This window comes from Chitinophaga sp. 01L420, from assembly GCF_056399985.1.
Map to the genome: position 1 here is coordinate 1 of NZ_JBFTSK010000037.1, position 57,671 is coordinate 57,671.

The window sequence follows — 57,671 nt, forward strand, 5'->3', positions numbered from 1 at the left end:
AAGAGATACAACTTTTGCCAGCGTAGTACTGAAAAATCCAGGTAAAACACTGGCATTTATGGTGCACCTCGATATCCGCCGCAAGAGCGGGGAAACAGTGGTGCCGGTATTCTGGGAAGATAATGACTTTACGCTGTTACCCGGTGAAAGCAGGGTAATTAACGGATACGTACATACGAAAGATTTACAACAACAACCTGCGGTGGTTTCTTTAAGTGGCTGGAACATCGTACCAATTCATCAATAATGAAAAACAGGAATTATTATATTGTTGGTTTAATCATGCTCACCTTTTTCGTGATTTCTTTTCTCACGAATGTGATAGGGCCCCTGATACCAGATATCATCAATGGTTTCCACCTGAGTCTTACGCTCGTGGCACTATTGCCTTTTGCCTTCTTTATTGCCTATGGCGTCATGTCTATTCCCGCGGGAATGCTCATAGAAAAGTACAAGGAAAAGAAAATCATGGTCGCAGCTTTTGTAGTAGCCTTCCTGGGCGCGTTGCTGTTGTCCTGCTTTCCGAATTACTTAACCGCAGTGCTCTCCCTCTTTTTAATCGGTTGCGGCATGGCCATGCTGCAGGTAGTCATCAATCCACTGCTGCGTACTTCCGGTGGAGAAGAGCATTATGCATTCAATTCTGTGCTGGCGCAACTGATATTCGGCCTGGCCTCTTTTGTGAGCCCGCTCGTATATTCGTATCTGGTAGTGCATATACAAAGTGGTAGCCTGCATACCTTTGCCGGTCTGGCACCGGCTAACTTGCCATGGATTTCGCTGTACTGGCTTTTTACGTTGATTTGCATTTTGATGATTGCCATCATCGGACTGTCTAAATTTCCCAGCGTAGCGTTAACAAAAGAAGAGACGGTAGGTGCTTTGCAAACACATATCGATCTGCTGAAAAAACCGGTAGTGGTATTGTATTTCTTTGCTTTGTTCTGTTATGTAGGAACCGAGCAGGGGATTGCCAATTGGATTTCGCAGTTCCTTATGGTATATCACCATTATGATCCGCAAACTACAGGCGCCAATGCAGTGGCGTATTTCTGGGGTTTGATGACGGCAGGTGGTGTATTAGGATTACTCCTCCTGAAACTGATAGACAGCCGAAAAGTGTTGGTAGGCTTCACACTGCTGGCCATGATCAGTTTAACTGCAGCGCTGTTTGGCAGTGGCCCGGTAGCCCGGATCGCTTTCCCTATGGTGGGTTTCTTTGCTTCGGTGATGTATCCCATTATTTTTTCACTGGCGCTCAACTCTGTGTCCGAACACCATGGCTCTTTCTCAGGTATCCTGGTAACAGGTATCACCGGCGGCGCCGTATTGCCGCTGATAGTAGGCTGGCTGGGAGATCATTGGGGACTACGTACTGGTCTGTGTTTCCTGTATCTGACGATGGGATATATTTTAAGCATCGGCTTCTGGGCAAGACCGATTGTTACCAATAAAACATTAAGCTTCAGCGGGAGGGACTAGCGTTAGTTGCTCTGCCCATTGCAAACCGCCGGCTAATGCACGGTTGCTGAATTCAATATGTATCACCCTGCGATTTTGCCCGTTGCTGCTGCGGCTGGAAGCATGCATTAATAACGGCCGCATAATCATCATGCCGCCTGGTGCTACTACACAACTGACATACCCTGTGCCGTTCATATCGATAGTGTCTGCCCGGTAAACGCCTTTCAGGTGTGAGCCGGGTATCACTTTTAAAGCACCATTATGTTCATCCGTATCATCCAGGTGAATGCGGATGGTGAAATTGTTTTCCAGGATGTCAACAGGCGGCTGTACGGCATATTGGTCGGGCTTTATCGTCCACGGACCATATCCTTCCACCGGTAGCTTCTCCGCAACAGAAATAGTCAGGTCCTGGTGCCAGGCCACAAACCAGTTAGACTGCCCCGGCTTATCAAAATAGATGGATTTAACCGGGAAATATCCCACGCCAAAAAGCTGCTGTAGCAATGTTTGTAAGTGCGTTGTAAAAACAAGCGCTTGTATAGCCGGCACTACCTGCAGAAAACGACGGATAGCAAAAAGATCATTCGTCTTGCGGAATAAAGGTCCGGTAGGATCTGCATCGTTGATAGCAGCCACCATCGCATCGATCGCCGACTTGTCAAATACATCCGGTATCAAGGTAAATCCTTGCTTGCTAATGCGCTCCTGGTGTGCTGTGATGTTCATATTACCGATTCATTGGGTATTCGTTAATCCAGTGAAAGCCTCTGTTGACGAGCAGGTAATCATTTGGATATTTTCTTTTCAGTTGCAGGTGTATACTATCTTTTCCCGCTATACCATTGATTATTTTATCAGCGTAATATTTCCCTTGAATTCGAATTTTTCTCCACTCTCACACACCGTTTGCATAGAATAGATGTAAGTACCTAAAGGCGCCTCTCTGTTATTGCTGCGCCCATCCCATCCTGCGGAAGGTACGTTGACCGGGAAGTGCGTTCTTTCAAATACCAGGGTGCCCCAGCGATCATAGATGCGTAACCATTCCACTTCCTTTACACCTTTACCCTTAGGGTAAATCCTTTCATTCCTGCCATCCTGGTTGGGAGTAAATGCATTCGGCATAAAGATGGCGCTCTGCTGACAGAGCACATGCACCATCACATCATCAGATGCTTTACAGCCATACACATTTTCTACTTCCACCTTGTAAAGAGTGCTGAGATTAGGAAGGGCCTGTACCCGCTGACAGCTCGCACAGTCAAGATATTCAGCAGGTGTCCAGTTCCAGCGGATCACATCATTGCTGTTGTTGCTGACCAGGTACACAGGTACACCCGCCATGGTTTGCCGGTCTATACCGGCACTGACCACCGGCGTAGGATTTACTTTTACAGTGAGCGAGGTCTTGTCAGAGAAGCAATTATCTTTATCATAACCGGTTACTTCGTAGGCATACTGGCCGGTGCGGTTAATGGTCGCAACAGGAGTAGGAGAGGCGGGCTTGTCGAGCCCAAATCCGCGCCATACATAGTAATCCGTTCCCCATACCCGTAGTGGCAACTTATCGCCCAAACACAACAATGTATCAGGTGTAGCATGTATGGTAAAGGGTTGTACTACCCTTATTTTTACCTGGTCCGTATTCACGCAGCCTTTCCCGTCCGTTACTTTTACTTTGTAGGTAGTGGTAACAGCCGGCGTCGCTTTGGGATCCGGGCTGGCTGGATTATCCAGGCCGGCAGCAGGTGTCCATTCATAAATACTTCCACCTCCTGCATGTAATAGGGTGGCGTTATTCAAACAAATAAATTCAGTAGGTGAACTGGCTTTAATATCCGGCAACGCCAGTACATTCAGCGGATGTGTAGTCTTGTCAGCACAGCCATCTTTGCTGGTAACCGTCAGGGTGACGGTAGTGTTGCCTGTGGTAGCATAAGTCTGTGCCGCGGGTTGCTGTACGGTACTGGTTTTACTGTTGCCAAATTCCCAGGCCCAAGTCACGTCTGTTGTCCGGGTGACACTGCCACTAAAGGTAATGGGCGCGTCTTTACATACTTCATCTGGACCGGTAATCACGGCTAACGGTTGAGGATATACGTTATATGATTCCTCCACCGTTTGCGTGCAACCATATTTGGTGGTAGCTGTAAGTCCAAATTTATACACCCCCACTTTGTCCATGTAAAACGACGGGGTAGTAGTGTTGATATTAGTCGGCGTAAGGGAAGCATCGTATGTCCAGGTAAAGGCCGGAGGTATGTTGAGCTCATCTACAGAGTAGCTGTTGAAGGTCGGCGCAAAGGTCAGCGTACCTTCGCCGCATATCTTGTCCGGATTAGGATGCAGCTTAATATCCAGCTGATCTATTACGATCGGATGATCCAGGAAGGCATTGCCTTTACAGCCGGCATCATCTTTCAGCAACAGTTGCGGCTTGTATATCCCAGGCTCGGTAAATTTGTGTGTAATGTCCAGTTTGTCTGTTTGTTCCACATCCCCATCAGTAAAATCCCAGCTGAAAGAAGTGGCATTTTCCGGCTTTACGGTAAAGGATATTTCCTTTTGGAGGCATCCCCCTTCGGCACTGGTGGTAATGGTAGCATATGGCCCCTTAACCACTACTATTTCAGTGTATTCATCTTCTGTATCTGCAATACCTGTTACTTTCAGGGTTACTTTATAGTGTCCGGCCACCGTATAGGTATGCACCGGAAAGGCCTGATCAGAAGTGGCCCCGTCACCAAAGTCCCATGAACAGGTGTTGTAGTTGATGGAAGTATTATTAAAGCGGAAGATCATCGGCGCACAGTTACTGCCGTTTACAAATGTTCCGGTATAAGTGAATCCCGCACCCACAGCAGATACTTTGATGTTCTTTGTTTTTTCATCAGTACAGCCGTTATTATCTTTGATCTGCAGCTTTACAGGAAACACTCCTTTGTCAGGGTATTGGTGTGTTACGGAATAAGGATCTGTAGAGGTGTTACCATCTCCCAGGTCCCATTTAAGTTCCGTAATATTTCCTCCTACATCGTAAGAGCTGTTCCAGAAATTCACATAACTGCCCGGCATCACCACATAGGCATCTGCGTTGAAGTCGGCCACCGGCCCGTTTACCTGTAAATATTTGCCGGCGAACGTATTAACACAACCATCCTTGTCCGTTACAGTGACAGAAGGAGTGTAGTTGCCCGCTACCGCATAGGTGTGTTTAAATGGTCCGCTGGTGTAGGTTTGGGGACCCGAATTATCTCCAAAGTTCCATACCCAYTTTTTAACCCCGCTGCTGTTGGTAACATCTGTGTTGTCTGTGAAGGTAAGTTCCGTCCCTTTACATTGTGCCTGCGAAGGAAGATTGTAATCCGCCAATGGCCCGCGTACGATGATGTCAATGTTGTTACTGTTGTTAAAGCAACCCAGTTTGTCCTGTATTCTTAAGCGAATGGTATGTTGACCTGGTGTAAGATTAGAATATGCCTGGTGATTATCATAGTACGAATAACCCGCACCATCCAGCTGCCAGTAATAAGCCCAGCTATCATGTATGCTTGCATCTTCTGCCGTTACGTGCCCAACCACCGTTTCATTACTGCACAGTGTAATCTTATCAGTAGCAATCGTTACAGGAGAAGGGGCTATAATGTTGACTGTGCTGGTGAGATACGTTGTACAATGGCCGTCAGAGGTAGTTAGTTGTATCGTATAAATTCCCGATTTGGCATAAATATGTGTAACGTTATCACTATGGGTGGTATAACTGGTATCCTTTCCATCGCCCCAGCTCCATTTCCAGCTTGTAGCGCCCAGTGAATACTCGGTAACGCTAACGGTAGTACGCTGATCACAATTTACCGGGTTAATCCTGAATCGGGGAAAAGGATTAACGGCGTTGATATAGGCTTTTTTGGTAATTGTATTCGGACAGGTACCATTGGTAACTGTTAAAGTCACATCGTAGTAACCAGGTTCAGCGTAGCTATGGTTAGCCGTGCGACCCGATCCCCAGCTGTTATCTCCGAAAGCCCAGTACCAGTCAGTACCTGCATCGGATTTGTCGGTGAAGGTTGTCAGGGAATTTCCACACACTTCCGGCGCATTCGGAGAGCTGAAATCCGGTGTTGGCTTTTTATACACGTCCATCCGGTAAGGAAGGTTAACCGTTCCCATACAGCCGTTAACGGTAGTGTATTGGAGGGAAGCCGTGTAAGAACCGGCTTTAGGGTAGGTGTGCGTGGGAGCGGGATCTGCTGAGGTGCTCCCGTCCCCGAATTTCCACAGATAAGTTTTTATCTCGTCACTGCTGCTGCTACCTGCATGGAAGGTGGCGGAGAGTCCTTCACAGCCATTGTAATTAGTGGCATAAGCTGAAATTAATGTTTTATAAATGTATAAACTGGAATAGGCGGTGGCAATACAACCATCTTTACTCTTCGCCTGCAGATTAATACTGAAATTATATTCCCGGTTGTAGGTGTGTACCGGATTTTGTATAGTGGCGCCTTGTCCGTCACCAAAGGTCCAGGTCCAGCTATCAGCCCCGGTGGTATTGCCCGTGAAATTAACGGTAGCCGGTACATCACAAATAGGTTTATTATCGGTACTGATCGTTGCGGTAGGCGTTTGTTTTACGTCCACCGTTTTTTCTGTTACATCAGGACAATTGCCGAACATAGCGGTCACCTTCACTTTTACMGGTCCGGTGGTGGTGGGGTAGTAAGAAAGGGTATTATCCCAATACGCCCATGCAGGCTGTCCATTCACTTCCCAGGTGGTGCTTTGAGGTTGAACAGGAGAAAAGGTGGCTTTGAAATCAGCGTTCTGGCCGCTGCAAATCAGCGCAGGAGCGTTCAGCGTGGTCACGTAATTACCCACATTGATATCGTCCACGGTTTTAGTGGCTGTGCAGCCCCGTTCATTGCTCACCGTGAGTTTTATACTGTGTGTACCTTTAGTGGTAAAGGTATGTTTACCGGGGTCTTTAGCAGTACTGCTGCTGCCGTCATCAAACTCCCATTTATACGCAAGTGTTCCGGCACCGGAAGAGGTATTGGTAAACAACGCATCTACCGGCGCTTTACACAGTATTTTCTGTGCAACATTGAAATCAGCATTGAGTGCCGCGGCCACATCCACCGCCTTGTCCATTACTTTAAAATTCGTGCAGCCATAGCTGTTAGTAACGGTCAGCAACACACTATATACACCCGGTACCGTGTAGTTATGACTGATAGTACTCCCTGCGTTTTCCGCCGCGCCGCCATCGCCGAAATCCCAGCTATAGCTTTGCAGGGTACCATCTCCTGGTTTGGATTTATCTGTAAAAGTGGGACTGAAGGTTACGCACCCTTTAGGGGAAGATACACTGAAATCCACAGTAGGCTTAGATCTTACATGTATGTAGTCTGCCTTGGTTTCTGTTTTGATACTGCCATCTGCATAAGTTACTTTCAGGGTAACGGTGTAATTCCCGGTTTTTACATAAGTAGCTGCAGGCTTCTTTTTCGTACTGGTATTGCCGTTACCGAAGTCCCATTGCCAGGAAACGGGGCTGCCGGTGGATAAGTCCGTGAAGGTAGTGCTCACAGACTCACAATCACTCACAACGGAAGCTGAGAAATCAGCTTTTTGTTGCGCCCGGGCACTATGGATATTGAAAAAGGTGATAAAAAGGTATAGCATCAGGGAGCCAACAATGTTGCGCTTGACAGGGAACAGATACATCGTATGTATAGGTATAAGGTGCCAAAATTAAGTATTTCCGGGCATATTTTCCGGCACATCCGGTTACTTGAATATTATGTTATCGCTATACGATAAATGCTTAATTTTAAAGGACTTAAAAGCAACAGATTATGTCTCATTTGTTCCGTCCTTTTACATTGAGGGAAATCGTATTTCGCAATCGCATTGCAGTATCACCCATGTGTGAATATTCTTCGCAGGACGGATTTGCAAATGACTGGCACCTGGTACACCTGGGCAGCAGGGCGGTAGGTGGTGCAGGACTGGTGCTCACAGAGGCAGCGGCAGTATCACCGGAAGGACGTATCTCCATTCATGACCTGGGCATCTGGAAAGATGAACATATTGCTATGTTGCAGAGAATCACCACTTTTATTGCCGCACAGGGCGCCATCCCTGGCATACAGCTGGCGCATGCCGGCAGGAAAGCCAGCACACTAAGGCCCTGGGAAGGTAGTCGCGCACTCCCGGCAGCAGAAGGGGGCTGGCAGGTGGTAGCCCCCAGCGCCATCCCTTTCAATGACGTATATCCGTTACCGGAAGCACTCACGGAAACGGGCATACGCAAGGTACTGGACGATTTCAGGGCTGCCGCACTCCGTGCCTTACAGGCCGGATTTCAGGTAGTGGAATTGCATGGGGCACATGGTTACCTGCTGCATAACTTCTTATCGCCACTCAGTAATCACCGCACAGATGAATATGGAGGTACTTTTGAAAACAGGATACGCTTGCTGGTACAGGTGGTAGAGGCGGTACGTACAGTATGGCCGGAACAATATCCGTTGCTGGTCAGGATCTCCGCTACCGATTGGGCAGATGGTGGCTGGAATCTGGAGGAGTCGGTACAACTGGCCACCATCCTGAAAGACAAGGGAGTAGATCTGATAGATTGCTCTTCCGGCGGTTTGGCAGCTCATCAGCAAATCAAGATAGGGCCGCTGTATCAGACACCATTCGCAGAAAAAATACGTAGAGATGCCGGCATCGCTACCGGAGCCGTAGGGATGATCACCACTGCGGAAGAAGCGGAAGGAATCATCGCAGAAGGCCGCGCAGATATCGTCCTGATGGCCCGCGAATTATTAAGAAGTCCCTATTTCCCCTTACATGCAGCGCATAAACTCGATGCAGACATAACATGGCCGGTACAATATGATCGTGCAAAAATGAGGAAATAGGAATAATAAATAATTACGAATTATGAATTACGAATTACGGATTTGTGGGGAGATTATTTCGTTCTCCCCACAAATCCGTAATTCGTAATTCATAATTCGTAATTATTTCAGTATCGCTTCAATGGCATCAAGTTCTTCTTTCGTAAAAGCAGTATTCCGCAGGGTATCCAGGTTATTGTCCAGTTGTGCTACAGAGCTGGCACCAATCAATACTGTAGTAATACGCTTATCTTTCAGTATCCAGGCCAGTGCCATCTGTGCAAGTGATTGTCCGCGTTGCTGCGCCAGTTGGTTCAGCTTTTTCACTTTCTCAATCTTTTCAGGTGTTACCTCACCTTCCTGCAGGAAGCCGGTAGGCTTGCTGGCACGTGAACCCTCCGGAATGCCTTTCAGATAACGATCGGTCAGTAAGCCCTGCGCCAGTGGAGAGAAGGGGATGCAGCCTACGCCATTGGCTTCCAGTACATCCAGTAAGCCATTCTCTACCCAACGCTCAAACATGCTGTATTTAGGCTGGTGAATGAGGCAGGGAGTCCCGAGTGATTTTAAGATGGCAACAGCGGTGGCGGTTTGTTCTGCCGTATAATTGGAAAGACCTACATACAACGCTTTTCCCTGTTGAACGATGCTATGCAGTGCTCCCATGGTTTCTTCAATCGGCGTAGCCGGGTCAGGCCGGTGAGAATAGAATATATCTACATACTCCAGCTGCATACGACGTAAGCTCTGATCCAGGCTGGACACCAGGTATTTGCGGGAGCCAAAGTCGCCATAGGGGCCAGGCCACATGGTATAACCAGCTTTGGTGGAAATGATCAGTTCATCACGCAGATTACCAGTGAAATCCTGTTTTAAAACCCTGCCAAAAGTTTCTTCTGCACTACCAGGTAACGGACCATAATTATTGGCGAGGTCAAAATGAGTGATACCTTTATCGAAAGCATTACGGATGATGCTGCGTCCATTCTCAAAATTATCTATAGAACCGAAGTTGTGCCATAATCCCAGCGAAACGGCAGGCAGCTGAAGGCCACTCTTACCGCAACGGTTATAGGTCATACTTTTGTATCTGTCGGCTGCAGGTGAGTATTGCATGGAATTTTTAATTTTAGGGAGACAAGATAAAAAATAAAAGGGAAACATACCCCCTGGTATATTTCCCTTTTGTATAGTATTTTTCGTTGTAATTAGTGTGTTTCTTCTACCGGTACACGTTGGGATGCCAACTGTGACAGCTTATTACTTTCCTTCAGCTTTTCCGGTATAGGGCGTATTTCCCATACAATGCCCAGCAAGCCTAACGTTTTGATAACATAGTAGGTAATGTCAAATTCCCACCAGTAAAAACCTTGTCTGGCCGCACTCTGATAATAGTGGTGATTGTTATGCCAGCCTTCTCCCAGTGTAACCAGTGCCAGGACAGCACTGTTGCGGGATTCATCTCCGGTATAATATCTCTTCTTACCAATTTTGTGCATCAGGGAATTAATAGTAAAAGTACCATGGTACAATATCACAGTACTCAGGAAGAACCCGATCAGTAGCGTAGATAAACCTGCGGTCCAGTCGAACCAGCCGGTGCCATTCACTTTATTACCTACAAAATACACAGCTACCGCTAATATAATAGCAGGCACCCAATGCCATTTGTTCAGCCACATTAATTCTTTGGCTTTGTGATCTTTGATCAGGTCAAAACGGGTTGGCTTGTACTCCGGCCCCATGATCCAGCCAATATGTGCGTACCAGAATCCGTAAACATTCGCTGAATGCGGATCTTCAGGGGTATCACTATGCTTGTGATGGATACGGTGATTAGCTGACCACCATAAAGCGCCTTTCTGTAAGCTGCTTTGTGCACCTCCAGCCAGAATAAACTGGAAGAATCTCGACGTTTTAAATGCACGATGCGAGAAGTAACGATGGTAGCCCGCCGTTACAAAAAACATACGTATCACGTACAATACACCACATAAGATCCAGTCAAATGCAGTAGTGCCGGTAAAAAATGCTAATAAGGGCACCGCGTGTATGCCCATGAAGTCTGCCTGATGCCACCAATTTGGTGGTTTTCTGTCTTGCTTGATCGCCTTATTCATTCCACAAAGATAATTTCCGTCTGTTGTTAAATCTATGATTTAAATCATTTGGACAAAGTTAAGTGCTTTCCCCGGTTTTTCCGTGGCTATATTCTACCGAACTTTTTATGACAGGATGTGTTAGAGGAAAACGTAGTACTATCCTTTATTTAATATTAAAGTAATTATTATGTCACAATTCATCTCTGCTATTCGTAATAATGTGAAGTATTGGTGGCTGTACCTGCTCAACGGAATTATATTCCTCATTGCGGGCTTTATTGTTTTTTCCAATCCATTCAGTAGTTATGTGCTGCTGAGTATCTTTTTCAGTGTCACATTGTTTGTGACAGGGATCTTCGAAATAGCCTTTGCACTCGGCAACCGTAAAGGACATACCGGGTGGGGCTGGTCGCTGGCTTCCGGGATCGTGGATGTAGCGATAGGAGTGATCCTGATAGGCTACCCTGCCGTCAGTATGGCCGTCATACCCCTTTTCCTGGCCTTCTGGTTTATGTTTAAAGGTATCAGCCTGATAGGATTTTCTATTCAGCTGCAATCAGACAAAATCCCCAACTGGGGCTGGCTGCTGGTAGGAGGAATCATCTTAATTATCATCGCTATTGTTATACTGGATAACCCGGCACTCGGTGTAGCTGCCATACTGGGCCTGATGGCAGCCGCCTTCTGGGCAACAGGCGTACTCAGCATCCTTTTTGCCTTCCGCCTGAAGCATGTAAAGAAAGAACTGGGAATATAAGGCATATAGTGAAAAGTAAAAGCTATTGAAGCGATTGATCAAAGCGAAAGAATTTGTCGTGTGGTCAATCGCTTCAATAGCTTTTTGCTTTCTGCGTTCGGCTTTTTGCTTTTTTCCAGTATATTCGGTCCATCTAAATCTTTTCTCTTCCGATGAAAATCAACAAAATCTATGCTATTGCGTCCTTGTTACTATGCGCAGGGATACAGCAGGGAGCAGCCCAAACAACGTCTAAATATGACCAGCACRAGGCTTTTGCTCCTTTGTTTTATCCGGCCCCGGGTAATGAGTTCCGCAGTGCCGGCGGACAACCGGGCCCCAAATACTGGCAGAATGCTGCCGACTATAAGTTGGATGTAACCCTGGATACATTGCAGCACCGGCTGAGTGGTACCGTAGTAATTACTTACAAAAACAACAGCCCGGACCAGTTACCTTTTTTATGGCTGCAGCTGGATCAGAACGTGTACCGGGAAGACTCCCGTGGCTCCAAAACAGTAGCTGTTTCCGGAGATCGCTTTGCCAACAGAAATTATACGCAGGGGTTTGAACTGAAAACAGTTAGTATTATCAGCAACGGTAAAACCATTGCGGCCAACTACCTGGTGAATGATACCCGTATGCAGATTAAGCTGGCAGAAGCCATGAAATCGGGTACTGCCCTGCAGATCAAAATCGAATATGCCTACGCCATTCCGGAATATGGTACCGATCGTACCGCCCGCTTGCGCACCGCAAACGGATGGATATACGAAATTGCACAATGGTATCCCCGTATGGCCGTATATGATGATGTACTCGGATGGAATAATATTCCCTACATGGGCGCATCAGAGTTTTACCTGGAGTACGGCAACTTCGATTACAGCATTACCGCCCCCGCCAATATGGTGCTGAGTGGCTCCGGTCAGCTGGTAAACGAAGCACAGGTATTATCACCCAAAGAAATCAGTCGTCTCGCTAAAGCACGCAACAGTGATCAGACCGTGTTTATCCGCGACAGCACAGATATTAATACCATCGTGGCAAAAGGTAACCGCACCTGGCATTTTGTATGTCAGAACTCCCGCGATGTGGCCTGGGGCGCCTCAGGTGCTTTCATCTGGGATGCCGCCCGCATCAATTTACCCAACGGTAAAAAATCGCTGGCCATGTCGCTCTATCCGCTGGAAGTAGCCGGTAGCAGCGCCTGGGGCAGATCTACCGAATATGTAAAAGGCTGTATTGAACATTACTCCAACCAGTGGTTCGTATATACTTACCCGGTAGCTACCAATGTGGCAGGTACGGTAGGAGGAATGGAATACCCCGGTATCGTTTTCTGCTCCTGGAAATCTACCAGAGGCGGCCTGTGGGGCGTAACCGATCATGAATTTGGCCATAACTGGTTTCCTATGATCGTCGGTTCCAACGAACGTAAATATGCCTGGATGGATGAAGGCTTTAATACTTTCATCAATGGTATCTCCACCAAAGCATTTAATAAAGGAGAATACAGCGCCCCCCAGCCGGTACAAAGAATGGCGCCTATGCTGTTCTCTTCCATGGCAGAACCTATTTTAACCACGCCGGATGTACTTAACATGAATTACCTGGGCGTAGCGGCGTATTTCAAACCAGGACTGGGTTTGAACCTGCTCCGCAATGAAATCCTGGGACCGGAACGCTTTGATTATGCATTCCGGGAATACATTAAACGCTGGGCGTTTAAACACCCTACACCATGGGATTTTTTCCGTAGCATGGAAAATGCTTCCGGTGAGGACCTGGCCTGGTTCTGGCGTGGTTGGTTCTTCAATAACTGGAAACTGGATCAGGCGGTGAAGAGTGTGCAATATGTAAAGAGTGATCCCGCACAAGGTGCGATGATTACTGTGCAGAACCTGGAGCAATTGCCCATGCCCGTAGTTATTGCCATAAAAGATGTAAACGGTAAAACAGATACCGTACGCCTGCCGGTAGAAGTATGGCAGCGCGGAGCTACCTGGACTTTCCACTATCCGTCTACCGTGAAGTTAAGCAGTGTAGTCATTGATCCTGCCGGGAATTATCCTGATGTTAATCCGGCTAACAATAGCTGGAAAGCAGATGCAGGCCAGCCTATACCTGCCGGTACTACGGCAACGGCTGTATTAAATAAGTATATCGATGCCATCGGCGGCGCAGATAAACTGAAAGCAGTAAAGGATCTTTCCTTGCTGGAAACAGGAGATGTAAGCGGTACTGCACTGGAATACACCGTGAAAGTGAAACAACCGGACAAAGTACTGAATACCGTATTTATTCCTATTGCTAATCTGACTGCCATGAAATTGCTGATCAACGGCAACAATATCTCGATGTCCCGCAGCGGACAGCCAATAACGCTCACACCAGCTGATAAAGCAATGCTGAAGGATAAATACCTGATGTTCCCTGAATTGTATTTTGCGGCACCGGAAAATAACGCGAAGCTGGAACTCTCACCCACGCTGGAAGATGTTAATGGTATCCCCAGCTATGTAGTCAGCGTTGCGACTTCTAACGGCGCCTTATTCCGTTATTATTTTGATGCCAAAACCGGTTTCAAAGTACGTGGGGTATCACTTGCAGGGCAGGAAGGCGGTGGCCCTGAAACAACCACCGATTATGGTGATTACCATGAAGTGAGTGGTATCATGTTTCCGTTTAAAATAGCCACCAATACCGGCGGATATAACACCGATCTTAAACTGAAAACAGTTACGGTGAATAGCGGATTGAGTGACGATATATTTAAATAAGCCTAAAGCGTAAAGCGGAAAGCGGAAAGCAAAAAGCTATTGAGGCGAATGATGTAAATGAAGCGAATATCTCCTCGCTCACATCATTCGCCTCAATAGCTTTTTGCTTTCCGCTTTATGCCTTCTGCTATTTTAAATATCTTCGTCCCACTTAAAGACGAGATGCATATGAAACACCTACGGCCTGTCATGTTTGTTGGTACTGCCTCTGATGTGGGCAAAAGTGTCATCACTGCCGGGTTTTGCCGTATTTTTAAACAGGATGGATACACACCGGCGCCTTTCAAGGCGCAGAACATGTCTCTCAATAGCTACGCTACTCCGGATGGCCTGGAAATAGGCCGTGCGCAGGCGGTGCAGGCAGAAGCGGCAGGCGTACCCTGTCATACTGATATGAACCCTGTGCTGCTGAAACCTACCAATGATCAAACCGCCCAGCTGGTACTGCATGGCAAACCTGCCGGCAACCAATCTGCCTGGGAATACTTCATGGAAGATGATAAACGCGCCTTGTTTGAAGAGGTGAAGCAATCATTTAACCGGCTGTCTCACCAGTATAACCCGGTGGTAATGGAAGGCGCCGGCAGTATCTCTGAACTCAACCTCCGGCAGAAAGATATTACCAATATGCGTATTGCGTTGCATGCCGGTGCTGCAGTATACCTGGTGGCGGATATTGACCGCGGAGGTGTTTTTGGCAGCGTATACGGCACTATTGCCTTGTTGCCACCGGAAGAAAAAGCACTGATAAAAGGCATCATCATCAATAAGTTCAGAGGAGATATCCGCTTGTTTGAAGACGGGCGTAAACTACTGGAAAACCTTACCGGCGTGCCCGTAACAGGAGTATTGCCCTATTACCATGATATTTATATTGAAGAAGAAGATACACTGGGACTATCGTTAAAGCATAAACGACAAACAACCGGCCGTGTAAATATAGCAGTAGTGCTGTTACGACATATGTCTAACTTCACCGACTTCCACGCACTGGAGAAAGATGAGCGGGTGCATCTTTTCTATACAGATAATCCGGCAGAACTGGTTACTGCTGATATTATTATACTACCCGGCAGTAAAAATACCATTGAAGATCTCATCGCTATCCGGAATAACGGTACGGCCCGTGCGATAACGGAAGCGCACAAACGAAATAAAGTGGTGATAGGTATCTGTGGTGGTTACCAGATGATGGGAGAGCAGGTGGCGGATCCTTTCGGGGTAGAGGGACCAATAGCAAGTATCCCCGGACTGGGCATATTACCCGTAACAACAGTACTTACCAGGGAAAAAACTACGCAGCAACGTACGTTCCGTTACCGTCACCAGGAAAAAATATGTGAGGGATATGAAATCCATATGGGCGAAACCAGCACCCAAAAACCTTCTCCGCTCAATGAACTCACCAATGGCGCCACAGATGGATATTTCCTCAGTCCTCAATGCTGGGGTACCTATCTGCATGGTATCCTCGACAATGATATCGTGGTGAGTGATTTATTGGCACAATGTGGGAAAGTAGCCGTGGTAAAGGATTTCGATTATCGGAGCTTTAAGGAAGCGCAATATAATAAACTAGCAACGCATATACGTGAACATCTGGACATTTCAGCTGTTTATAACGCACTGGAATTATAACTTTATTGCATTATGATACAAGGACATGGAGATGATGGCTATCTGTTTGACCAGGCTGTTAAAGTGGATTTTAGTTCAAATGTGTGGTATGGTGGCTTGCAGGAAGGGCTGAAAACCCATCTCAGCAACAAGATAGCCGGAATAGATCATTACCCGGACGCCGGCGCGGAGAAGTTACAGGTGCTGCTGGAAAAACAGGCGGGTCTGCCCGCCGGCAGCATCATGGTCACCAATGGAGCCACAGAAGCTATTTACCTGGTAGCACAGGCTTTTACAGGCGCCACCGCCGCCGTTATAGCACCTACTTTTGCGGAGTATGCAGATGCCTGCAGTTTGTACCGGCACCAGGTGTTATATATGTCATGGGATAAACTGACCCCTGATACCACTTTCAGCACCGATATGGTTTTTCTGTGTAATCCTAATAACCCTACCGGTCAAACGCTGGATGAGCAGGCATTGCAACGACTTCTTCATCTCAACAAACACACGGTATTTATTATTGACGAAGCCTATATTGAATTTACGCTGGATGCAGCCAGTATGCTGCCGCACCTGCATCGCTTGCCTAATGTATTGGTGTTGAGATCCCTGACCAAGACTTGCTGCATTCCCGGGCTGCGCCTGGGATATATTGCTGGCAGGAAACAACTGCTGGACCGGGTGCGCGCGTATAAAATGCCCTGGTCGGTCAACAGTCTCGCACTGGAGGCAGGTTATTATATCCTGGATCATCTGAAACAATTTACACTGGATAAAGAATCATTGTTGCAGGATACTTTTCATTTATGGGAAAGCATTCGTAAGATGCCGGAGTTTAAAGTAACGCCCACGCATACACATTTTTTTCTGTTCGAAACACTGACCGGTACTGCAGCTTCGCTGAAGGCCTGGCTGATGGAAAAGCATGGCGTCCTTATCCGGGATGCCTCCAATTTCTACGGCCTGAAACAAGGACATTGCCGCGTTGCCTGTCGCAGTGCCAACGATAATAAATTATTGACTACCGCATTGCGCCAATGGACCCTGTATTAAAATTCGTATTGCCGTTACTGTTAGGCTATGCCGCCGATCTGCTGCTGGGTGATCCCCGTAGCTGGTCGCATCCGGTAAAAGTGTATGGTAAGCTGATTCAGCATGGTACCCAATGGCTGAATAAGGGCGCTGCCCGCTTCTGGAAAGGTACATTCCTTACACTCATATTGTGTATCGGGGTATACTGTTTTTTCTATTTTACACAAGTGGGCTTATCACAATGGCCGGTGGCCTGGTACATTTTCAGTACGTTGTTTGTCTTTTTTGCACTGGCCAACAAAAGCCTCCTGCGGGAAGGAAAAGAAGTATTTAATACACTGCATAAAGATGGAGTGGAAGCGGGCCGGGCGCGACTGTCATGGATTGTAGGCAGAGACACCGCGCAGTTATCTCCGCAGCAAATTCGTATTGCCGTCCTTGAATCGATGTCTGAAAACCTGAGTGATGGCGTGATAGCGCCGCTTTGTTTTTATGCGGTGCTGGGACTTCCGGGTATGATGCTTTATAAAATGATCAACACACTGGATTCCATGATTGGCTATAAGAATGAGCAATATCAGTACTTTGGGCGCTTTGCTGCGCGACTCGACGATGTGGCGAATTATATTCCGGCACGTATCACTGCTTTACTCATGATCCTGTTGTGGGGGAGCAGCCGCGCCTGGCATTACATGATCCGCTATGGATCGGCACATGCCAGTCCAAACTCAGGTTATCCGGAAGCTGCACTGGCAGGGATTCTTGATTGCCGTTTCGGAGGCCCCAATACTTACGGAGGGGAGGTCGTGCATAAGCCTTATATCGGTGAAAATGAACGCAACATTGAACATGAAGAGTTTGTGAAAGTAATGTATATCAACCACGCAGTTACCTTCGTGATGATCATCTGTATTGTGTCGGTCAAATATTATTTGCTATGGAATGCACAACAGTAATAGCCGTTACTTTTTTCTTTGTGTAGGAATGATCAGCGTTACCTTCACGCCTTTACCACCTTTGTCTTTTTTGTCTGTAACAGCAATGGATGCCAGCTTCCCGGTTTGCTTACTCAATATTTTTAAGCGCTCCTGGGTAATAATGCCGGAGAGAGAATTCTTTTCACGATCGTGTTTTTCTACCAGGCCAAGGCCATTATCTTCAATAACGCAATGGAGTAATTCATTAGTCAACTGTAGGGTAACGGTAATATGACCTTTGTAGGGAAGGTTACGCATGCCATGCTGGATGGCATTTTCAACAAAGGGCTGCATCAGCATGGGTGGAATAAAAACATCCATGTCTTCACAACCTTCAATAGGATAAATCTCATAATCAAATACATTTCCAAAACGAATGGCCTGCAGGCTCAGATAGTTTTCCAGCGCCTCTACTTCCTGGTGCAGCTGTACCAGGTTATGACGGGAATTTTCGAGGTTCAGTCTTAACAACCGGGCAAATTTGTTCAGGTATTTAACGGATTTTTCTTTCTCATCATGCCGGATAAAGCTTTGCAGCACGGCGAGGGTATTGAAAATAAAATGTGGTTCCATCTGGCTGCGCAGCAGGCGCTGTTCAAGTTCTGTACTGTGTTGCAGCGTTCTCAGTTTTCGTTGTCTGATCAGTACAATGGTCAACGCAGCACCTACCAGCAAAAGGATCCCAAAGATAAACAGGATAAGGCGTTGCTGCCGCAGGATAATCGCCTGGTTGTTATACTGCCGGCTGATATCAATTGTTTTATGTTGTTGCTCTTTCAGTTCATTGATAGCCTGCAGCTCCATTACCTGTTTCAGCTGTTGTTCTTCCATTTCCGTGAGCGACATATTGGAGGCGGAGTCGAGGTATATCACGGCATTTTTGTAGTCGCCGCTGGCATAGTAAATATTGTATAAAGAACTATAGGCAGAACTGAGATCTCCGGCATTTTCCGGATCCCTGGCTTTATCCACAGCTTTATTGATATAGAAGATAGCTTTCGGATAATCCTTTTCTTCCATAAACATTTGCCCGTAGTTGACATATTCCCGGAAGGAAACTTTGTTCGCTCTTTCTTTGATATGAAAAGCCTGTACCATCAGGCGATGGCCTTTTCCCATGTCGCCCATTTCTTCGTGCAACACACCCAGCGCAGAATATACGGTCGCAATTCTGATAGAATCAGGTTGCTTTAGGGCCAGTCGTAGTGCACTGTCTTCGTAATGAAGTGCCAGCTCATAGTCATGTTGGCGCTCGGCTATCCGTGATTGCGCTTCCATGAGATACGACATATAATAGTAATTTTTTTTGTCGGGGTATGCGGCGATGGCTTTGTCTGTATAGAGTTTGGCTTTATCATACACGCCATATCGGAAGTGGATTTCGGCAGCCAGGTCGTACAGGCGGTATATTTCTGTATAATGAAACCGTTGGGCCAGTTCCAGTAAGGTATACATCCTGGAAAAGGTGCTGTCATCAATTTTCTTTTGGAGTTCCAGTCGCACGAACCCCATTTGCTGCAGCATATATAGTGATATGTAGCGGCCGGTATCAATAGGAGTGGTCGGTAACATGCGCCGGTAGCTGATAGCAGCGGGTTTGGCGCTGTCTGCAAAATATTGTAGCCTGCCCAGCAGGTAATAATAAAGTCCTTGTCCCTGTTCTCCGGCCGCCATGGCAGCGGGTTGCAGGGTCAGCATTTTTTTTCGGGCAGCAGCTCCGGAAAAGCGGTCACCGGAATCTATCAGTTGTTTCAATACACCTATCACTGCCGGATCTGCGTTGGTGGAAGTGGAAGCCGGAGGCACGGGCTTATTTTGCCGGCTGCAGCTAAGCAAACAACAAAAGGCAATGATCAGTAATAAAATAAACCGGTAGGGAAAAAACATGTATGCAATTTAATGTTCGCCGGTGAGAAACTGCCTGACGAACTCCCTTTTACGTGATGACACCGGGATTTCGCTGCCTTCTTTCAGGACCAGGATGCCATCTTTCAGAAAACGGTCAATAAAATGATGGTTCACAATATACGACTGATGGATACGTATAAACCAGTTTTCCGGCAGCAGTTCCTCATATTCCTTGATAGGGCGCGATACTGTTACTTTTTTCTTGTCGGTTAAATAAAAAGTCGTGTAGCTGCCATCACTCTGGCAATATAATATTTCTTCAAAAGAAACAACCTGCAGGTATTGATGGGAGCGGAGCACAATACGATTATGCAACCCCGGCTTTTTATGGGCATCTGCCACTTCCAGCTGCAGTTTGTTATCAACAGGGCTTTCAGACTTTAAGCGTTGAAGGGTTTCTGATAACTCTTCTTCATCTACCGGCTTCAACAGGTAATCATATGCGCCAAATTTAATGGCTTTGATCGCATGTTGATTGTAGGCAGTAATAAAAATAATACGGAAGTTCCTCTCCGGAAACTGCTGTAACAGTTCAAATCCTGTTCCGTCAGACAGCTCAATGTCCAGTAACAGCAGATCCGGCTCTGTATTGGGAATAATTACCTTAGCTTCAGCAATACTACCACAACTACCCAGTACTATAAAATCCGGATAACGCTTCATCAGCCATTCAAGGTCCTTTCTGATGGCGGGTTCATCATCAATTATCAACGTACGGATCATAATTTCCTTTTAATTTCCAATGCTATTTCACAGGTAAGCGATAAACAGGTATCTAAAAGTAAGGGATTTTCACAGTCTTCTAAACTATGGGTTATAAACAGAGATGAGAGGCCGGCTAGATGCCCTGGTTATTGGTGTTAACCAGGATGTTGGCTTCGTCTTCGAAAGATTTAAATTCATCTTTGCGGGTAGACTTAAACACCACTTTGATTAATAGCAGCCCTATAATAACAGGGATGGCGCCGCCGAAGCTGATGATCAGCTGTTGGAAGATGAGGCTCAATACAACGGTGAAAAGGGCAAAGCCTGCCAACATACCACCTATGATCCACATCACGGGTGGAATAAAGTCCACCTGTAGATAATGTTGCTTATACCGCAGCAGGTATTTAAAATTGTCGTGCGGAATAATGATGGTCTGCGGACTCAAAAATGGCTTTTTCAGTTGCGCCTTTGGAAAGTGTTGCTGTACCTCTGAAAAGATCTGCTGTACACTTTTCGACTGTGAATTCGTAATCTGCATTTAATAAATGGGATTTATGGGTTTCTCAATAATGTCTTGTTTGTAATATGACTGCAAAGTAAGATGGCCAACAGGTGCAAACAGGACGGAATCTATATCCGTTCCCATATTCTATATATTCGCTGGCTTTAATTGGATGCGTTGATTGTTTTTTATCTTCGCCGCCGTTGTGATCCGGCACATGAAGGGAGTAGCGCAAAAAACTATATACTTCCTGCATCCGTATTTATAGGAGTGCAATTGTAAAATCTTAGTATGAGCAGTAAAGAGGAAAAGATCAGTATTTTAAGTTGTGGCTGGCTGGGGAAGCCACTGGCACTGCATTTACAGGCAGCAGGTTATCGGGTGAAAGGCGCCAGAACCAGCATGGAAGGAGTGAAGGAGCTCACCGCACTCGGATTGGAAGCTTATACTGTGATCTTATCTGAAGAAGTCCTGACCGGCCCCGATGAATTCTGGGACGCTGATATTCTGATCATTAATATTCCCCCCCGCAAGGAAAGAGGGATGGACGCACATGTGACGGAAATAGCGCTGCTGCGCAGTTTTATAGAAACGACCAACATCAGTAAAGTGATTTTTGTGAGTTCTACTTCTGTTTATGCAGATGTAAACGGCCTGGTGACCGAGGAGAATGAGGTTATGCCAGACACGCCCAACGGGCAGGCATTGCGGGCAGCGGAAGCCCTGTTGCTGGCAGCTGAACGGTTTGAAACAACCGTGCTGCGCTTCGGCGGATTGATAGGCTATGATCGTTTACCCGATGCCCGCCGGATAATGGAAGGCAAAAGAATAAATGAACAGCCCATGAACGTCATCCACCGGGATGACTGTATTGGCGTTATCAGCCGGGTTATCAGCCAGGGCGCCTGGGGCGAGGTGTTCAATGCCTGCGCCAGCGGCCACCCGCAACGCAGCAATTATTACAAGGCCGCCGCCCAGGCACTGGGCATAACATTGCCCCGCCGCCTGCCGGCACAGGAGGAACCCTATAAAATTGTGGGCTCCCGGAAGTTAAGGCACGTACTCGGCTACACGTTTAAATACGATGACCCGTTACTGGTTTTTGAGGATACCAGGAAAATCAGGAAGTAGGGATATCTTTGCGCTAAATGCCCTACCTATGCGCCAATACCTGCCCTATCTGTTTTCGTTCCGGCGACTTTTTCAGCTGGCCTGTATCAGCGGTTTCCCGCTTTTTATGCTGTTTATCATGACCTGGGGGTTCGTAGATAGCCTGCCTATACAGGACAACGAGTATAGTAGTGAAACGCTCATCGTTTGTGGGCTTCTTTACTTGATAATTTCAATAAGGTTCTATGCAACTCGCCCACACATCTTTTTAATTTTTTTTACAATTGGTGAAGCTTGTCTGCTGGCGGGATTAGTTGCGCGGGTTTACTACTTGTATTATTCCCCGTTTTACCCGGAGCGGGTTTACTAAAAAAATTTGTTTACATATATTAAAATCGCTATATTGTTATACTACCTCACTATAGCCAATGGGAGGTACGCCCGACCATAGAGTATTTGTATCACCTAAACCTAATCAAAGCCGTGAATCTGCTGCTCCTTAGCCTGTTTGCCCTGGCATTATGGCTGATGTTCTCCCTCTACCGGAGTCACAATCGCAAAAAGGCCGAATTGCTTCTGCCTGTTAGATCTGCGAATATTGTAAAAATTCATAGTTACAAGTCTTTCGGCATTATTGCCACTATCAGGTTTAAGGATGACCTTACACCACAGATAGGGGACCGGTTACATGAAGAAGGAAACATTTATCAGATAACGGGCGTGGTCACGCCGGATGCCGTACAGGAACAACCTAAAGACACCTGGGACTGCCGTCTGGTAAAAATCTAGCAATGGAATACCTCAAGATTTCCTGGCTTCATCGTTTTGAGGATGAACCAGTATTCCTATACAGTGAAATTGACGCACTACGTTTTGAAAACCGGAAGATTGAAATATATCATGACGGTAGCTTTGGCATCGCCAACAGTAATTTTCATTTTGGAGGTACCGCCTTATCGGATGTAGTGATGCCCGAAATAGAGGATATCTGCGAGGATAAGCACTTTATACCTGAACTGATTTCGCAGGCCGAATTTGAACTTATCTGGAATCAATATTATTATTTTTTGTCCTGACATAGCTGGTCCGTGATTTGCTGATGATCTGTAAAAGGATCTTATGAACGCTTTTATGATTAAAACAACCGGAGGCCGCTTTTACGTAAAGCCATATTCAGCCGAACGCTTTCTGGTAGATGTGGATGGCGAAGAAATTGTTATGGAGAAAGATGAGGATGGGTACGTACGTGCACCGGGCGCAACAGACCATGGTCATCGCTTAAATATGGGCTTGCTGAACAGTATCGCAGACCAGATTGCGAGGCAGACAGCGTAAAAAATCCACAAACCGGGATTATTTGTGTGCCTCAAAAGCAGACAGATACTTATCAATATACAACTCCTTGGTTTTTGTTTTATACTGCATCACAAAACGGGGATGCTCCAACGGTACGATCGTTTTGAAAAACTGCTCCTTCTCATTTAACGCCTGCAGGAATGCGGCATTTTTCCCGGTACCCATACAATAACAAACATCGCGACTGATATTCCATTGCAATTGTTCCTTTAAACTGCTCACTATAAAAGCATAAGCCGCTTTTGTCAGTGCAGCGCTGTCATAATAATTATAATTTATTTCTTTCCCACCCGGTTGAACCGAGGTAAAGCCAAGCGGGCAGATGCTGCTGATATAAAAGTGCTGGTAAAAGTTTTTCACGCCCCCGTATGCGTCTATTACATCATACACAAAAACAGAGGAAGGTTCATGCGTTTTTAGTCCGGGGATCTCAATGCCACATTTATCCAGCATCCGCTTGGTATCTGTGAAGGGCACACCAGTAGATCCTGACCCCAATCTGCCAGGGTTAATACCCAGAATAAGTTGTCTGGGCTTTTTATCGTTATAAAACTTTTTATAGAATTGGGTCATAATGCCGGTGATCCCCGGACCCTCCTGAAAAGGATTCAGGACACGTATACCTGCTGGCAGTTTGCCCGGAAAATGTAGATGGCTGTTGAATGCGATGATCTGATCCGCTATAGTCATTCCGCAATTTACGCCATTTGATGATGCCTCGTAATTTTCTCCAGGATATCCTCTTCCCGGTAAGGCTTCATGATATAATCATTCAATCCTGAGCGTAGGTAGAGCGCAATATCATCTTCCATCACGTTACCGGTAATGGCAATAATGGTGACCGCCGCTTTTTTCTTGTCGGGAAGTTCTCTGATCATATTGGTGAGCATCAGGCCATCTATACCGGGTAAATCAATATCCGTCAGCACAAAATCGAAGGATTCACGCTGATATATTTCCAGGGCTTCTTCCGCAGAAGATACGATCAGGTAGGATGCCTGCATCCTGTCCAGCATCAGGGCCAGTAATTTCTGATTGAGGATGCTATCCTCCACTACTAACAATCTTATACCTGCCGGTACAACGGCGCTTGTAGATGTATTACTCAYGGGGACAATAATTTTTTTAGTAGCAGGTGATGGTGTCATCAACTGATACCGGATTTCAAAATAAAAAGTGGTGCCTTTGCCGGGGAGGCTCTCCACATGAATCTTACCGTTATGCAGATCAATGATTTTTTTGGAAATGTGTAATCCTAATCCACTGCCTTTATGATAATGGTTATTTCCCTGGGAGAAAGCGTTGAACACTAAAGGTAGTTCTTTATGTGAAATACCTGAACCGGTATCTTTTACACTTATCTGTAACAGGTTGTTGTCACGCATATGCGCAGTGACCGTCACGCTGCCTGTTTCTGTAAACTTAATCGCATTGGCAATCAGGTTGATTAACACCTGTTTAAGCCGGAAAGCATCTCCCATCACCAGCAGGGTGCTGGGGAAATATATATTGACTTCCAGCGGGAGAGATTTCATTTCTGCCTGTACCGCCAGGGTATTACACACTTCTTCAATGGCGGTCCGGGGCGCAAACTTCTCCAGCCGGAGTACAGGCTCGGCTGTTTCCATGCGCGTATAGTCAAGCACGTTATTCACCACTTGCAACAGCATATCGGCCGAATGTCGTATAGCGGATACCGTTTCCGGTGTTTTTCCCTGTTCCAGCAGCCAGGTATAACCAAGTATAGACTGCACCGGTGTGCGGATTTCATGACTGATGGTGGCAGCGAAATCACTTTTCTGCTCTGCAAATTTCTCAGCCTGTTGCTTCGCCCTCAATAAAGCCAGGTCATAACGGTACAAACGTATAATACCATATATAATGATACCTGCCATCAACAGTATTAAAGGGATTTCCCAGTAATTGTGTTTGTCCAGCTTATAAAGAGAATGGTCAATGTCCTGCCCCAGCTGTAACCGCTTTTTATCTGTTTCGTCCAGCATATTTTGTTTCAGTGCTGCCATGAGGTGCAGCAGTTCTGAAAACAAGCGCTCATTGGCCACTACCAGCGCATATTCTTTCTGTTTCAGGTTATTATGGCTATCGGTAGCATCTTTTATAAATTTACTGTAGGCATCCTGGATTTTCTGCAGCTGCTCCTTCGTAAAAGCTTTGCCATTGGCATTGGTATCATACTGTACAATCTTTACCTGCTTGCTGGTTTGCTGTATATTGGGCTTATTGTTGATGGCGTCTTTGATGCGGCCAAACAGTTTCCTTTTGCCTTTGGTTTGGGCCGTTTCAGTGGTCACCACGGTATCTGCCTGCCGCCGGGGTTGCGGTAATTTTATATTGCCTAACTGCTGCAGGGGCAGGGGAGTAGTGGCAGTATCCCATACCTGCGATAATTGTAACAGGGAATCTACGTATAGCCGTGTCTGTAAAAACAATTGCGATTTCCGGGCCTTGTCCGCCAGTAATGCCTCCATCTGCTTTTCATCCTGCCTGGAATTCACCGCACTGTCGAGGTGCTCAGTAATGCGCTTCAGCTGACCGACATAACTATTTAAATAATTCCGGTCAAAAGTGAGCGTATAGATACGAAAATTGTTATCCGCTGCGTATAATAACTGTACCGCCTGGTCAATATGACCAGCATCTGTTTTGGTAGCCACAAGGTTTTTAACAACAATGCCTAACTGTTGGGATTCCCGTTTCCGTAAAAAGATGATCATGAAAAATGTCATCAGCACCAAAACCATTATCGTTAGCACAGCATAGCGTACAAAGGTCTTTTTTTCCTGAATTTTATACATCGTTACATTATGATTGGATGTTGGCTTACTGTCCTGCCGGACAGGTCACGAAAATAAATGATTTTATTGGCCGTAACTAATAGATAATMAATGTAAAACAATGGATATAGGTATATATTTTCCCCTGAATTGTATATGTATTGATTTATTTAATACATTATATTTTTTTACTTATTAAAAGATTAATATTCCGTGGAATCTGTTTTTTAATTCATGATATTTATAATATCTTTTGTCACAAGGAAAGCTCAATATTGATTTTTGTATTATTGTTGCGTTATAATATTTTTCCTCAATGCACTATCTGAAAAACTGTTTTATTACCTGTTTATTATTATTTGCATTACTACCATTTACCTATAGTCAATCACTTTATCCGGATCCGCAGTATAAATTTGTATCAGGTCCGGGGACCTTACAGGATCGTAATTTTTATCTGTTTACCCTCCTGGAACGATTACCCGGCCTACCTTCGCTCTTAGCTAAAGATAGCAGCCTGCAGGTGCTCCGGAATCAGTATAAACAACGTATATCCCATCCCGTGAGCAACGGGGAAAATCCCGCTGCACTGTTATTTTCAGATGCAAACATCCAACAGGTAAGCAGCGCCTTCACCAGGTTGCTACAACAGAACCCGACGCCGTTTGTTCGATTGTTGCGGGAAATGCGTGGCAGTGGCCTGTTTGAACTGCATGCCCGTAAAAGTGACGGCGAATTTCTGACAGCCGCCTGGAAGGATGCAGCCGATGGTGTCAACTATATCATCAATGCCTATACGAATGGCACCGGTCTGCGGTATCCGGTAATTGATTCAGCACTGTTGTATGTACATTCACCTGCCTATAAAGCCGGAGTGCAGCATTTGCTGGAGCAGGTAGAGGAGAAAGACAGGCAGGATGATTTGTTTTTCCAGCCATCGCTACAGCTGGCACTTGGATTACTTACGCTCAGCCATCGCGATGAAGCTGCCCGCTACGAGCCTATGTCGGCCACTAACGGAGACGCCTATAGGCAAATAAAGAAAACCGACTGGAGTAAATATCCCTATCCGGCCATGCTGATCCTGGGAGCCAGCCCGGTAGCCAAAGAATTGCTGAGCGAAACCGGGAAAAGCCGTTGCCGCACCGGCGCCGGGTTATATCAAAAAGGCCTCGCACCCTTTATTATTGTGTCTGGTGGGCATGTAAGACCAGTAGGTACACCCTACTCAGAGGCAGTAGAAATGAAGAAGTACCTGGTCAACGAGTTGAAAATACCTGCCGCTGTAGTCATGATAGACCCTTATGCGCGGCATACCACCACCAACGTACGTAACGCAGTACGCATTGCATGGAGAAGTGGTATCCCGGTGAACAAACGGATGCTATGCGTATCTGATGCGATGCACCTGGTATATGTTACCAGCCCCCTGTTTAAGCAACGCTGTATGACCGAACTGGGATATATGCCTGCGGCAGACATCGAACAGACAGATCTTTATTATTTGTCGTTCGTACCGGACCTCCGTTCCCTGCAGGTGAATGCCTTCGATCCACTGGATCCCTGATACACAATATTTCGTTCACTTATTCGTCTTTCATATAAACCTTACAACACAAAACTATGTCTGATCAATCTATCCAGCCCTTGTATACTATCCTTGGAGCAGGAGGTATCATCGCCAATGAACTGGCTGCAGAACTCGTGAATAATAAAAAACGGGTTCGCCTGGTAAGTCGCTCCCCCAAATCAATTGCGGGCATTACCGACCTGGTAGGGGCTGACATCACGGATTATGAACAAACAAAAAATGCAGTAAAAGGAAGCAGCATCGTTTTCCTCACGGCAGGTTTGAAATATGACATCAAAGTGTGGAGCGATGCCTGGCCTAAGATCATGACCAACGTGATCAATGCCTGCAAAGAAGCCGGCGCCAAACTGATTTTCTTTGATAACGTATATTCTTACGGGTTAGTAAACGGCCCAATGAAAGAAGATACCCCTTATCAGCCTTCCAGCAAAAAAGGGATCGTTCGTGCGGCCATTGCCAAACAACTGATGGACGAAGTAAAAGCAGGTAAAATCACTGCTACCATTGCGCGGGCAGCTGATTTCTATGGCCCCGGCGCAGATAAAACCGGCTTCCTGAATCTCCTGATCATCGATAAATTTAAAAAGAACAGCTCAGCAATGTGGCTGGGAAAAGATAACCAGACACATAGCTACACCTTCACACCAGATGCTGCGAAAGGCTTATACCTGCTTTCCCAGGATGATACTTCCTGGAACCAGGTATGGCATTTGCCTACCGCCAATCCTGCACCGGATGGTAAAGGTTATGTAAACCTGATTGCCACCCAAATGGGCGTAAAACCCAAATATATGAAGCTGGGTAGCTTTATGCTAACACTCTCCGGACTGTTTGATCCCACCATCAGAGAAATGAAGGAAATGCTTTATCAGAGCAACTATCCATACATACTGGACTCTTCAAAATTCGAAAAACACTTTAATGTAAAACCCACTTCCTATGAAGAAGGGATCCGTTTAACACTGGCAAAACAGTAGTCTACTAATTTTGTAGGAAAATAAATTTGGTAGTTAATTTTTCTGCATTATCTTTGCACCAGTTCTTTAAATAGCTTATCAAGAAAGGAGGAGGGACATGGCCCGACGATACCTTAGCAACCATCACTGCGCAAGCAGTGAAAGGTGCTGCATCCATCCCGGTTTAATTACCAGGAAAGATAAGTCAGATTCTAAGTTTTACTATACATTATTATCTATATAATGATAAAACTCATCTGGCTCCCAGGTGAGTTTTTTTATGCCCCTGCCTACCCTTGATATGCTCATTTAACGGACCTGTTTAATCAATTTTCATCAAACTAAAAATCAAAAACAGATGAGCACAATTACTGAACTGATCCACTCTATTCCCGTAGACCCTCACACCGGCGCCATTGCTGTGCCTATTTATCAAACCTCTACGTTTGTGCAGGAAGCACCCGGCGTCAATAAAGGATATGACTATGCCCGCTCCAATAATCCTACCCGCGAAACAGCGGAGAAGATTATTGCCAAACTGGAAGGCGGTGCCACCGCATCCCTGTTCTCCAGCGGGTTAGCAGCCATTGATGCGGTAATTAAACTGCTAAAATCCGGCGATGAAATTGTAGCGGTAGATGATATCTATGGCGGCGCTTTCCGTCTCTTTAATAAAGTATATGAGAAGTTTGGTATCAAAGTAAACTACGTGGATACATCTGATACCCAGGCGGTCTTCAATGCTATTACGCCCGCTACCCGTTTAATATGGCTGGAAACACCCACCAATCCCACGCTGAAAATCTCTGATATCGCTGCTATTGGCCGCATTGCAAAGGCACATAATTGTTTGTTCTGTGTAGATAATACTTTCGCTTCCCCCGTATTGCAAAAGCCATTGGAGCTGGGCGCTGACCTGGTGATACACAGTGCTACCAAGTACCTCGGCGGACATAGTGACCTGATTGCAGGAGTGGTAGTCGCTAAAACAATACCACTGGGAGAGGAGATTAAATTTTATCAGAATGCCTGTGGGGCTATTCTGTCGCCCTTCGATAGCTTCCTGCTGATACGTGGTATCGAAACACTGCACCTGCGCATTAAACAACATGGTATCAATGCACAGGCGCTGGCAGAATACCTGGAGAAACATCCGGCAGTAGAAAAAGTATTCTATCCCGGCTTACCTTCCCATAAAGGGCATGAGCTGGCAAAGCAGCAGAGTAAAGGGTTTGGAGGTATTATTTCTTTTACATTGAAAGATGATACCACTGAAGCAGCTACTGCATTTGTTACGTCTACTCACTACTTCAAACTGGCGGAAAGTCTGGGTGGTATCAAGAGCTTACTTTGTCATCCGGCAGCGATGACCCATAAATCTATTCCTGCAGAAAAAAGAAGAGCGGCCGGCGTAAGCGATAGTCTGATCCGTTTGTCGGTAGGACTGGAAGAAACAGCCGATCTGCTGGCCGACCTGGAGCAGGCCTTTACGAAACTGCCGCTGCCCGCCCACGCAGAAAGCGTGTTGTCAGCATAGCTGCTACGTTGTCGCCGGTGGCATTGAGAATGGTAGCCAAAGGATCTACCAGTGTACCAATAATCATCAGCGGTGGCAGGGCTTCTACCGGGAATCCGTAGATACTCATCACCAGCAGCTCGCCGATATAGCCGCCATTGGGGATGCCGCCTTCCACGATGCTGGCGATAACAGTAACGCCTAGTGCCATCAGAACAACAGAAGGACTGTCGAAACTTTTACCAAACATGGCAAATACTACCGCCATTTTTATAATAGAAGAAATACTGGAGCCATCTTTATGCAGGGTGGCTCCAAGCGGCACCACCACATTACCGATATCCTGCGGAACACCCATTTTGGCTACCGCTTCAAGGTTGGCCGGAATAGTAGCAATGCTGCTGCCCGTGCCCACTGCTGTAAGGGTAGGTATAATATTATTTTTCCAGAAGATTTTAATACCCGGTATTCCTCCGGCCACAAACGCATACAGACTGAATCCGAATATAAAGTAGAAAATACCGAAGCCGTAATAGATACCCAGGGAATGCGCGTAGGTGCCAAACAGTTGAGGACCCACGGTGCCTACCTGGTAAGCGAAATAAGCGCCTAAACCAACAGGTCCCAGTTTCATGATCACGCCAAGCACTTCTTTCATCACTTCGTTGCCGGAATATAAAAACTGCCGGAAAGCTTTACCGGCCTCGCCTACACGCATGGCAGCAAACCCGGTGAGACCGGAAAAAATGATGAAAGGCAGCATATTTTTGCGCGACAATAATTCATAAAACTCACCCACTGTGAGTAATCTGCTCAACTGTTCCCCCCAGTTGCCCGGTTGCTCTATGTTGATGTTTTTTGACAAGGCTACCTGCTGATGGATCGGGAATAACCATACTGCCACAATGGTCAAAAACGCAGATATCAGAATGGTACTGAGGAATACCAGCGACATCATGCCCAATATTCGCCCCAGTTTATTGCCGGCATCGATATGCGCAATGGCATTTGCAATACAGAAAAATACCAGCGGTATGATCACGGTGAACAACAGGTTCAAAAAAATATCGCCTATCGGCTTTATAATGACTACCTTTTCTCCGAATATAAGCCCGGCAATACTGCCAGCTATGATACCTGCCAACAGCCAGAACATGCTGCTGTACGTTTTAAGAAATCCCATGAATGAAATTTATATTATACAAGATAGGCAAATGTATCTGATCATTGAACAATCAGACATGATTATTGTTTATGCTCATAGCAAACCAATATGTTAGTCATGAAAAGCTTGCTGCTCTGTTTGTTGCTGCCCTTTTTTTTCCAGGACCGATCCTACACCATAGGAGAGGTGATGCGCAATGCCAGGCAACTGCAGAATGACAGCACACCGGTTAAGATTACCGGCTATGTGACGAAAAAACTACGCGACAATAATTACCTGTTTGAAGACAAAACTGCAGAAATTCAAATAGATATTGACCCCAGGTATCTCCCCCGCAAACCATTCAATGACAGAGATGCGGTAACCATCAAAGCCCTGGTACAATACGAAATCAACAAACCCATTACCCTCAAAGTAAATCAGGCGGTTAATAACGATTAACGGAGATGACTATATGATTTTTACCACGAAGCTGTAAATACTCTTCATACTTACCAGGATCACAATCACTGCTACCGCTACCATAATTGTTTTGGCAGAAATTTTATTGGATACCCTTGCCGCAATAGGAGAGGCAATGGCACTACCTACTACCAGCCCGAGTACGGCGTCCCAGTGCACATGATAAAGCACGGTGATGAAAGTGAGGGAACTGAGCATGGCAATAAAAAAGCGGGTAGCCTTTACCGTGCCCAGTGAAAAGCGGGGGTGTCTGCCGCCGGCAATCAGCGATGATAATACAATAGAACCCCAGCCGCCGCCGCCGATAGCGTCTATAAAACCGCCACCAAAGCCCAGCAAACCAATTTTCTTTATTTTTTTAGTGACATGTTTTTTGCGTTGTGCCCGGATAGCCCGTAACAGAATCACAGTACCCAGTATCAGCGTATACAGCGATACCAATGGTTTGGTATACATCGCATAATGTTCCAGGGAAGATAACAGGTAAGCACCTATCACTGCTCCGGCGATACCTGGTAATATCAGTATTTTGAAAAGCTTTTTGTTGACATTACCCATCCGCTGATGCATCCAGCCTGCAATGCCGCAGCTCAGGATCTCAGAAATATGTACCGCTGTACTGGCGGATGCCGGCGGAATACCCATGGACAGGGAAAAAGTAGTGGAAGTAATGCCGTAAGACATGCCTATGGCGCCATCAATCATGGCAAATATAAAACCAGCTATCAGGAAATAATAAAAAGTAGGAGGTACGTCTTCTACATAAGTGCGGAATGCAGGTGATTGCCACCAGGAGACACCCAAAATAATCGCCAATAGCAGAATGCCCCCCAAACCGTATAGCCAGCGCTGTTTTTTGTAAGCACGGCTTTCGTTGGCGTTGCTGTTTTCGGGTGGCAATGATGCCGTTGATACTGCTGTTGTCGTGGTTACCGGGGTAACCAGGGTGGTAAGTTCTTTCTCCATTTTTTATAATGTGCCGGCCTTAATTCACCACAAAATACATAAACTCTATGAAATAAGTAGACTACTTATAAAAAATTACGAATTATGAATTACGAATTACGGATTTGTGGGGAGATCATGCATGAGGGAATCTCCCCACAAATCCGTAATTCGTAATTCATAATTCGTAATTCCCCAAAATACTCCAACGTATAAAAATTGATTTACCTATATTTGGGGTTGCGAACCAATCTACGAACTACATGCTTTGGCAACTTTTCTGGACAATTATATTAGTGCTATTAAACGGATTCTTTGTTGCGGCAGAATTTGCCATTGTTAAAGTACGTTCTTCTCAAATCAACAGTAAAGGTGGAGTAGCCAGTAAAAGGGCCACTGCAGCCGCTAAAAGCGTGTTAAGTAACCTGGACGGTTACCTGGCCGCTACTCAGTTGGGTATTACCCTGGCCTCCCTCGGTCTGGGTTGGGTCGGAGAATCCGTGATGACAGCCATCGTGCTGCAGGCAATGGAAAAACTGGGGATCACCGCCATTTCTGCCGCTGCCGTACACTGGATATCTGTTACAATTGCATTTACTATTATTACCATATTGCACATCGTTTTCGGAGAACTGGCGCCCAAATCAATGGCCATCCGCAAACCATTACCTACCACATTGGCCGTAGCCATCCCGCTACGCGCCCTGTTCGTCATCTTCCGCCCCTTTATCTGGATGCTCAACGGCTTAGCGAACAGCATTCTCCGGATGATCGGCATCAAGCCTGCCGGTGAATCAGAAATTCACTCTGAAGAAGAACTGAAACTGATCATTTCTGAAAGCCAGGAAGGCGGCGCCATCGAAGAAACAGAACGGGAACTGATCCAGAACGTATTTGAATTTGACGACAGCCGCGTAAAGGAAATCCTCACCCATCGCAAAGATATTTCTGCCCTCGATATTAACCTGCCCCTGGATCAACTCATCGACCAGGTGATCAAAGACGGCTATTCCAGGTATCCTGTATACAGCGGTTCCCTCGATGAACTGAAAGGTGTGGTATATACAAAAGACGTGGTGAAAGGTGTGCACGAAAAAACGCTGCAGAACCTGAAGGATATCATGAAGCCGGTATTTTATGTACCGGATAGCATGAAAATAAAAGATCTGCTGCGTACTTTCCAGGGCCAACGCCTGCAAATGGCTGTGGTGACCAATGAATTCGGAGATACCGAAGGTATTGTTACCATGGAAGATATCCTGGAAGAACTGGTAGGAGATATACAGGATGAACATGACCATGAAGCGCCTATCGTAGAACAGAAAGATGATAACTTCATTGTAGACGCACATGAATACCTGGCAGATATCAATGAATTATTACCTTATCCGCTGCCAGAGAGTGAACATTATGAAACACTTTCCGGTTTAATTAATTATATACACGGAAATATTCCCCGCGAAGGTGAGGTAATCATGATTGAAAATTATGAAGTGCTGATCCTGAAAATGTTCCGTAGTTCTGTTGAGAAAGCAAGACTCAAACTGATCCGATAAAATATTTTTATGGAGAAGAAAATCCTCCACGTCCTGGAAGGACGTGAAAAGCACATTACCGACACAGAGGTAGTGCGGCAATCACTGCCCACTATGCAGTTCCGCTTTGCCAATCCTTTTATTGTAGTGCATCATATGCCTGCAAAGTATTTTGCCCCCGGCTCTCCGGAAGACAGGCTCCATCCGCACCCGCACCGCGGTTTCGCACCAGTTACCTTTATGTTGCAGGGCCAGGGCTATCACCGCGATAATGCCGGCAATGCCATGACAGTTACGGGTGGCGATGTGCAATGGATGTTTGCAGGCAAGGGTATCCTTCACAGCGAAGGCCCCTCCACCGAATTTCTCGAAAAAGGAGGCAACTACGAACTACTGCAGTTATGGTTTAATGTACCCGCTGCCCATAAGGGCGAAGCACCCTGGTACCAATATATAAAAGGCCCAGAAATGCCGCCGGTAGCGGAAAAAGAAGGTGTGCACCTGACACTCATCAGCGGTGATTATGAAAATAAAAAAGGTCCGTTAAAAAATTTTACGCCTATTACTGCGATATGGGGCAATGTGGAAGCTGGTAAGGAAGTAACGCTGACGGCTACACGTGGATACTGGACTTTGCTGTACGTAATTGACGGCGGCTTAAAAGTGAATGGTACGGAGGTGAGTGGTTATCACCTGATAGTTTTTGATAAGGAAGATGAACAGTCAGATATTCATATAGAAGCGCTTGAAAATACCCGCCTGTTGTATCTTTCCGCAGAACCTATCAATGAACCTGTAGCTGCAAAAGATAATTTCGTGATGAATACATCTGAAGAAATTGATAAAGCTATGGAAGATTATAAAAATGGTTTATTCGGTACGCTCGAAAAATAATCATACAATTTATGGGGAGCAGTGACGGCACTTCTCCCCATAATCATTCACCACACTACACTGTATCTTTTCGCGGTCTCCAGGTAGTATCTGTTTTCTTCTTATCTTTTTTATGATGTCTCATTGTAGTATCCAGCGGTTTTGGTGGAAATGTATCCTGCTGGAAAATCTCAATGTTGTTATGTTTTACCGGAGCAGCCTGCGCAGCACGATCCGGATCTCCCTTAAAGAAAATAAACACGGTGAGTATGGCCATTAGACCAATAGTGGCTGGAAGGTTTTTCATATAGTTAAGATTTATGTTCAGGACTATAAATGCAGATATCATGCTCCATTTTAGCGGCAGTGCTCAATTTGTTATAACCACCTGAGCATACTTCAGTTGTATCTCTTTTTTAAGGCTGTCACCGTTTGGGGAACACCATTTTATTGTGGACATTGTCCGACAATCAGTGGAAACAGGGTAACATTCCCGTTCGTGCCCTGCGCCCCGAATGGGGAAAGGAGTGAGGCACTGCTTTTGTGGCGCATTGGGTATTGTTCACCAAAATATTTTCTTATGAAAGGTACCAGAAGTGAAAATACCCGGCAGAGTAAACAGCAACATTTCTCAAACATGCCCAAACCTGAAATCAGGGACAACCTCGACAGCCGGAAAAATGAAGAGCAGGATTTCAAGGGTAAAGATATTACCCATAACACCAAAGACACAAAAGAACATAAGCACAAAAAACATTAACGAAAAGCTTCCCGGGGAATCACTTCCCGGGAAGCTTTTTACATTGCTCCTATACGATTAAAATAGTAATGAATATGAGGAATGATAAAATGATCCTGGCAGGTTTCCTGGCAGCCACTATTTTCCTGGCCTGCAACAGCCCAATTCAGAACAAGAAAGAGCAGGCAGCGCATGATTCCGCTAATGCCCCGCCAAAGTCACCGGATGCAGGCGAGCCTAAAACCATGCAGCGCGATACCACCTACGGGGACTATCATATCAGTATTATTACCCGTGGCAATGGCTATATGCGGGACCTGGTTCTGGCCATTGGCAATAAAAAAGATACAACAGTGGCAGATAGTATTACGGAGAAGGATATAAAGGGACAATTGAAAGATGTAATGATAGCGGACCTTGATGGAAATGGCCAACCGGAAATCTATTTCGCCATGCTGTCTGAAGGTACCGGCAAATATGGAAAGATCTATGCATTCGACTTGAGAAGGCCCGTTTCCCGTATCAGTACCAATTCCATTGATACCATGCAGCAAGTGGCTTACCGCGGACAGGATACCTTTTATATTAAGGGAAAAAACCTCGTACGTACTTTCCCTGCCTTCCGGGAAGGAGATCCCGATGCACTGACAGCCAATACCCAAGGCATCATTTTATACGATCTCAGGAAAGAAAAAGATACGTTGAAGTTGCTGCCCGCAAAGTGAGCAGAAAGCAAAAAGCCCTTGAAGTGAATAACTATAGCAAAGATTTAAGTATCTGCTCTGATCATTCGCTTCAAGGGCTTTTCGCTTTATGCTTATTTCTTATAATTAATTCCTTCCTTATCCCAACGTGCATAGAAAAACTGTAATGCCTTCTGAAACTGGGTAAAGTTCTTATTAGCAGGTACCGTCCAGCCGTCCTCAGCATAGGCCGCCAGTCTTGGAAATACCTGGTGGTTCATCGTCTTTACATCTGGTATCCATTCGCCCCACATCTGACACCCGGTACCCAATATTTTTGAATAGTATTTAGGATCCAGTCCGGCAGGAATCGGATCAAAGCTATAGGCTTTTTCCAGCGATATTTCGTTGTAGTCGTAATCCAGGTAGGTAGAAGCGTGGTAAGAATTCACCACATCATATCCTTTGGAAACGGCCTCTGTGATCAGTTTTAACTCTCCTTTCCAGAACTGAACAATGGTGCCTGGCGCCAGTTTTTCAGTAGCAGACGCATCTTTGCTATCGGTAAATTCATGCAGCTTGCTGCCCATGATTTCATTCCAGCCAGCCATGCGGCGGCCTTTTTTAGACAGGTATACTGAAATATTATTGGTGAAGAAAATCTGCAGGTCGGCAGGAGAGGCCAGCTTATGCGCGGCCATATAAGATTGTACGCCGGCATCCGCTTTCCACTGGTCATATTTCACCTCGTCACCACCAATATGTATCACTTTGGAAGGGAACAGTGCGCTTACTTCATCCAGTACATCCTGCAGGAAGCCGGTTACCTTTGGGCTCGTTACATTAAAAACATCGTAATGCACCCCAAATGTGCCTGGAACCTTAATAGGCGTCTCCTTGGTGCCTAACCACGGATAAGCGGCGATAGCGGCGCTGGAATGCCCCGGCATTTCTATTTCCGGCACAATGGTGATGTGCCTGTCCGACGCATATTTGATAATGGTTTTGATTTGCTCCTGAGTATAGAAGCCTTCATGTACTTTCCCGTCAAAATTTTTGCTGTTCCAGGTCCCGATCTGGGTAGAATCACGTTTTCCACCCACAGTAGTCAGTAACGGATATTTTTTGATTTCTATGCGCCAGCCCTGGTCATCGGTCAGGTGCCAGTGAAAAACATTCATTTTCAGGAGGGCCATTTCGTCCAGCAGATGTTTTACCGTTTCGCCGCCTTTGAAGTAGCGGCCTTCATCCAGCATAAATGCTCTCCAGGGAAAGCGCGGTTTATCTTTTACGGAAACGGCATCTATCGTATAGGTATTCCCGTTAGCTGCAATCAGCTGACGCAGGGATTGGATACCATAAAAAATACCGGTGTTGGTGGCGGCAGTAATGGTGATGCTGCCGGGGTTTACGAGTAGCTGATAACCTTCTGTACCTAATTCCTGCTTCAGCTTTTCGTTTAAGGTTAAACGGATAAAATCACTTTTTGCAGCAGGTTTGAGTGAGAGGGAGAGTCTATATGTTTCCTGCAATGCTTGTTGCAGTTGGTTGGCCTCGCCGGCGCTCTTGCCTGGAATGATGGCAGTGGCGCCGGATAAAGTGAAGGTGCCGGATAATGTTTTTACTTCCGATGGCTGCGGAATAATATTGATGGCTTGCAGCTGCATGGTACTTACTGATAGCAGTAACATGAAGGCACTGGCCAGGGTATTGCTTAGTTTTGACATACGCAGATTTTAATTGTTCACTTGTTTAAGGCGAGAAAATACAAATAAAATCCCGTGATTTTATAAAAGCTACGCTAATGCTATTTGTTCCCTGGAAACCGAAATATCAGTGATGGCCTCGGAATAAAATACCGGTGGCACATTTTTTAGCGGTAACAGGCAGTCTACGGCTTCTTTGTCGGTACTGCGGAACCAGCGCTGCTGCGTTTTGGTTTTATCGATAAAATAGAGCTTCCCTAATTTATAGCGGAAGCTGTCTTCTTTATAAATACTGCTCATTTCCACAATCACTTCCAGTTGATGTTCGTCATCTGTTTTGTGATACGCATACACATATTTACCGTCGCTGCCTTCGCTGAGCTTCCATCCTTTTTGCTCCATATACCTGTTCAGGATATCGCTTTCCATGGAAATATCTTCGAAGTCGTGTACCAGCGTGGTATAAGCCTGCTGAGGAGGGAGCGCAGCCACCGGTCTTTCCAATTGAGGAAAGACCGGTATAATCTGCAACGTTGAAAATTTCTGCTTCCATTGCTGCAGGGTAGGTGCATCCAGGTAAACCGGATGGAGTATCCGTATCGAAGCATTTTCCGGGAGCGTAATGGTGGTATCTACTAATGTCAGCTGGATGCCATCTTCCCGGCAATAGAATGTGGTGATCAGTTGTTCCTGCTCATCAAAGAGGCCCCATGCCATGCGGGTAGCGTATACAAACATGACAGGATGGTGTAGAAAGAGTTGTTGCCATTGTGCAGTACTCCACTTTCTTTGAATTACCAGGAAGTGTTCCATGCGGGGAGATTGCGACTTCACAATTTCCGCTACTTCTTTGGTGAGTGCTTTGAATGATTCCCTTACTTCACTGGAAGTAGCTGCTGGTATAGCTTTTAAGTGACGGTTGTTGTCGTTGAGATAAGCAGGTTTGAAGTTGCTATCTAAAAATGCGCGATAAACATCCTGCTTTACCTCAAAATATTTAAACCGGCCATTGAAGCCGAAATCAGGTATGATCCGGTCGCCAAGTTCATGAATAGTGAGGCCCATTTCTGTAGCCGTATTGTGCAGGGCTGCCAATGCGGCTGCGCCTACATTTGATTTGCGGATACGATATCTGCGTGACAGGAATTCTACCTCTCGTAAAGCAGGGGCGCTACCCTGAATCGCCAGGGCGGCTACACCATGTTCGGCCATCTTAAGGCGTTTGGTATCTATCCAGTACTGAATGGCGCTACGCAGATTTGTTGCCAGCACATCATCGCCCACCAGGGCGGCTAATGTCATCAGGTACTTGAATTTTGCATCGCCTCCCTGATCCATATAAACCTGGAACAGGTGCGCTGCAAAAGCCCCGCTGCTGGAGCGGTCGATTAAACGCAGTAGCGGTTTAGCTTCTATGTCAGCGCGAATTTCGGTTACTCGCCCCATCCGGTACATCAGGAAACGCACCATGTCAGTGGAGAGCATGTCGCCATTCAACAGATAGAGCGGAGGCAGGGCGCTGTCGTCCAGCCATTTTTCGGCTGGTTTGGAAAGCTTGCCTCTTTTCTTTGCATAAGCTACCAACTGTGTTACAATGGCCATGTCATCTTCACCGGTAATAGTATGGTCGCCCAGCGTTTCCAGCATCAGATCACGTGCATCATCGTTTACTTCTTTCTGTAATATTTGTTGCAGCAATGTCAGTGCATGTGGATTACTGAGTCTGCACAGAATCTGCACACCAGTAAGACGTTGGTCTGCTTTTGAACTTAATAATAATTCTGCTGCCTTTTCAAGTGCCAGCGGATGCTCCGCCAGAACAACGGCAACGAGCGTACGAACAGATTTCAGCTTATGGAAGGTAAACGGCCATAGCTGATCTATATAAAGGGAGCCAGGTAAGCGGGTCAGTGCCGGCAATACCACTTTTGCATCGTAATCATTCTCCAGTGCACTCATTAATAAGGATACAGCGCCTTCTTTGAGTTCATCTGCCAGCAGCTGGAAAGTATCCGGGTGCAGGTAGCGTTTTTCAGAAAGGTAACTATCCAGGTAGCGGAGCAGGTTTTGACGGTCGTTCTGTAATAAGGCACGAATCGCCAATATGCCTGATGGGATGATGTCAAGTATCCATTGGCCTGTTACCAGTGATCCGGTTAATGCGCGATCGTCCATGCCTGTCTTTGGCAGATCCAGGTAATCATAGGCTGTTTTTACCAGCCTGTGATGATATTTTTCCGGGAGATGATGAGCCAGCAGATGATAGCCTTGCAAGGCAGCGGCATAATCAGGTAGTATGGAGGCTTTGTCAGTAGCTTTTTCGATTAATGATTCATATTTCTGCAGATTATTGTGCAGTAATACTTTGGATAGTTCGTGCTGGTCGGGCAGATTGCCGGTTTGCAGCAGGATGTTTTCCAGGTATTCCATTTCACGTTCCGGATGTGCCTTGGAAAGGAGACGGTAGAACAGGGAATTCCAGCTTTTTTGTTTCCATGTAACGAGGTAGTCATCGATCACATGTCGTTCCGCGCTTTTGATCAGGTCCTGTAAAAATTTACGCAGGGGCGTAAATTTCAGTGGTGCCAGGTCGAAGTTGTTGCCATCACTGGAATAGCTGATCAGTTGTGATCCTATTTCTTCCGGTGTGCAGCCTCTTTGTTGCAGGAAGCTGGTGAAATAGCTGAATCGTAGTACAATAGAAGAGGAGGTTCCGGGCATGTCCATCATAGGAACGATCCTCGTCAAAAAAACATGTTTGCAGACCTTCCAGGTGTTGGGTGCTGCGATGAGTTGTAATACCAGGCGGTCATTGTCGTTCCAATGTTCCGGTACCTGTAGTAATTGAATAAATAATCCGAGTGTGGTGGCGTCTTCGTCTGAGTTAAATACGGGTGGTTGAAGTGTTTGCCCTGTAAGGAAATCTACCCCGGTCCGTATAGGTTCATTGTTTTCATAGATAGTCAAGTTCAGTCTTTCAAGCAGAGGTAGTATGTCTTCCTTTTTGTACGGCATAAGGTATAAATAGATTCATTTATTTTTTCAGCACAATATCTTCTTTTGCGGCCCATTGTGCAACATCCTGTTTGCTCAATGCCATGGCCATCATCTCCGGGAATTTATCCGGTGAACAGGCGAATACCGGTATTCCCAGGTTGGCGAGAAACTGCGCATTTTCATGATCGTAGCTTGGTGCGCCATCATCGTTCAGTGCCAGTAATACGATTACCTGCACACCTGCTGCCGCCAGGTCGGTAAAGCGTTTACGCATGTTTTTTTCATCGCCTCCTTCAAAAAGGTCTGTGATCAGTACCAGTACGGTGTCGGTGGGCCTGCTGATGATTTGTCCGCAATATTTCAGTGCGGCATTAATATCAGTGCCACCGCCCAGCTGGACGCCGAACAACAGTTCTACCGGGTCCTGTAATTCTTCCGTAAGATCGGCAACGGCGGTGTCAAAAACAACCATTTGTGTTTTTAAGGCAGGGATAGATGCCATAACCGCTCCGAAGATTCCGGAATATACGACAGAGGTGCCCATAGAGCCGCTCTGGTCCAGGCATAGCACTACTTCTTTGAGAGCCGACCTTTTACGGCCGTACCCAATCAGTGTTTCCGGGATAATAGTTTTGTAGGCAGGTTGATAGTGTTGCAGGTTTTTCTGGATGGTCAGGTGCCAGTTCACTTCGTTGTGGCGGGGGCGCCTGTTGCGCACGCTGCGGTTTAAGCTGCCGCTGATGGCCTGTTGGGTAGGCTGCGACAATTTTTTCAGCAAATCGTCTACCACCTTTCTTACTACCTGCCGAGCTGTGTCTTTGGTTTTTTCCGGAATGACCCGGCTCAATGTCATCAAGGTAGCCACCAGGTGTACATCGGCCTCCACATTTTCCAGCATCTCTTTTTCAAAGAGCATCTGGGTGAGGTTGAGGCGCTTCAATGCATCCTGTTGCATCACCTGTACCACGGAGGAGGGGAAGTAACTGCGGATGTCGCCCAGCCACCGGCTCACATTGGGTGAGGAGGGGCCTAAGCCACCCTGCCGGGTGTTGTCGTACAACGCTTCCAGTGTTTTGTCTACCTGCAGGTCCGTTTTATTCAACGAAAAGGCGGTACCATCATTCTGGGCTCCACCCAGCACGAGCCGCCACCTGCGAACCTGTTCTTCATGCTCCATCTGCTAACAATTTTGAGTCATTCAATCCCAGCATTTGCATCACTACCGGAATACCTCTGGCACCGCGATCATTGTCGATGCCTCCGATGGTAGCGGCTTTTATGCTGGTGCCGCTGCCACCGTTCTTTACTTTGTCGCCCAGTTTTTTTCGTTCCGGGCCGGTAAAGTTAGAAAAGGTGCGGCGTAATAACGGCAATACCTGTATGAAAATATCATTTTCCAGTTGAGAAACCCAGTTATGTACCATTCCCCATAGTTCCTCATCCAGTAGCAGCAAGGTACCGCTGCCTCTCAGGAAGCCTTCCAGCCAGGCGGCTGCCAGCGATGGCGGGTTGGCGATGGACATGGATACACTAAAGGCCTTGCTGAGCGTTTCTCCCATGATCACTTTGGCATCGAACAACAAACGGGTGGCATATCCGGCTATCATGGGGGCTGATTGCTCATTGCGGGATATCACCAATAAGGTTTGCTGCCAGGAGCTGTCGAGATCTTTATCCTGCAACAGGCTGATGGCATCATTCATGGCGTAGAAAAGATCCAGTAATGCCAGTGCTGCATCTTCCGCCACGGAAGTACAGGCAGCCGGTAAACTGATACAGATACGGCCAATCATGCTTTCAGTGATATCATTTACCAGGGCCGCATCCGTTTTACGTACGTTGCCATACCGGCTGATATTTACAAGGGATGGAATGACTTCCATCAGCTGCAATACATCTCCGGAAGCTGCTGCCAGGTTGTTGATGCGATGAATCAGCACTTCCACAATGGCCGGCAGTTCCGCCGGTATAGCTGATTCCAGCATTTTACATACCTGCTGCAGGGTGCTGGTATTTTCGGCGCTATGAGTCACATAGCGGGTGGTAGCTTCCGCTACCGTATTTCCCCAGCTGCCTTTTTCGATGATGTCTATTGAAAAAGCAGGGTCCCATTGCAGTCGCCACTGCTCCTTAAAAGTACCTTTACCTGCTATCTCGGCACGTTTGCCCCAATAGATCTCCAGTAACTGCAACCGATGCAGGAAGATACTTCTTTCCAGGTCGGTGTCCTTGCGCAAATCCAGTACATAGTCTTTGAAATCTGCTGTCTGTGGTAACCGCAGTTTCTTCTGCCATTTGGCAATATCTGTTTGCAGTGGTGGAGTGGGAACCTCTACAGGCACTTTCCCGATGCGGTTGCGTACAATGAGTTCATCCCGTATAAGCTGCATGAGGATACTCTCTCCGTTACACAATACACTGAGGGTGGCTTCATTCAGCTCTTCCAGTCCGGGGCGGGAATAATGCCGGAGCGATGCCAGGGAGTTGGCTAATCGTACCGCTTCCATCACATGTGCTACAGAGGTATCCTGTTGTTGTTCCCTGAAAAGTTTTGCTACCAGCGCCATCCAGCGGGTGCCATCATCGCTGGGGTATTCCCAGATATGGTCATACCATCCCGGTGAGGGAATGCCGGCGCCATAACCGCTCTCGTAACTTAAACGGCTATACGTCCATGGAATCCAGGTGCATTCCACTTTTGCTTTAGGCAATCCTTTCAGGAGGTCGTTGTCTTCTTTTTGTTTGGGCATGTTTTGCAGTGCTGGTGCATGCCAGGCGCCACATATCACAGCAATCCGCTGGAACATTTCCTTTTCAGCCAAACGGATGCACTTGCGCATCCATGCTTCCCGGAGTTGTTCCCGGTGATCTTCTCTCCGGGGTAATTCTTCCCGGAGGGCCTGCATGGCATCGTTCACCGCTTCAAACACGGATGCCTGTTCCAGGCGGTATTCAAACATATGTTCCCACCATCTTTCTCCGTCATCATAACCGGCCGCCGCGGCCAGGTGCGAAATAGGATCACGCTGAGGGACAAACGAAGTTTCGGGTGCTTCGGTAAAAACTTCTTCGTTGTTATTGCGCGCATTGTTATGGTAGCGGGAAGTAGTGCGGAGGGATACATTATTTAATGTAACGAGGGGAGTATCCGTTGTATCGCCGTTAGGAACTTCACCCGGTCCTTCTCCTGCTGCCTTCTCTGCTGCTTTTGCCACAGCCTCATTTTCCATTCCGAATACATGTGCCAATGGAAGATCCATGAAGCGGGCATGTATGCGATGTTGCTTTGCATATAACATGGCCTGCCACTCCGGCGAAAAGGCCGCGAACGGATAGAAGCAGGCTTTCTGCGGACTATCTGGCTGATAGGCAAGGATGGCTACCGGAGGCTGCAAATCCTCATGGCCTGCCCATTGCAGTAAAGTATCTRCTTCCGGTGGTCCTTCTATCAGCACAATATCCGGTTGCAGCTCTTCCAGAAAAGCTTTTACATTCCTGGCAGAACCAGGTCCGTGATGCCGGATACCTAAAATATGTACAGACATATGTAGCGCTTAATCGTAAAATAAACTTGTTTTCTGAGGTTGCTATCTTCAGAAGTTAGATAATTTCAAACTGCTGGTTATCAATTGATATGAAATAGTTAGTTGGTAATAAACAATAAATAGAAACGACTAATTTATGCTGCAGCAGCTTATCCGTCTGCATCATCTTCATTTCTATCTCCATCATTCGTCAATGGTTATTTATTTCGTCATCATCCACTCATGATGAATACATTTTCCAACCCTTCCAGATACCAACCTTTACCCGCTAAACTAAATCCCTGCAGGCCCGGTACACATCTTTCCAGTCTTCCCGGGTTTTCACTACCGTTTCCAGGTATTCCTGCCATACCAGTTTATCCTGCACCGGATCTTTCACCACCGCACCGATAATACCGGCAGCCAGATCAGCTGCATTCAGTCTTCCATCACCAAAATAAGCAGCCAGGGCTAACCCATTGTTAACCACGGAAATAGCTTCTGCTGTACTCAACGTGCTACCAGGAGATTTTAGTTTTGTTTTACCATCCAGGGTCACACCATTGCGCAGTTCGCGGAAGATGGTAACGATGCGGCGGATTTCTTCCAGCGCAGGTTTTTCTGCCGGGAGTTCCATCACTTTCTCGAAGCTTTCCACCCGTCTTCTTACGATATCAATTTCTTCTTCCATAGAATCAGGTACTGGCAGTATAACGGTATTGAACCTACGTTTTAATGCGCTGGATAATTCGTTCACCCCTTTGTCACGATTGTTGGCTGTGGCGATCACATTGAATCCTTTAGTAGCCTGTACTTCTGTATTCAGTTCCGGGATAGGCAGGGTTTTTTCAGACAGAATGGTAATCAGGGTATCCTGCACATCGGCGCCTATACGGGTCAACTCTTCTATTCTGACTACTTTACCATCCTGCATGGCCCGCATCACCGGCGTTTCCACCAATGCATTTTTAGACGGTCCTTCTGCGAGGAGGCGGGCATAGTTCCAGCCGTAGCGGATACTTTCTTCACTGGTACCGGCGGTACCCTGTATGATCATGGTAGAATCACCGCTGATGCCGGCTGCCAGGTGTTCACTCACCCAGCTTTTGGCGGTACCGGGCAAACCATATAACAACAGCGCGCGATCTGTTGCCAGGGTAGCCACGGCAATTTCCATCAGGCGTCTGCTGCCAATATATTTAGGCGTTACTTCAAAACCATTTTTCAGTTTGCCGCCTATCAGGTAGGTGACTACCGACTGGGGAGATAACAACCAGTTATGCGGGCGCTTTTCGGAGTCCTGCTTTTTCAGTTCTTCCAGCTCTTCTGCAAAAAGCTGTTCGGCATGATAACGTAAAATGTCTGACATGGGAGCTGTTAGTTTTTAGCTGTTAGCTGTTGGGTGCTTGTTGTTGGCCCAAGGCTATTGCGGTGAATATTATTTGTTGAAACTTCCGGGTAGCTGGCTTTTAGCCTGTAAGAGCCGGCCCAGGTGAACTTTTATATTATTCCAGTAGCCTACATGATAAGATTCCGTTGGCACAATATCATCGAGCGTAGCAGTGATGGCTACGGGTATCTGGCGGATCACGTTATTCATGAACAGCTGGTTATAGGTATAAGGTTGTGTGGCCGCATACCGCATTATCCTGGTACATAAAGGCACACTCCATTCCTCGGGGTTGTTGCTGGCATATTTGATGATCGTTTCCGGGTGTTCATCAAAGAATTTCTCGCTGAATTGCTGTTGCTGATCTGTTGGCAGCATCGGAATGATATCAATATAGAATGTTTCACTGTATTGCATAAACGTAGTGGCCCGTTGCCGGTCCTCAAACCAGGTAATGGCTTGTACCAGTGCCGGTACGAAGGGTTGCAGTGTTTCGTATTGCCCGAACAGCCTCATTACTTCTGCGGTAGACCGCCCGAAATGGGTTTCCCAGCGGGAGGGATGTACCATGCTGATTAACTGATAGAGGATATGTGTTTCGTCTGATACCTTTTTATTATTGCTGAGTTTTTCGATACCACTCTGAAAAATGCGGTCGTCTTTAAAGTCCGGCAGGGCTATCACTACATGACCATCATCCTGCAGCTGTATTGCTCCGGCTAATACCTGCCAGTATTGCTCATGCAGGGAAGAACCGGGTAATTTTTTCAGCAGGCGGATGACGGTTTCTTTAACCTGCTTGCTTTTTTCGCTTAGCAAAGATTCCAGCCATTCAATGTCTGTTTCATGGGGTGGTTGTTCCAGCACAGTCAGCAACTCAGTTTTTACAGTGGCGCTTTCTTTGGACCAGGTTTGCTCCAGCCAGGTGCGGGCCATAACGGGATCGGTTGCACGTAATTCTTTCAGTGCTTCTACCCGTTGCGCGGTAGCGCCATTTTCCCATCTTTCTTCCAGTGTTTCTGCCACCCGGGAAAAGTTCCAGTCGGGGTTAAATTGCCCCAGCCATTCTGCGCGATGCCCCCCGGCAGCAGCAGTGAGTACCCGCAGTGATTTATTGCGCCATGCTTTGTCCAGCATCACCGGCAACTGCGCAGGAGGCAGCAACAGGTTTGCTTTGGTGCAGTATTCCAGCCATAGTTGCAGCAGTTGTATGCTATCTGTTTCCAGCACCGGTTGCAATACGCGGATAGCTGCAGGTGGACAATAGGATTTGGTTTCAGCAGCACAAACGGCTATCGGTTGAATGGCGGCAGTCACCGGTTGGGTACCACTTTGCCGGTAATTATAGACAACGGACGCCAGTTGCAGGAACTGCTCTTCTTTATCGGCGGATGCGTTGCCGAGGATTTGCTCTGCTGCCTCCTGCAGCGGACCATTCAGGCCCTGGCTGTCGGCCTGCTTTTTGGCGGTGCCCAGCAGGGCAGTATTGATGATATTATTCCAGCGCTCCATTATAATATTTTGTATTCATGTTCATGCCATACCCCGATTGGTTCATACTGCATTTCCCGGCCGGTAACAGCCATATGCAGCGGGGTACCTCCGCTAAGCGCCAGTAGTTTCCAGATATGTGGGAACCCTTTTTTTACCGGCATCAGTTGCTGCCGGCTATCCTGCAGCCACCATTGTTCCTGGTGCCATACCGGGGTGAGACCCGCAATCGTATATACCTGGTCGTTATACACTGGTAGTACGGCGCTGATATCAGTTTGGGCAGATACCACTTCCTCCCATCCGGCAAAACCACTGAAGGTATGATCCGGGGGAACTGTCATTTGTTGTTTGATAATGGCCCGGAGTGGTGCAGCAGAGGGATAGTATACCAGTTCTGCCTGGATGGTGGTGCCGGGAGTAATAGGATTGGCGATGGTGCTCTGGCCGCGTACAAAAAACTGCAGTATCAGTGCACGGTGCTGTGTCCGGATGCCGTATAGCCAATACCGTTCTACCACGAGACGGTCTTCTTCTGTGGTTTGTTTGCCCAGTACCCGCCAGGTGTCTGTAACACCGGTTTGTTCTTTCAGTTCTTCCTGCGCCTGTGCAAAACCAATCAGGCTGCGAACATCCTGCTGTAATGTTTCCGGTAGCTGGTCGAGGTGCTGATAGCCCTGAATCACCAGGTAGATGCGTATCAGCTGGTTCATGAAAATGGTTTGCCAACCTTCATGGAAGTAGCTGATATCTGCTAGTTCGCGCATCATGGCAGCCAGGCCGGGGGCCTGGGCATCCACCATACGGCGAATCATATTTTCAAAGAAGGAAGGATCTTTTTCAGGCAGGTCCATGATACCGTTGCGTACCAGGTCTTTTATCCAGCGCAGTAGTTCCGCAGTACCATCGCTGACTTTCTGCTGCCTGGCCTGTTGTCTTTTAGCCTGGGCGGTGGTGTCTACCTGTTTTTCAGGTGCGCTGGCGGCTACGGCTTTTTTTTCTTCTCTTTCGGCACGTTTGGCTAACCATTCGCTGACCCAGGCCGGAGGTGTTTGTTCCGCAAAGGAGTCGGGCTGCCTGGAATACTGCAGTAATAGTCCCAATCCATGTTTGCAGGGAAACTTACGACTGGGGCAACTGCATTTGAATGCCATGTTGCCGGTATCTATTTGTGTCTGGTATGGTTTGCTGCCGCTACCCTGGCATTCTCCCCATAACGCATTATCGCCAACGCCTCTACTGACCCATTTGGCTGGGTTGGCCAGGTCTTTCCCGGATTTACGGGAAGAGTCATCAGGCGCCATAGCAAGCACTTGTTCGTCGGATAGGTTCAATGGATTAACGATTTAAGGCACAAAGTAAATAATTCCATAAAATAAAAAACCAAATATCAAATAACACTACGCAGTGTATTTGGTATTTGGTTCAATATCTGGTATTTTTTATTGCTTAAAGAAAGCCCAGTTCCAGCTTTGCTTCTTCACTCATCATTTCTTTAGTCCAGGGTGGATCAAAAGTAAGGTGTACATCTACGTCAGAAACGCCTTCTATATTTCTTACTTTTTCATCTACTTCGCGGATAATATCTCCTGCTACCGGGCAACCGGGCGCGGTAAGGGTCATATCGATACCAATCCGGTTATTTTCCTTGATCTTGATTTCGTATACCAGCCCGAGTTCCATGATGTTCACCGGAATTTCCGGATCAAACACGGTTCTCAGCTGTGCTTCTATCAGTTCTCTTAATGTTGCTTCACTCATTGCTGGTTAATTTTTGCCTGGTAAGCGATGGAATACAGCTTCATTTGTTTCAGCATACTCAGTAACCCGTTGGAACGGGTAGGGGAGAGATGGCTGCTCAAACCAATGGCGTCAATGAAATAGATATCTGCTGCTGCAATGTCCTTTGGCGTATGCCCGGAAAGTACATAAATCATCAGGCTGACCAGTCCTTTGGTGATAACTGCATCACTGTCGCCGGTAAAAAACAATTTCCCGTCTTTCAGTTCTGTATGCAGCCACACACGTGATTGACAGCCTTTGATCAGGTTGTCCGGTGTTTTAAATTCTTCTGCAATGAGTGGTAATTCCTTACCTAACTGGATGATATATTCATATTTATCTTCCCAGCTGCCCATCATCGAAAAATCCGATACTATTTCTTCCTGTATTTCCTGAATCGTCATATTCACCTGTTTACAAAAGCATGGAGGCGGCTCTTTTAATGCCGGCTACCAGTTTGTCTATTTCTTCCCTGGTATTATAAAAAGAGAGTGATGCACGAACGGTACCGGGGATCTTAAAGAGATCCATCAGCGGTTCGGTGCAGTGATGCCCTGTTCTTACAGCGATACCTTGCTGATCCAACAGTTCGCCCATGTCAAACGGGTGAATGTTGTGTACCAGAAAGGAAATCGCACCACTTCTGTTGGCAGCATCCCCGATAAAGCGGATACCATCGATCTTACGTAGTTCCTGCATCGCATATTCCATCAGTTCTTCTTCCCACTGCTGGATGTTGGAGATGCCGGTCTTTTGTAAATATTCAATGGCAGTACCCAGCGCAATGGCGCCGGCAATATTAGGGGTACCGGCTTCGAATTTATACGGTAATTCGTTATAGATCGTTTTCTCGAAAGTGACGGTCTTGATCATATCGCCACCACCCTGGTAAGGGGGCAGTTTATCCAGCCATTCCTTTTTGCCATACAGCACACCGGTGCCGGTAGGTGCATAAATTTTATGGCCGGAAAATGCGAGGAAGTCTACGTCCAGGGCCTGTACATCAATACTGATATGTTGAATGGCCTGTGCGGCATCCAGCAGGACCGGTATATTTCGTGCATGCGCCAGTGCGATGATATCCTGTACGGGATTCACGGTGCCCATCGTATTGGAAACGTAGGTAACGGCTACCATTTTCACGGTGTCGTCCAGCATGGCTTCGTAGGCATCCATCAGCAGTTCACCGCGCTCATTGATAGGGATTACCTTCAGTGTGGCGCCGTTTTCTTCGCAAACAATCTGCCAGGGCACTATATTACTATGGTGTTCCATGGAAGAAATGATCACGCTGTCGCCTGCCTTCAGGAAACGACGGCCCATGGTATTGGCTACCAGGTTGATACCGTCTGTAGTGCCTTTGGTAAAGATGACTTCGTGGGGATCTGCTGCGTTGATAAAGCCGGCTACGGTGATACGGGCTTTCTCGTATGCATTCGTTGCTACCTGGCTCAGGTGGTGTACACCCCGGTGCACATTGCTGTTATATTCTTCATAGTAGCGGGCTTCCGCTGCTATTACTACCTGCGGCTTCTGCGTGGTTGCTCCGTTGTCGAGGTATACCAGCTGTTTGCCATGTACCTGTTGCTGCAGAATAGGAAAATCCTTTCTGATCTGCGTTACATCCAGGCCGGCGGTCACTATGTTAGCAATATGTTCCATCGTAATTTTAGTTATTCATGATCTCCGCAATCTGCTCCTGCAGGTAATGTTGCAGGGCTGGTACCTTTATGGCATCTGTAATGTCATGAGAGAAAGCATTTACCATCAGTGCTTTTGCCGCATCTTCACCTATGCCACGGGAGCGCAGGTAAAACATGGACTCTTCGCTGAACTGACCGGCAGTAAAACCATGGCTGCATTTTACATCATCGGCATATATTTCCAGCTGTGGCTGTGAGTTAATATCTGCTTTGTTGCCCAGCAGCAGGTTATTGTTCTGCTGGAATGCATTTGTTTTCTGCGCTTCCTGGTGTACCAGGATTTTACCGGTGAATACGCCATTGGCATTATCCAGCAGTACGCCTTTGTACAGCTCATTACTGTTACAGTCAGGCATGATATGATCCATGAAAGTATGGTTATCTACATGCTGATGTTTGCTGGCAATATATAAACCGTTCAGATTAGTTTCGGTATGGCTGCCATTCAGTGCCACGCTCAGGTTATTACGGGTGAACGGGGTATTGGGCAGTGTGAAATTAAAATGATGATAACGGCTGTCTTTATGTTGCTGTGCAGCAGTGGTATGTACTTCGCGGAAGCTTTCTTCTCCCTGTTGTACATTATAATGCCACAGTTCTGCATTTTCCAGTATCACGGTTTCCAGTACACTGTTGGCAAAAGCCACGGTAGTGGTTTCCGGATGAACGGAGCTTTCGATAATCGTAGCGGCAGCGCTTCTGTTCAGTACCCATAAATGACGGGGCTGAATAACAGCGTGCGCTGTGCAGGAATATACGTGTACTATGTGTACAGGTTTGTCCAGTATGGTATTGGCAGCCAGTTCTATATACAAACCATCTGCGAAGAGGGCAGTATTTAACTGGGCCATTGATTCGCCGGCCAGGTGTTGCTGTTCGTTGAAATACGTAACAAAACCAGGGGCAGTGGTGTTTGCGCTCATTGCGCCCACCGTGATGCCTTTACCTTCGGGCAGGGTAGACTGATCTGCCTGCAGGTGGCCGTTTACCAGTACTATACGGTAGCAATCCAGCTCAGGAATTGCTTTGCTTTCTGCTACTGCAGCGGAAACCGGTGTAGCAGTGGTCAGCAATTCATATGGAAATTCTTTCAGATAGCGCTGAATATTCGTGTAGCGCCATGCTTCTGTTTTCAGCGTAGGAAGTCCTGTTGCTGTGAAGCGCTCCAGCGCCTTGCGGCGGATGTCGTGCAGTGCTGCAGTAGCAGGGGTGGATACCTGTGCTGACAGTGCATTTACATCTTCCGTTAACGCCTGGTAAAATGGCAATATCATATCGCTTGTCATAATTCGTTTTATACAGATTCTTTCAAATGTAATTCCTCTTTCAGCCAGTCGTATCCTCTTTCTTCGAGTTCCAGTGCCAGTTCTTTGGTACCGGTCTTGATGATACGGCCATTGTATAATACATGCACAAAGTCAGGTATGATATACTCCAGCAGGCGTTGATAGTGAGTAATCACTACGAAGGATTTCTCTGTATCACGTAATTTGTTTACACCATTTGAAACAATACGCAGTGCATCGATGTCTAATCCGGAATCTGTTTCATCCAATATTGCCAGCTGCGGATCCAGCATAGCCAGTTGGAAAATTTCGTTACGTTTCTTTTCACCACCGCTGAATCCTTCGTTCAGAGAACGGTTCATCAGGTTGGAATGGAAATCTACCAGTTGTTGTTTTTCTTTGGTCAGCTTCAGGAACTCTCTTGCTTCGAGGGCGGGGAGGCCTTTATACGCCCTGATTTCATTCAGTGCGGTTTTCATGAAGTTGAGGTTAGAAACACCTGGTATTTCTACAGGGTATTGAAAAGCCAGGAATACACCTTCACGGGCGCGATCTTCCGGAGCCATATCCAGCAGATTTTTGCCGTTGAACCATACCTCACCTTCGGTGACAGTATAGTTATCACGACCCGCCAAAACAGAAGCCAATGAGCTTTTGCCGGAACCGTTAGGTCCCATGATAGCGTGCATTTCTCCTTTGTTTATTTCGAGATTAATGCCTTTCAGAATTTTTTTCCCTTCTACTTCTGCGTGCAGATTTTTAATCGTCAGCATGTTTGTTTTTTTCGTTCTGTATGTATTAGTTGAATAATGAATTATCCAACGCTTCCTTCAAGTGTAATAGATAATAATTTCTGTGCTTCCACTGCAAATTCCATTGGCAGCTGGTTCAGTACTTCTTTCACATAACCGTTTACGATCAGGGCTACTGCTTTCTCACTGTCGATACCACGTTGATTCAGGTAGAAGATCTGATCTTCTCCGATCTTGGAAGTGGTAGCTTCATGTTCGATCATCGCTGTTTTGTTCCTGGATTCGATATACGGGAACGTGTGAGATCCGCATTGGTTACCGATCAGCAGGGAGTCGCACTGAGTGAAATTGCGGGCATTGTCTGCACGGGGACCAACGGATACCAGTCCGCGGTAACTGTTGTCGCCACGACCGGCAGAAATACCTTTGGAAATGATGCGGCTTTTGGTGCCTTTTCCGATATGGTGAATTTTGGTACCAGTATCAGCAATCTGTTTGTTACGGACTACTGCTACAGAATAAAATTCGCCTTCGGAATAATCACCCTGCAGAATTACGCTGGGATATTTCCAGGTAATAGCAGAACCGGTTTCCACCTGTGTCCAGGAGATTTTGCTGGAAGTACCTTTGCAGATACCTCTTTTGGTCACGAAATTATAGATACCACCTTTACCGTCTTTATCACCGGGATACCAGTTTTGTACGGTAGAATATTTTATTTCAGCCTGTTCCATGGCTACCAGTTCCACTACCGCCGCATGCAGTTGATTTTCATCACGCATAGGCGCCGTGCAACCTTCCAGGTAACTTACATAACTGTTGTCGTCTGCAATGATCAGGGTACGTTCAAACTGTCCGGTGTTCTGCGCATTGATACGGAAGTAAGTGCTCAGCTCCATCGGGCAACGAACGCCTTTCGGAATGTATACGAAAGAACCATCGGAGAATACCGCAGCGTTGAGTGCAGCAAAAATATTGTCCGTATGAGGCACCACACTACCCAGGTATTTTTTTACCAGGTCAGGATGTTCCTGCACCGCTTCACCGAAAGAGCAGAAAATTACGCCCATTTCTTTCAGCTTACCTTTGAAGGTGGTTGCCACAGAAACGCTGTCAAATACAGCATCTACTGCTACACCGGTCAGTGCTTTCTGTTCGTTCAGGGGAATACCCAGTTTTGCGAAAGTCGCCAGCAGTTCAGGATCTACTTCATCCAGGCTGTTGAGCGTTATTTTCTTTTTTGGCGCTGCATAATAAGAAAGTGCCTGCAGATCAAGCTTAGGCATTTCAAAATGCTGCCATTTAGGGAATTCCATTTTCTTAAATGCGGCAAATCCTTTCAGGCGCCACTCCAGCAGCCATTCAGGTTCATTCTTCTTCGCCGAAATAAAACGGATGATATCTTCATTCAGCCCGGGAGGAGCTATATCCATTTCAATATCGGTGCTAAAGCCAAACTCATACTCCTTATTGGCTATATCATCAATTATTTCGTTACTGTTGATCATACAAGTTTAAAATTTATACCCCGAAGCTTTCGCCGCAGCTACAGGTTCTGGTTGCGTTAGGATTGTTAAAGAAAAGGCCTTTGCCATTCAGTCCATCGGAAAAGTCCAACTCTGTACCATACAGGTACAACAGGCTTTTCATCTGTACCACTACTTTAATGCCTTTATCTTCAAATATCTGGTCGCCTTCCTCTTCTGTTGCTTCAAATTTCATCACATATTCGAGGCCTGAGCAGCCACCACCTTTTACGCCTACACGTACAAAGGTACCCGGCGCATGATGTTCTCTTTCCATCAGCGCTTTGATATATTCTCCTGCTTTTTCTGAAACGGTTATCATACTCAGAATTTGTTTTGATTAGCTATCACCGGTTTCCCGGTGTGTTTCCACGATTTATCCTTCAATACCTGCTACCACATGCGATTTTGCCGCACACAGTAACTGCACCATCGTATCCAGTTTGTTTTTATAAAACGCAGTCAACCCGCGGGTTTGCGGGTCATACAGGTTATCTTTTAAAATAGGCAGGGAATATGGTAATACCCATGCTCTTAAGGCCTTAGCCACTGCATCCATCGCATTAATACCCTGCATGGCCTGTGTGCCGTCTGCCCAGGAGAGCAAAGCTACAACCTTTCCTGTTAAATAAGGACGCTGGTTCTTACTGGTCATTTCCAGCCAGTCCAGGCAGTTTTTCATAGCACCTGTCATGCTGCCATGATATAATGGTGTCATCCATATATGAAGATCGGCCTTGCAAAACGCTGCACACATCGCCTCTACTGCGGGCGGCTTAAGCCCCGCTTCCTGTTGGGAAAAGAAGGGGATCTGTGTGTTACCCAGACTAAATATCTCAGGCGAAAACCCTTTTTCCTGTAATTTCTCCGTCAGATACACCGCCAACTGGTTAGAAGTGGCATAAGGACGGTCATCTATAGCACCATTAAATATCAGGACGTTCATTAATATCTAATATTTAGAGATTTAAGTGATTATGAGATTATGTTCTGATGGACTACCGCTCACAATCATCAAAATCCCAAAATCTTTTTTTTAGCTTTCACAAAAATACCGATATTTGATAATAAAACAAGTAATAACTTGGAAAATTATCCAATACGAACCAAGAATGCTGCCGAACGGTTTTTGACATTGCTCAAGACCCGGGGACCGCTGTCTGCAGCCGAACTGGCGAGTGAATTGGGTATTACGGGAGAAGGCGCCCGGCTTCAGCTGCTTAAACTGGCAGAAGAAGGTTTGGTACACTCCGAAAGCACGTCCAGAGGCGTTGGACGTCCCGTTTTAATCTGGAGCCTCACCCCATTGGGCAATGCCCGTTTCCCGGATACACACACCGAACTCAGCCTGCAATTAATACAGACCATTAAAACTGTTTTAGGCAAGGAAGCGCTCGATAATGTAGTCAACGCAAGAGAAAAAAATCAGCTCGAAAAATACAGCAGCGCCCTGCAGGGTGTAAACGGTATCGAAAACCGGTTGACTTCGTTCGCAGCCATCCGCTCTGGTGAAGGCTACCTGGCAGAATGGAAAAAAGAAGGTGATACCTACTTCTTCATAGAAAATCACTGCCCGATCTGTTGTGCTGCCTCTGAATGCGATAACATTTGTACCTCCGAAATGAGAACATTTGTCAGTATTCTCGGCGAAAAAATGAACGTGTCCCGTATGGAACATATCATCAACGGCGCCCGCCGTTGTGTTTACAAGATCGAAGCAGAATAATCCTTTACTTTAATATCAATACCAGTGTACCGGCAATAATCAACCCGGCACCGATGGCTGTTTTCCAGGTAAGCGCCTCATTCAGAAATACCGCCGCCAATATAATGGTAAGGGCTACACTCAGTTTATCTACCGGCGCTACCTGTGATACCTTTCCGACCTGCAATGCCTTGAAATAAAAAATCCAGGAACAACCCGTTGCCAGTCCGGACAATACCAGGAATAACATACTGTGTTTGGAAATCGCTCCGAAATTTTTGTACTCACCCCTTGCCAGCACAATCGCCCAGGCCATGATCAGGATGATTACGGTCCTGATGGCAGTGGCCAGGTTGGAAGGAATATCCGCTACCCCGATTTTCGCAAAAATAGCGGTGAGCGCCGCAAAACCAGCAGATAATAAAGCGTAAATCCACCACATAGACCTTCTTTTGTTATGAAATTACGAATTACGAATTAAGAATTACGGTGAGTATTCCATTAAGATCTCGTAATTCGTAATTCCTAATTCGTAATTATTTTATATCCCAATATCTTCAGACTTCTTTCCACACCATCGAGTACGGCAATTTCCGGAAGATGTGCCCACTCTTTGAAACCTATGTCAGTAAAGAGTTTCAGGCTGGGTTGATTGTGCGCAAAAATAAATCCGAGCAGGGTTTGCACGCCAAACTGAGGCGCTACTTCAATCGCATGACGCAGTATTTGCTTGCCCAAACCTTTGCCACGGGCAGATTCATCTAAATAAATACTGACTTCTACAGTGCCATTATAAGCAGGGCGGCCATAGAACGACTGAAAGCTCATCCAGCCGACATTGTTCCCTTCCAGATCAATCATCCACAACGGACGCAGGGTAGGGTTGTGTGCATGAAACCAGGACAAACGACTCTCCGGTGTTACCGGACTGGTATCAGCTGTCACCATTCTGCCGGCGATAGTACTGTTATAAATTTCAACGATCCTTGGCAGATCTGATGCTGCTGCATGCCTGAATTCCAAACTCATGGTATATATTAATTAGTAAATAGACTCCCGGGTATGTTCATGCCTTAAAAGGCTGTATAGCTCTGCATTCACAAATTTTCCTTTTTCAAAGAAGGCGTCTCTTAAAAAACCTTCGTAGTGGAAACCCAGCCTGGACAACAGTTTCGAAGACGCAATGTTCTCCGGGTCCACAAAAGCCTCTATCCGGTTAAACTGTAACTCCTCGTAACCGTAAGTGAGCATAACCCCTATTGCTTCTTTCATAATGCCTTTGGCCCAGAAGGCCGGCCGCAGATCGTAACCAATTTCAGCTTTGAAATGGGTTTTGTTGATCT

Annotated in this window: 52 protein-coding genes and 1 riboswitch (1 of these 53 running past the window's edge); of the genes, 22 read left to right on the plus strand and 30 right to left on the minus strand. The window is 46.5% G+C overall.

The annotated features are described in order from the left end of the window. Both AC1DP6_RS26655 and AC1DP6_RS26660 read left to right on the plus strand, forming a co-directional pair. On the plus strand, nt 1–247 hold a 247-nt coding region (locus AC1DP6_RS26655), incomplete at its 5' end, for a glycoside hydrolase family 2 protein (RefSeq protein ID WP_477057579.1). Next, nucleotides 247–1,482: an MFS transporter gene (locus AC1DP6_RS26660; protein WP_477057580.1), complete on the plus strand. Its 1,236-nt coding sequence runs from the start codon at nt 247–249 to the stop codon at nt 1,480–1,482. The genes AC1DP6_RS26655 and AC1DP6_RS26660, both read left to right, overlap by 1 nt. Here AC1DP6_RS26660 and AC1DP6_RS26665 read toward each other — a convergent pair. Both AC1DP6_RS26665 and AC1DP6_RS26670 read right to left on the minus strand, forming a co-directional pair. Next, nucleotides 1,459–2,193 (minus strand): phytanoyl-CoA dioxygenase family protein, encoded by a 735-nt coding sequence (locus AC1DP6_RS26665; RefSeq protein ID WP_477057581.1) that lies wholly within the window; start codon nt 2,191–2,193, stop codon nt 1,459–1,461. The genes AC1DP6_RS26660 and AC1DP6_RS26665 overlap by 24 nt on opposite strands. Nucleotides 2,194–2,313: 120 nt before the next feature. Beyond that, a complete protein-coding gene (locus AC1DP6_RS26670) occupies nt 2,314–7,191 on the minus strand; it encodes a PKD domain-containing protein (RefSeq protein WP_477057582.1) in 4,878 nt (1,625 codons plus the stop codon). Between the two features lie 131 nt (nt 7,192–7,322). Here AC1DP6_RS26670 and AC1DP6_RS26675 point away from each other — a divergent pair, with 131 nt between their 5' ends. Continuing rightward, nucleotides 7,323–8,393, plus strand: coding sequence for an NADH:flavin oxidoreductase/NADH oxidase (locus AC1DP6_RS26675; RefSeq protein WP_477057583.1), 1,071 nt, complete (start codon nt 7,323–7,325; stop codon nt 8,391–8,393). A 102-nt stretch (nt 8,394–8,495) separates the two neighbouring features. Here AC1DP6_RS26675 and mgrA read toward each other — a convergent pair whose 3' ends face one another. Together mgrA and AC1DP6_RS26685 are read right to left on the minus strand one after the other, a co-directional pair. Continuing rightward, nucleotides 8,496–9,488 carry an L-glyceraldehyde 3-phosphate reductase gene (mgrA, locus tag AC1DP6_RS26680; protein ID WP_477057584.1) on the minus strand — a complete coding sequence of 331 codons (993 nt, stop codon included), beginning with the start codon at nt 9,486–9,488 and terminating at the stop codon, nt 8,496–8,498. A 92-nt stretch (nt 9,489–9,580) separates the two neighbouring features. Further along, nucleotides 9,581–10,492 (minus strand): acyl-CoA desaturase, encoded by a 912-nt coding sequence (locus tag AC1DP6_RS26685; RefSeq protein WP_441575853.1) that lies wholly within the window; start codon nt 10,490–10,492, stop codon nt 9,581–9,583. A 169-nt stretch (nt 10,493–10,661) separates the two neighbouring features. On the opposite strand from AC1DP6_RS26685, the gene AC1DP6_RS26690 reads away from it, so the two are divergent. The 5 genes from AC1DP6_RS26690 to cbiB all read left to right on the plus strand — a co-directional run bounded on the left by AC1DP6_RS26690 (nt 10,662) and on the right by cbiB (nt 17,601). Further along, nucleotides 10,662–11,231 carry an HdeD family acid-resistance protein gene (locus AC1DP6_RS26690; protein WP_477057585.1) on the plus strand — a complete coding sequence of 190 codons (570 nt, stop codon included), beginning with the start codon at nt 10,662–10,664 and terminating at the stop codon, nt 11,229–11,231. Nucleotides 11,232–11,383: 152 nt separating this feature from the next. Then, nucleotides 11,384–13,993: a M1 family metallopeptidase gene (locus tag AC1DP6_RS26695; protein ID WP_477057586.1), complete on the plus strand. Its 2,610-nt coding sequence runs from the start codon at nt 11,384–11,386 to the stop codon at nt 13,991–13,993. Between the two features lie 168 nt (nt 13,994–14,161). Continuing rightward, nucleotides 14,162–15,631 carry a cobyric acid synthase gene (locus AC1DP6_RS26700; protein ID WP_477057587.1) on the plus strand — a complete coding sequence of 490 codons (1,470 nt, stop codon included), beginning with the start codon at nt 14,162–14,164 and terminating at the stop codon, nt 15,629–15,631. Nucleotides 15,632–15,643: 12 nt separating this feature from the next. Continuing rightward, on the plus strand, nt 15,644–16,666 hold the full coding sequence (locus AC1DP6_RS26705; RefSeq protein ID WP_477057588.1) for a pyridoxal phosphate-dependent aminotransferase: 1,023 nt from the start codon (nt 15,644–15,646) through the stop codon (nt 16,664–16,666). Further along, nucleotides 16,651–17,601, plus strand: a complete 951-nt coding sequence (cbiB, locus tag AC1DP6_RS26710; protein ID WP_477057589.1) for an adenosylcobinamide-phosphate synthase CbiB — start codon at nt 16,651–16,653, stop codon at nt 17,599–17,601. Before AC1DP6_RS26705 ends, cbiB begins: the two co-directional genes overlap by 16 nt. Before the next feature lie 6 nt (nt 17,602–17,607). Here the strand turns inward: cbiB and AC1DP6_RS26715 are convergent, their stop codons facing one another. The 3 genes from AC1DP6_RS26715 to AC1DP6_RS26725 form a co-directional block, all read right to left on the minus strand. Further along, the gene (locus AC1DP6_RS26715; RefSeq protein ID WP_477057590.1) at nt 17,608–19,509 is read right to left on the minus strand and encodes a tetratricopeptide repeat-containing sensor histidine kinase; all 1,902 of its coding nucleotides are present in this window, start codon (nt 19,507–19,509) and stop codon (nt 17,608–17,610) included. 9 nt (nt 19,510–19,518) lie between these two features. Further along, the gene (locus AC1DP6_RS26720) at nt 19,519–20,253 is read right to left on the minus strand and encodes a LytR/AlgR family response regulator transcription factor (protein WP_477057591.1); all 735 of its coding nucleotides are present in this window, start codon (nt 20,251–20,253) and stop codon (nt 19,519–19,521) included. 115 nt (nt 20,254–20,368) lie between these two features. Beyond that, nucleotides 20,369–20,776: a hypothetical protein gene (locus tag AC1DP6_RS26725; RefSeq protein ID WP_441575861.1), complete on the minus strand. Its 408-nt coding sequence runs from the start codon at nt 20,774–20,776 to the stop codon at nt 20,369–20,371. Nucleotides 20,777–21,031: 255 nt separating this feature from the next. On the opposite strand from AC1DP6_RS26725, the gene AC1DP6_RS26730 reads away from it, so the two are divergent. The 5 genes from AC1DP6_RS26730 to AC1DP6_RS26750 all read left to right on the plus strand — a co-directional run bounded on the left by AC1DP6_RS26730 (nt 21,032) and on the right by AC1DP6_RS26750 (nt 23,185). Next, complete coding sequence (locus tag AC1DP6_RS26730; protein WP_477057592.1) at nt 21,032–21,871, plus strand: Rossmann-fold NAD(P)-binding domain-containing protein; 840 nt, start codon at nt 21,032–21,034, stop codon at nt 21,869–21,871. A 28-nt stretch (nt 21,872–21,899) separates the two neighbouring features. Further along, nucleotides 21,900–22,220 carry a hypothetical protein gene (locus AC1DP6_RS26735; protein WP_477057593.1) on the plus strand — a complete coding sequence of 107 codons (321 nt, stop codon included), beginning with the start codon at nt 21,900–21,902 and terminating at the stop codon, nt 22,218–22,220. A 113-nt stretch (nt 22,221–22,333) separates the two neighbouring features. Beyond that, complete coding sequence (locus tag AC1DP6_RS26740) at nt 22,334–22,639, plus strand: hypothetical protein (protein ID WP_477057594.1); 306 nt, start codon at nt 22,334–22,336, stop codon at nt 22,637–22,639. Nucleotides 22,640–22,641: 2 nt separating this feature from the next. Next, nucleotides 22,642–22,926 carry a DUF6881 domain-containing protein gene (locus tag AC1DP6_RS26745; RefSeq protein WP_477057595.1) on the plus strand — a complete coding sequence of 95 codons (285 nt, stop codon included), beginning with the start codon at nt 22,642–22,644 and terminating at the stop codon, nt 22,924–22,926. A 43-nt stretch (nt 22,927–22,969) separates the two neighbouring features. Further along, nucleotides 22,970–23,185 (plus strand): hypothetical protein, encoded by a 216-nt coding sequence (locus AC1DP6_RS26750; RefSeq protein ID WP_477057596.1) that lies wholly within the window; start codon nt 22,970–22,972, stop codon nt 23,183–23,185. A gap of 18 nt (nt 23,186–23,203) precedes the next feature. On the opposite strand, the gene AC1DP6_RS26755 is transcribed toward AC1DP6_RS26750, so the two are convergent. Further along, the gene (locus AC1DP6_RS26755; protein ID WP_477057597.1) at nt 23,204–23,896 is read right to left on the minus strand and encodes a uracil-DNA glycosylase family protein; all 693 of its coding nucleotides are present in this window, start codon (nt 23,894–23,896) and stop codon (nt 23,204–23,206) included. Between the two features lie 8 nt (nt 23,897–23,904). Further along, nucleotides 23,905–25,953, minus strand: a complete 2,049-nt coding sequence (locus AC1DP6_RS26760) for an ATP-binding protein (RefSeq protein WP_477057598.1) — start codon at nt 25,951–25,953, stop codon at nt 23,905–23,907. 364 nt (nt 25,954–26,317) lie between these two features. Here AC1DP6_RS26760 and AC1DP6_RS26765 point away from each other — a divergent pair, with 364 nt between their 5' ends. The 3 genes from AC1DP6_RS26765 (at nt 26,318) to AC1DP6_RS26775 (ending at nt 30,085) form a co-directional block, all read left to right on the plus strand. Then, nucleotides 26,318–27,568, plus strand: coding sequence for a YdcF family protein (locus AC1DP6_RS26765; protein ID WP_477057599.1), 1,251 nt, complete (start codon nt 26,318–26,320; stop codon nt 27,566–27,568). A gap of 56 nt (nt 27,569–27,624) precedes the next feature. Next, nucleotides 27,625–28,569 (plus strand): NAD-dependent epimerase/dehydratase family protein, encoded by a 945-nt coding sequence (locus tag AC1DP6_RS26770; protein ID WP_477057600.1) that lies wholly within the window; start codon nt 27,625–27,627, stop codon nt 28,567–28,569. Nucleotides 28,570–28,641: 72 nt separating this feature from the next. Further along, nucleotides 28,642–28,755: riboswitch (SAM riboswitch) on the plus strand. A gap of 151 nt (nt 28,756–28,906) precedes the next feature. Beyond that, entirely contained in the window at nt 28,907–30,085 is a 1,179-nt protein-coding gene (locus AC1DP6_RS26775) for a trans-sulfuration enzyme family protein (RefSeq protein ID WP_477057601.1), read from the plus strand. Here the strand turns inward: AC1DP6_RS26775 and AC1DP6_RS26780 are convergent. Continuing rightward, nucleotides 30,036–31,247: a dicarboxylate/amino acid:cation symporter gene (locus AC1DP6_RS26780; protein WP_477057602.1), complete on the minus strand. Its 1,212-nt coding sequence runs from the start codon at nt 31,245–31,247 to the stop codon at nt 30,036–30,038. The genes AC1DP6_RS26775 and AC1DP6_RS26780 overlap by 50 nt on opposite strands. A gap of 99 nt (nt 31,248–31,346) precedes the next feature. On the opposite strand from AC1DP6_RS26780, the gene AC1DP6_RS26785 reads away from it, so the two are divergent. Continuing rightward, a complete protein-coding gene (locus tag AC1DP6_RS26785; protein ID WP_477057603.1) occupies nt 31,347–31,670 on the plus strand; it encodes a NirD/YgiW/YdeI family stress tolerance protein in 324 nt (107 codons plus the stop codon). Nucleotides 31,671–31,679: 9 nt separating this feature from the next. Here the strand turns inward: AC1DP6_RS26785 and AC1DP6_RS26790 are convergent, their stop codons facing one another. Then, complete coding sequence (locus AC1DP6_RS26790) at nt 31,680–32,657, minus strand: sulfite exporter TauE/SafE family protein (RefSeq protein ID WP_477057604.1); 978 nt, start codon at nt 32,655–32,657, stop codon at nt 31,680–31,682. Between the two features lie 242 nt (nt 32,658–32,899). Here AC1DP6_RS26790 and AC1DP6_RS26795 point away from each other — a divergent pair, with 242 nt between their 5' ends. Together AC1DP6_RS26795 and AC1DP6_RS26800 are read left to right on the plus strand one after the other, a co-directional pair. Beyond that, nucleotides 32,900–34,192 (plus strand): hemolysin family protein, encoded by a 1,293-nt coding sequence (locus tag AC1DP6_RS26795; protein WP_441575875.1) that lies wholly within the window; start codon nt 32,900–32,902, stop codon nt 34,190–34,192. A 9-nt stretch (nt 34,193–34,201) separates the two neighbouring features. Beyond that, on the plus strand, nt 34,202–35,065 hold the full coding sequence (locus tag AC1DP6_RS26800) for a pirin family protein (RefSeq protein WP_477057605.1): 864 nt from the start codon (nt 34,202–34,204) through the stop codon (nt 35,063–35,065). Between the two features lie 55 nt (nt 35,066–35,120). On the opposite strand, the gene AC1DP6_RS26805 is transcribed toward AC1DP6_RS26800, so the two are convergent. Next, complete coding sequence (locus tag AC1DP6_RS26805) at nt 35,121–35,351, minus strand: hypothetical protein (protein ID WP_477057606.1); 231 nt, start codon at nt 35,349–35,351, stop codon at nt 35,121–35,123. 273 nt (nt 35,352–35,624) lie between these two features. Here AC1DP6_RS26805 and AC1DP6_RS26810 point away from each other — a divergent pair, with 273 nt between their 5' ends. Further along, nucleotides 35,625–35,804: a hypothetical protein gene (locus AC1DP6_RS26810; protein ID WP_477057607.1), complete on the plus strand. Its 180-nt coding sequence runs from the start codon at nt 35,625–35,627 to the stop codon at nt 35,802–35,804. Between the two features lie 74 nt (nt 35,805–35,878). Then, a complete protein-coding gene (locus tag AC1DP6_RS26815; protein WP_477057608.1) occupies nt 35,879–36,508 on the plus strand; it encodes a hypothetical protein in 630 nt (209 codons plus the stop codon). 92 nt (nt 36,509–36,600) lie between these two features. On the opposite strand, the gene AC1DP6_RS26820 is transcribed toward AC1DP6_RS26815, so the two are convergent. The 15 genes from AC1DP6_RS26820 to AC1DP6_RS26890 all read right to left on the minus strand — a co-directional run bounded on the left by AC1DP6_RS26820 (nt 36,601) and on the right by AC1DP6_RS26890 (nt 55,569). Further along, on the minus strand, nt 36,601–38,193 hold the full coding sequence (locus tag AC1DP6_RS26820; RefSeq protein WP_477057609.1) for a beta-N-acetylhexosaminidase: 1,593 nt from the start codon (nt 38,191–38,193) through the stop codon (nt 36,601–36,603). Nucleotides 38,194–38,262: 69 nt separating this feature from the next. Next, nucleotides 38,263–41,187: a DUF4132 domain-containing protein gene (locus AC1DP6_RS26825; protein WP_477057610.1), complete on the minus strand. Its 2,925-nt coding sequence runs from the start codon at nt 41,185–41,187 to the stop codon at nt 38,263–38,265. Between the two features lie 19 nt (nt 41,188–41,206). Continuing rightward, nucleotides 41,207–42,346, minus strand: coding sequence for a VWA domain-containing protein (locus tag AC1DP6_RS26830; protein ID WP_477057611.1), 1,140 nt, complete (start codon nt 42,344–42,346; stop codon nt 41,207–41,209). After that, a complete protein-coding gene (locus AC1DP6_RS26835) occupies nt 42,336–44,714 on the minus strand; it encodes a DUF5682 family protein (RefSeq protein WP_477057612.1) in 2,379 nt (792 codons plus the stop codon). The genes AC1DP6_RS26830 and AC1DP6_RS26835 overlap by 11 nt, the downstream gene beginning before the upstream one ends. A 268-nt stretch (nt 44,715–44,982) precedes the next feature. After that, nucleotides 44,983–46,062, minus strand: coding sequence for an ATP-binding protein (locus AC1DP6_RS26840; protein ID WP_441575884.1), 1,080 nt, complete (start codon nt 46,060–46,062; stop codon nt 44,983–44,985). Between the two features lie 69 nt (nt 46,063–46,131). Further along, complete coding sequence (locus AC1DP6_RS26845; RefSeq protein ID WP_477057613.1) at nt 46,132–47,595, minus strand: DUF5691 domain-containing protein; 1,464 nt, start codon at nt 47,593–47,595, stop codon at nt 46,132–46,134. After that, nucleotides 47,595–48,908 (minus strand): SWIM zinc finger family protein, encoded by a 1,314-nt coding sequence (locus AC1DP6_RS26850; protein WP_477057614.1) that lies wholly within the window; start codon nt 48,906–48,908, stop codon nt 47,595–47,597. The genes AC1DP6_RS26845 and AC1DP6_RS26850 overlap by 1 nt, the downstream gene beginning before the upstream one ends. A gap of 115 nt (nt 48,909–49,023) precedes the next feature. Next, nucleotides 49,024–49,335 carry an iron-sulfur cluster assembly protein gene (locus tag AC1DP6_RS26855; protein ID WP_441575887.1) on the minus strand — a complete coding sequence of 104 codons (312 nt, stop codon included), beginning with the start codon at nt 49,333–49,335 and terminating at the stop codon, nt 49,024–49,026. Then, complete coding sequence (locus tag AC1DP6_RS26860; RefSeq protein WP_441575888.1) at nt 49,332–49,760, minus strand: SufE family protein; 429 nt, start codon at nt 49,758–49,760, stop codon at nt 49,332–49,334. Before AC1DP6_RS26860 ends, AC1DP6_RS26855 begins: the two co-directional genes overlap by 4 nt. A gap of 10 nt (nt 49,761–49,770) precedes the next feature. After that, a complete protein-coding gene (locus AC1DP6_RS26865) occupies nt 49,771–51,018 on the minus strand; it encodes an aminotransferase class V-fold PLP-dependent enzyme (RefSeq protein WP_477057615.1) in 1,248 nt (415 codons plus the stop codon). 7 nt (nt 51,019–51,025) lie between these two features. Then, complete coding sequence (gene sufD, locus AC1DP6_RS26870; protein WP_477057616.1) at nt 51,026–52,345, minus strand: Fe-S cluster assembly protein SufD; 1,320 nt, start codon at nt 52,343–52,345, stop codon at nt 51,026–51,028. An 8-nt stretch (nt 52,346–52,353) separates the two neighbouring features. Further along, on the minus strand, nt 52,354–53,118 hold the full coding sequence (gene sufC / locus AC1DP6_RS26875) for a Fe-S cluster assembly ATPase SufC (protein WP_477057617.1): 765 nt from the start codon (nt 53,116–53,118) through the stop codon (nt 52,354–52,356). A 41-nt stretch (nt 53,119–53,159) separates the two neighbouring features. Then, nucleotides 53,160–54,605: a Fe-S cluster assembly protein SufB gene (gene sufB, locus AC1DP6_RS26880; RefSeq protein WP_441575891.1), complete on the minus strand. Its 1,446-nt coding sequence runs from the start codon at nt 54,603–54,605 to the stop codon at nt 53,160–53,162. Nucleotides 54,606–54,618: 13 nt separating this feature from the next. Continuing rightward, nucleotides 54,619–54,945 (minus strand): HesB/IscA family protein, encoded by a 327-nt coding sequence (locus AC1DP6_RS26885; protein ID WP_133808162.1) that lies wholly within the window; start codon nt 54,943–54,945, stop codon nt 54,619–54,621. Nucleotides 54,946–54,999: 54 nt separating this feature from the next. Beyond that, nucleotides 55,000–55,569: an NADPH-dependent FMN reductase gene (locus AC1DP6_RS26890; RefSeq protein WP_477057618.1), complete on the minus strand. Its 570-nt coding sequence runs from the start codon at nt 55,567–55,569 to the stop codon at nt 55,000–55,002. A gap of 138 nt (nt 55,570–55,707) precedes the next feature. On the opposite strand from AC1DP6_RS26890, the gene AC1DP6_RS26895 reads away from it, so the two are divergent. Further along, nucleotides 55,708–56,349 (plus strand): helix-turn-helix transcriptional regulator, encoded by a 642-nt coding sequence (locus tag AC1DP6_RS26895; protein ID WP_477057619.1) that lies wholly within the window; start codon nt 55,708–55,710, stop codon nt 56,347–56,349. Between the two features lie 4 nt (nt 56,350–56,353). On the opposite strand, the gene AC1DP6_RS26900 is transcribed toward AC1DP6_RS26895, so the two are convergent. The 3 genes from AC1DP6_RS26900 to AC1DP6_RS26910 form a co-directional block, all read right to left on the minus strand. Further along, nucleotides 56,354–56,770, minus strand: a complete 417-nt coding sequence (locus AC1DP6_RS26900; RefSeq protein WP_477057620.1) for an EamA family transporter — start codon at nt 56,768–56,770, stop codon at nt 56,354–56,356. A gap of 83 nt (nt 56,771–56,853) precedes the next feature. Beyond that, entirely contained in the window at nt 56,854–57,357 is a 504-nt protein-coding gene (locus AC1DP6_RS26905; protein ID WP_477057621.1) for an N-acetyltransferase family protein, read from the minus strand. Between the two features lie 12 nt (nt 57,358–57,369). After that, a protein-coding gene (locus AC1DP6_RS26910; RefSeq protein ID WP_477057622.1) for a GNAT family N-acetyltransferase crosses the window boundary here: on the minus strand, nt 57,370–57,671 show its 3' portion. The gene runs 253 nt beyond the window's last position; 302 of the gene's 555 nt are visible here — the last part of the coding sequence; the start codon falls outside the window, past its right edge; it ends in the stop codon at nt 57,370–57,372.

Bases quoted from the DNA above. Each gene is read 5' to 3' on its own strand.
- AC1DP6_RS26775 (WP_477057601.1), top strand. From the start codon at position 28,907: ATGAGCACAATTACTGAACTGATCCACTCTATTCCCGTAGACCCTCAC.
- AC1DP6_RS26865 (WP_477057615.1), bottom strand. From the start codon at position 51,018: ATGGAACATATTGCTAACATAGTGACCGCCGGCCTGGATGTAACGCAG.
- AC1DP6_RS26830 (WP_477057611.1), bottom strand. From the start codon at position 42,346: ATGGAGCATGAAGAACAGGTTCGCAGGTGGCGGCTCGTGCTGGGTGGA.
- AC1DP6_RS26800 (WP_477057605.1), top strand. From the start codon at position 34,202: ATGGAGAAGAAAATCCTCCACGTCCTGGAAGGACGTGAAAAGCACATT.
- AC1DP6_RS26700 (WP_477057587.1), top strand. From the start codon at position 14,162: ATGAAACACCTACGGCCTGTCATGTTTGTTGGTACTGCCTCTGATGTG.
- cbiB (WP_477057589.1), top strand. From the start codon at position 16,651: ATGGACCCTGTATTAAAATTCGTATTGCCGTTACTGTTAGGCTATGCC.
- AC1DP6_RS26825 (WP_477057610.1), bottom strand. From the start codon at position 41,187: ATGCCGTACAAAAAGGAAGACATACTACCTCTGCTTGAAAGACTGAAC.
- AC1DP6_RS26860 (WP_441575888.1), bottom strand. From the start codon at position 49,760: ATGACGATTCAGGAAATACAGGAAGAAATAGTATCGGATTTTTCGATG.
- AC1DP6_RS26755 (WP_477057597.1), bottom strand. From the start codon at position 23,896: ATGACTATAGCGGATCAGATCATCGCATTCAACAGCCATCTACATTTT.
- AC1DP6_RS26685 (WP_441575853.1), bottom strand. From the start codon at position 10,492: ATGAATAAGGCGATCAAGCAAGACAGAAAACCACCAAATTGGTGGCAT.
- AC1DP6_RS26805 (WP_477057606.1), bottom strand. From the start codon at position 35,351: ATGAAAAACCTTCCAGCCACTATTGGTCTAATGGCCATACTCACCGTG.
- AC1DP6_RS26735 (WP_477057593.1), top strand. From the start codon at position 21,900: ATGCGCCAATACCTGCCCTATCTGTTTTCGTTCCGGCGACTTTTTCAG.
- AC1DP6_RS26815 (WP_477057608.1), top strand. From the start codon at position 35,879: ATGAGGAATGATAAAATGATCCTGGCAGGTTTCCTGGCAGCCACTATT.
- AC1DP6_RS26730 (WP_477057592.1), top strand. From the start codon at position 21,032: ATGAGCAGTAAAGAGGAAAAGATCAGTATTTTAAGTTGTGGCTGGCTG.
- AC1DP6_RS26845 (WP_477057613.1), bottom strand. From the start codon at position 47,595: ATGGAGCGCTGGAATAATATCATCAATACTGCCCTGCTGGGCACCGCC.
- sufC (WP_477057617.1), bottom strand. From the start codon at position 53,118: ATGCTGACGATTAAAAATCTGCACGCAGAAGTAGAAGGGAAAAAAATT.
- sufB (WP_441575891.1), bottom strand. From the start codon at position 54,605: ATGATCAACAGTAACGAAATAATTGATGATATAGCCAATAAGGAGTAT.
- AC1DP6_RS26840 (WP_441575884.1), bottom strand. From the start codon at position 46,062: ATGTCAGACATTTTACGTTATCATGCCGAACAGCTTTTTGCAGAAGAG.
- AC1DP6_RS26745 (WP_477057595.1), top strand. From the start codon at position 22,642: ATGGAATACCTCAAGATTTCCTGGCTTCATCGTTTTGAGGATGAACCA.
- AC1DP6_RS26690 (WP_477057585.1), top strand. From the start codon at position 10,662: ATGTCACAATTCATCTCTGCTATTCGTAATAATGTGAAGTATTGGTGG.
- AC1DP6_RS26750 (WP_477057596.1), top strand. From the start codon at position 22,970: ATGAACGCTTTTATGATTAAAACAACCGGAGGCCGCTTTTACGTAAAG.
- AC1DP6_RS26790 (WP_477057604.1), bottom strand. From the start codon at position 32,657: ATGGAGAAAGAACTTACCACCCTGGTTACCCCGGTAACCACGACAACA.
- AC1DP6_RS26785 (WP_477057603.1), top strand. From the start codon at position 31,347: ATGAAAAGCTTGCTGCTCTGTTTGTTGCTGCCCTTTTTTTTCCAGGAC.
- AC1DP6_RS26665 (WP_477057581.1), bottom strand. From the start codon at position 2,193: ATGAACATCACAGCACACCAGGAGCGCATTAGCAAGCAAGGATTTACC.
- AC1DP6_RS26820 (WP_477057609.1), bottom strand. From the start codon at position 38,193: ATGTCAAAACTAAGCAATACCCTGGCCAGTGCCTTCATGTTACTGCTA.
- AC1DP6_RS26890 (WP_477057618.1), bottom strand. From the start codon at position 55,569: ATGAACGTCCTGATATTTAATGGTGCTATAGATGACCGTCCTTATGCC.
- AC1DP6_RS26810 (WP_477057607.1), top strand. From the start codon at position 35,625: ATGAAAGGTACCAGAAGTGAAAATACCCGGCAGAGTAAACAGCAACAT.
- AC1DP6_RS26660 (WP_477057580.1), top strand. From the start codon at position 247: ATGAAAAACAGGAATTATTATATTGTTGGTTTAATCATGCTCACCTTT.
- AC1DP6_RS26715 (WP_477057590.1), bottom strand. From the start codon at position 19,509: ATGTTTTTTCCCTACCGGTTTATTTTATTACTGATCATTGCCTTTTGT.
- AC1DP6_RS26780 (WP_477057602.1), bottom strand. From the start codon at position 31,247: ATGGGATTTCTTAAAACGTACAGCAGCATGTTCTGGCTGTTGGCAGGT.
- AC1DP6_RS26795 (WP_441575875.1), top strand. From the start codon at position 32,900: ATGCTTTGGCAACTTTTCTGGACAATTATATTAGTGCTATTAAACGGA.
- AC1DP6_RS26725 (WP_441575861.1), bottom strand. From the start codon at position 20,776: ATGCAGATTACGAATTCACAGTCGAAAAGTGTACAGCAGATCTTTTCA.
- AC1DP6_RS26675 (WP_477057583.1), top strand. From the start codon at position 7,323: ATGTCTCATTTGTTCCGTCCTTTTACATTGAGGGAAATCGTATTTCGC.
- AC1DP6_RS26855 (WP_441575887.1), bottom strand. From the start codon at position 49,335: ATGAGTGAAGCAACATTAAGAGAACTGATAGAAGCACAGCTGAGAACC.
- AC1DP6_RS26720 (WP_477057591.1), bottom strand. From the start codon at position 20,253: ATGATCCGTACGTTGATAATTGATGATGAACCCGCCATCAGAAAGGAC.
- AC1DP6_RS26705 (WP_477057588.1), top strand. From the start codon at position 15,644: ATGATACAAGGACATGGAGATGATGGCTATCTGTTTGACCAGGCTGTT.
- mgrA (WP_477057584.1), bottom strand. From the start codon at position 9,488: ATGCAATACTCACCTGCAGCCGACAGATACAAAAGTATGACCTATAAC.
- AC1DP6_RS26765 (WP_477057599.1), top strand. From the start codon at position 26,318: ATGCACTATCTGAAAAACTGTTTTATTACCTGTTTATTATTATTTGCA.
- sufD (WP_477057616.1), bottom strand. From the start codon at position 52,345: ATGACAAGCGATATGATATTGCCATTTTACCAGGCGTTAACGGAAGAT.
- AC1DP6_RS26885 (WP_133808162.1), bottom strand. From the start codon at position 54,945: ATGATAACCGTTTCAGAAAAAGCAGGAGAATATATCAAAGCGCTGATG.
- AC1DP6_RS26905 (WP_477057621.1), bottom strand. From the start codon at position 57,357: ATGAGTTTGGAATTCAGGCATGCAGCAGCATCAGATCTGCCAAGGATC.
- AC1DP6_RS26900 (WP_477057620.1), bottom strand. From the start codon at position 56,770: ATGTGGTGGATTTACGCTTTATTATCTGCTGGTTTTGCGGCGCTCACC.
- AC1DP6_RS26770 (WP_477057600.1), top strand. From the start codon at position 27,625: ATGTCTGATCAATCTATCCAGCCCTTGTATACTATCCTTGGAGCAGGA.